We start from the raw sequence: 56,316 nt of genomic DNA, 5'->3' as shown, positions 1-56,316 counted from the left end.
GCGCTGAGCGCCGTGCCCTGGCGCTCGATCGCCGCCTTCCTGAACGAGGCCCTGATCGTCGAGGACGAGGCCCTGCTGCAGGCGCCCCGCCTGGTGGCCACGCCCGAGGGCCGCATGCTGCTCGGCCGTGGCGACCCGGCCTATGCCCTGGGCCCGCTGGAGGGCACGGTCGACTGGCGCATCTTCCGCCGCGCCCAGCCCCTGCACGACCCGGAGACCGGCGAGCTGCTCGGTCACGAGGCCCGTTTCGTGGCCGACGCGCGCCTCGAACAGCCCGCCGGCCTCGCGCCCGATGGCCTGACCGTGCCGGCCCGCCTGCGCCTGGGTGCCAGCCGCGAGGAGGCGCAGGTCGGCGACCGCCTGCTGCCGCGTCCGCCGGCCGAATCGCCGAGCTACCTGCCGCATGCGCCCGATCCGGCCCTCAGCGGCCGCCTGGTGCGCGTGCAGGGCGATGCGCTGATGGCCGGCGCGCAGCAGATCGTCATCCTCAACCGCGGCCGCCGCGACGGCCTGGCGCATGGCCATGTGCTGGCCGTCTGGCGGGCCGGCGCCCTGGCGCGCGATGCCACCGTCGAACCGGTCGCCCCGCTGCGCCTGCCCGACCAGCGTCGCGGTCTGCTCTTCGTGCTGCGCAGCTTCGAGCGCAGTGCCTATGCGCTGGTGCTGGAATCCGACGGCCCCCTGGGCCCCGGCGACCGGTTCACGGCCCCTTGAGCGGAGACGCCATGCCGCAAGCGCAGCCGCTGTCGCCCGAGCGCCGGGCCTGGCTCTGGCTCGTCGAATCCAGCGGCCACCGCCCGGCCGCGCAGCGCGCCCTGCTGCGCCGCTTCGGCGGGCCCGAGGCGGTGCAGGCCCTGCCCGAGGCGCAGCGTCAGGCGGTGGTCGGCCCCCCGGCCCGGCCGGCCGAGGCGCCCGAGGCCTGGGCCCGGCGCCTGGCCGCCGTCGAGGCCTGGCAGGCCGGCGCGCCGCAGCGCCATCTGCTGGCCCTGGGCGATCACGAGTACCCGGAAGCCCTGCTCAGCCTGGCGGATCCGCCGCTCTGGCTCTATGCCGAGGGTGCGCTGGACCGGCTGGCCGGGCCTGCCCTGGCGGTGGTCGGCAGCCGCCATCCCACCCCGGCCGGCGCCGACCATGCCCGCGCCTTCGCCCAGGCGCTGGCGGCGCGCGGCCTGCTCATCGTCTCCGGCCTGGCGCGCGGCATCGACGCGGCGGCGCATGAGGGGGCCCTGGCCGCAACCGGCGGCGCCGGCACGGTGGCCGTGATCGGCACCGGCATCGACCGCCTCTACCCGGTCGCGCATGCGGCCCTGGCGCGGCGCATCGTCGCCGACGGCCTGCTGCTGAGCGAGTACCCCTTGGGCACGCCGCCGCTGGCGGGCAATTTCCCGCGCCGCAACCGGCTGATCGCCGGCCTGGGCCAGGGCACGCTGGTGGTCGAGGCGGCGCTGGCCTCCGGCTCGCTGATCACCGCCCGGCTGGCCGCCGAAGCCGGCCGCGAGGTGCTGGCCATCCCCGGCTCCATCGACAGCCCGCAGTCGCGCGGCTGCCACAGCCTGATCAAGCAGGGCGCGCAGCTCGTCGAGACGGTCGACGACGTGCTCGAGGCCCTGGGGGCGCCGCTTGCCGCGCGGCTGGCGGCCGCCGTGCCGCAGGCCGCGACGGCGGAGGGCCCGGTCGCAGGGCCGGGCGAAGCCACGGGCGCATCCGGCGCCGAACCCGTCGCCGAACCCACCGCTGAAGGGCACGAGACCGACCCGCTCCTGCGCGCGCTCGGCCACGAGCCGGTCGACCTCGACACCCTGGCCGCCCGTACCGGCCTGGACGCCGCGAGCCTCAATGTGCAGTTACTGGCGCTGGAGCTGGACGGCCGACTGGCCCGCCTGGGCGGCGGCCGCGTCCAGCGCCGCGGCCGGGCCTGAGCCGCGCCCGAGGGGCCGGCGCCCCGCCCGCGCGGCCGATCAAAGCGCCTGTGGTAAGGTCGAAAACATGTTCGATGTGCTCGTTTACCTGTACGAAAACTACTGGCGGCCGGACGCTTGTCCCGAGCCCCGGCAGCTTTCGCGCAAGCTCTCCGCGGTGGGTTTCGAGCGCGAGGAAATCCAGGAGGCCCTGGACTGGCTCGAAGGCCTGGCCGGCGCCGCCGACTCGGCCGAGCACGCCGCGCCCGGCTCGGGCCTGCGCGTCTACACCGACGCCGAATCCGAGCATCTCGGCGAAGCCTCGATCGGCTTCATCAGCTTCCTGGCCTCGGCCGGCGTGCTGCGCCCGCCGATGCGCGAGATGGTGATCGACCGCGCGATGGCCATCCCCGGCGGCCCGTTGCCGCTGGAAGACCTGAAGATCATCGTGCTGATGGTCTTCTGGAGCCTGGGCGAAGAGCCCGATGCGCTCATCCTCGACGAGCTCTTCGTCGCCGACGAGGATCGGCTGATCCACTGAGTCCGGGCGGCAGGGCGCCGCCTCAGCGTGGCTCCTGCGGATCGGCCTTCAGCCGGTCCCGGATCGCGCGCAATGCCTGTGCGCTCAGCGGATCGGCCTGGGCGGCCTCCAGGCTGCCGGCCTGCAGGTGCGCGGCCAGCCGCGGCAGCGGAAAGAGCCAGGCCCGGCCGTCCCGCGCCAGCAGCAGGGCCAGGCGCTTGCGCCGGCCGAGCCAGGCCAGCTGCAGCAGTTCGCGGGGCGCCCCGGCCGGCTGCCAGCGGAACCAGGAGCCGACGGCCAGTTCCGCGACGCGCGCCAGGGTGGCGGCGCTGGGCGGCAGGCCGCCGCTGCGGATCAGCTGCAGCGGCGGGGCTTCGTCGGCCTCGGTCTGCTCGATGGCCAGCAGGGCGTCCTGGGCGAGACGATCCGGGTCCGGGCTCAAGCCTTCCAGTGCATCCAGGCGGCGGCCGAGTCCGGCCAGCCGCAGCCCCGGGTCGACGTCGGGTTCGCAGGCCGAGAAGGCGGCATGAAGCAGGCCCTGCAGGCTGCGCAGCTGCTCTTCCTGCCGGTGCGGCGCCAGGCCGGCTTCGCGCATGCCGGCGCGCAGGTGCAGCATCAGCGGGGCCAGGCGGCGCAGTGCCTCGGCACGTTCCTCGCGGTCCCGCTTCGGGTGGCAGAGCCACAGCAGCTCGGCGACGACGCTGGCTTCATCCCCTGCCGGCGCCGCGGTGGCCACGAGCGATCGCTTGGCCTGCATCGCCCGGGCGGCCAGCACCTCGGCCCAGACATGGAAGAGGAAGTCGCGCAGGGCGGGGGGCGGCCGCTCGCCGGCGAGCTCGCGGCGCAGCGTCACGGTCGCCTGGATGAGCCGGGCCTCGCGCTCCTCCATCTGCTGCACCAGCGGCAGGGCGGATGGGCCGCCGGCGGGGGGGAGGCGCATGCGGCGGGTGACGAAACCTTCGAACTCGGCGAGAGCCGCCTCGAACACGCGCCGGCCGCTGTCGGGGTAGGCCTCGACCAGCTGCACGATGCGCAGCAGCTCCGCCTCCAGCGCCGGATCGGCCGCCTGCGGGCCCGGCTCGAAGCCCAGCGCGCAGGCGCCGAGCCGGTCGATCAGCCGCCGTGCCGGGTGCTGGGCCTCGGCGAAGATGTCGGGTTCCTCCAGGGCGATCCGCAGCACCGGCAGCTGCAGGCGGGCCAGGCCCAGGCGCACGCCGATCGGCAGGCGCGCCTCGGCCAGCAGGTGCTGGAACATCAGCGCGACCCCCTCGATCGTCGCGCGCTGGTCGGGGTGATCGGCCACGGCTTTCAGGGCCAGGGTGCGGCTGTGCAGGCTGTCGAACAGCGGCGCGCCGGGCAGGGTCCAGGCCTCGCCCACCGGCAGCAGCGTCTCGCGCTGGGCTTCCGCGATCGCGGCGTGGAGGGCCGGGCTGGCCGGCAGCCGCCGGGGCGGCGGCTTCAGCCGGGTCTGCGGCGGCAGGGGCCGCTCGGGGTCGGCCTCGACGTCGGCAGGGGCCGCTGCGCCGGGGTCGACGGCCGCGGGGGAGGCGTCGGCCAGCGGGTCCAGCGCGGCCAGGCCGGCGGCCAGGGCCTGGCGGTAGAGCCGGCCGAACTGGCCGTGCAGCAGGGCCTGCAGCGTGCGCCAGTGGCCGAGGTCGAGGTCGGCGCGCTGCCAGCGTTCGAGCAGCTGACGGGCCAGGGGCTGTGGCTGGGTCGGATCGGAGGCCAGCGTGTCCCCGAGGTCTCTCGCCCGGAGCGCCTGGCGCCATCGCAGGCCGGCCTCGCCAGCGGCCTCGCTCAGGGCCCGGGCCAGGCGGGAGGCGAGGATCTCGCGGTCGCCGCGCGCGTCCTCGACGAGCTGCAGCAGCGGCAGGGCCTCGGAGTCTCCGGCGTCATCGGCCAGCGCCCGGCCCAGCAGCCCGGCCAGGGTGTCGCGGCAGGCGGCCAGGTCGGCTGCCGCACGCTGGCGCCGCAGACGCAGCTCGGGGGCCGGCTGGGGGCTGGCGGCCAGCTGGTCCGCCGACGCGATCAGGCCCCGCAGCGTCGGCGCCAGGCCGTCCCGCCAGGCCCGGACCAAGGCGGTTCGGGCGGCCTCCCGCGCCAGGGGGGCGGCGTCGGCCGGGCCGGTGCCTGCGGATCGCATCGCGCGCGCCGGGCCGCCGGTGGGCCTGCGGGATCAGACCACCGCGCCGGCGTTGGGATCGTCCGGATCGCCTTCGCGGCGGACCGGCGCCTTGATCAGGTCCTCGCGCTTGACGCCCAGGTACATCGCGATCGCCGCGGCCACGAAGACCGAGGAGTAGATGCCGAACAGGATGCCGATGGTCAGCGCCAGCGCGAAGTAGTGCAGGGTCGCGCCGCCGAAGATCAGCATCGACAGCACCATGATCTGGGTCGATCCGTGGGTGATGATCGTGCGGCTGATCGTGCTGGTGATCGCATGGTCGATGACCTGCGGCGTGTTGAGCTTGCGGAACTTGCGGAAGGCCTCGCGCACCCGGTCGAAGATCACCACCGACTCGTTCACCGAGTAGCCCAGCACCGCCAGCACCGCCGCCAGCACCGAGAGCGAGAACTCCCACTGGAAGAAGGCGAAGAAGCCCAGGATGATGACCACGTCGTGCAGGTTGGCGATGATGCCGGCGACCGCGAACTTCCATTCGAAGCGCAGCGCCAGGTAGATCATGATCCCGGCGATGGTGACGGCCAGGGCGATGGCGCCGTCGCGGGCCAGCTCGGCGCCCACCGAGGGCCCCACGAACTCGCTGCGCTTGAGCGACACCGGTTCGCGCTCGCCGCTCGCGCAGACCTGGCGGCTGAGCTGTTCGCCCTGGGCGGTGACCGACTCGACCCGGCTGACCGTGCCGGACTCGGCCGCGCAGAGCGTGCCGAAGACCTTGTCGACCAGGGTCTGCTGCGCGGCGGTGCTGCTCTCGCCGCGCAGCGGCAGGCGGATCAGCACATCGCGCGAGCTGCCGAAGTTCTGCACCTGCACCTCGCCGAGGTTCTGGGCCTCGACGGCGGTGCGCACCTTGTCGATGTCGGCGCTCTGGGTGTAGGCCACCTCCAGCACGGTGCCGCCGGTGAACTCGATCGACAGGTGCAGGCCGCGGGTGGCGATGAAGAAGACCGCGGCGAGGAAGGTGAGGAAGGAGATCGCGTTCAGCACCAGGGCATGGCGCATGAACGGGATGTCGCGGCGGATGCGGAAAAGCTCCATGGGATGTCCTTGCGGGAATCGCGCTTCGGGTCGGCCTCAGCCGCGCGGGGCCGGGACCGACGACGTGCCGGCCTCGGGCTTCCAGATCTGGCCGATCGAGACCGACTTCAGCTTCTTCTGGCGGCCGTACCAGAGGTTGACCAGGCCGCGCGAGAACAGCACCGCCGAGAACATCGAGGTCAGGATGCCCAGGCAGTGCACGACCGCGAAGCCGCGCACCGGGCCCGAGCCGAAGGCCAGCAGCGCGACGCCCGCGATCAGCGTGGTGATGTTCGAGTCGAGGATGGTCGCAAAGGCCCGCTCGTAGCCCAGGTGGATGGCCGTCTGCGGTGCCGCGCCATTGCGCAGTTCCTCACGGACCCGCTCGTTGATCAGCACGTTCGCGTCGATCGCCATGCCCAGGGTCAGGGCGATGGCGGCGATGCCGGGCAGCGTCAGCGTGGCCTGCAGCATCGACAGGATGGCCGTCAGCAGCAGCAGGTTCAGCGCCAGCGCCAGCGAGGAGAACACGCCGAACAGCATGTAGTAGGCGCACATGAAGACCGCGATGGCCGCAAAGCCCCACATCACGCTGTGGAAGCCCTTGCTGATGTTCTCGGCGCCCAGGCTCGGGCCGATGGTGCGTTCCTCGATGATCTCCATCGGCGCGGCCAGCGAACCCGCGCGCAGCAGCAGGGCCGTGTCGTTGGCTTCCTGCGTGGTCATGCGGCCGCTGATCTGCACCCGGCCGCCGCCGATCTCGGCGCGGATCACCGGGGCGGTCACCACCTCGCCGCGGCCCTTCTCGAACAGCAGGATGGCCATGCGCTTGCCGACGTTCTCGCGGGTCACGTCGCGGAAGATGCGCGCGCCCTTGCCGTCGAGCGTCAGGTTGACGGTCGGTTCCTGGGTCTGGCCGTCGAAGCCGGGCTGGGCGTCGGTCAGGTTCTCGCCGGTCAGCACCACGGCCTTCTTCACCACGATGGGCTGGCCGTTGCGGTCTTGGTAGCGCTCGGTGCCCAGCGGCAGCACGCCGCCGTTCAGGCCGCCCAGGGCCTCGGGGCTGTCGTCGACCATGCGCACCTCCAGCGTGGCGGTGCGGCCGATGATGTCCTTGGCCTTGGCGGTGTCCTGCACGCCCGGCAGCTGCACCACGACGCGGTCGGCGCCCTGCTGCTGGATCACCGGCTCGGCCACGCCGAGTTCGTTGATCCGGTTGTGCAGGGTGTTGATGTTCTGCTTCAGGGCCTGGTCCTGCAGGCGCAGCGCGGCCTCGGGCTTGATCGTCGCGCGCAGCAGGGCATCGCGGCCGTCCTCGGCGTCGGCGAAGTTCAGGTCGGGCAGGGCTTCGGTCAGCACGGCGCGGGCCTTGGCGCGCGTCTCGGCGTCGCGGAAGCGCAGCTCGACGCGGCGACCTTCGCGGTTCACGCCGGCATGGCGGATGTTCTTGTCGCGCAGCACGGTGCGCATGTCCGCACCCAGGGCCTCGACGCGGCGGTCCAGCGCGGCCGGCATGTCGACCTGCATCAGGAAGTGCACGCCGCCGCGCAGGTCCAGGCCCAGGTACATCGGCAGCGCGTGCAGGCTGCTCAGCCAGGCCGGCGAACGGCTCACCAGGTTCAGCGCGACGATGTAGCCCGGATCGGCCGGATCGGGGTTCAGGGCCTTGGCGATCGCATCCTTTGCCTTGATCTGGGTGTCGGTGTCCTCGAAGCGGGCCCGCACCGAATTGCCTTCGAGCTGCACGAAGTCCGCCACCGCCCCGGCCTCGCGCAGCGCGCCCTCGACGCGCGGCACCAGCTCGGCCGTGACCTTCAGCGTGGCCTTGCCGCTGGAAACCTGCACCGCCGGCGCCTCGCCGTACAGATTGGGCAGGGCATACAGCAGGCCGACGATCAGCGCGACCACCAGGATCGCGTACTTCCACCAGGGGTAACGGTTCATTGCCTCATCCTCGCAGGCCCCGTCGGGGGGCTTCTTCTTGGGGGCAAGGCCGCGGCGCCCGGCGGGCGTCCGCGGCCTTGCGGTCGGACCCGGAAGCCGGCGGCAGCCGGCCGGCCCGGCTTACTTCAGCGTGCCCTTCGGCAGCACCTGCACCACCGCGCTGCGCTGGATCTGGACTTCGACGCCGTCGGCCAGTTCCACGTGCAGGAAGGCCTCGCCGAGCTTGCTGACGCGGCCCAGCAGGCCGCCCGCGGTCACCACCTCGTCGCCCTTGGCCAGCGCGTCGACCATGGCCTTGTGCTCCTTCTGCTTCTTCATCTGCGGCCGGATCATCACGAAGTACAGCACCACGAACATCAGCAGCAGCGGCAGCATCGACAGCAGGCTGGACTCCGGGCCGCCGGCGGGCGTGGCGGCGGGGGCGGTCTGGGCAAAGGCTTGGGCAATGAACACGGGTGGATCCTTGGTGAGCGGGACGGGAAGACACCCCGGCGCGGGCAGACCCGGCCGGCCGCCGCAGCCGTCCGCGACGAGGCGGTGACGGTCAGGGCGCGGAAAGCGCGGGATTGTAGGTGGCCCCCCCGCGGGGCCACCGGCGCCGGGGCGGCGGCCTACATCACCGCGCCCTGGGCCGCCCGCGGGTGGTCCAGCGCCTCGGCCAGGCGGCCGAGCATGGCCCGGCAGTCGGCATGCGACTGCGGCCCGCCCAGGCACAGGCGCAGGGCGTCGGGCGGATCGCCGTCGGTGGAGAAGGCCACGCTGGCGACCGCGCCCACGCCCTGGTCGCGCAGCCAGGCGGCCAGCTCCACGGGCTGCCAGGGCGGGCCCAGGCGCAGCCAGGCGTGGAAGCCGTCCTCCGGCGCGATCAGGCCGGGCGGTCCGCCGGGTGCACCCTGGGTGTGGGTGGGCAGCACCGCCCCCAGCAGCTCGCGGGCCAGGGCCTGGCGCTCGCGACCGATCTGGCGCACGGCCTCCAGCATGCGCGCGGCGGTGCCGTCGCGCAGCCAGCGGGTCGCCAGCGCATTGCTCAGCGGCGAGGCCATCACCGAGAGGCCGCGCAGCGTGCCGGCCAGGCGCTCGGCCTCGCGCACGCTCGGCGCGGCCACATAGGCCGTGCGCAGGCCGGCACCGAAGCACTTCGACAGGCCGCTCACGTACCAGCTCAGGCCCGGGGCCAGGGTGGACAGGGCCGGCAGCTCGAGCCGGGCGGGCAGCATGGCGTAGGCCTCGTCCTCGATGATCGGCACGCTGTGGTGCAGGGCCAGGTCGGCGAGCAGTTCGCGGCGGGCCCGGCTGATCGTCAGCGTCGAGGGGTTCTGCAGCGTCGGGTTGAGGTAGAGCGCGCGGGGCTGCAGGTGCTTGCAGGCATGTTCGAAGGCCAGCGCGCTCGGGCCCTCCTCGTCGCAGGGCAGGGCCTGCAGCTGCACGCCGAGCTGGGCCGCGATGGCCTTGAGCCCCGGGTAGCCGAGCGACTCCACGCAGATCAGCTGCCCCGGCCGCGCGAACTGCGAGATCAGCGCCACGAGCACGCTGTGGATGCCCGGCGCGACCAGGGTGCGCTCGGCCGTCACGCCCGGCAGCTGTCCGGCCAGCCAGTCGGCCCCGGCCGCGCGGTCCTCGGCACTGCCGCCGAAGGCCTGGTAGCGCAGCAGGTCGTGCAGGTCGGCCTCGCCGAACACGGCCTGCGCGCCCTCGCGGATGCGCGCGAGCAGGGCCGGATCGTCGGGTTCGGGCGGCAGGTTCATCGTCATCGCCGCGCCGCCGCGCAGCGGCAGGGCGGGCGCGCTGCCACGCACATAGCTGCCGCGTCCGCTCTGCGCATCGATCAGGCCGCGGCGCTGCGCCTCGGCATAGCCCCGTGCGACCGTCGTGTAGTTCAGGCCGGTGGCCTGGGCCAGCTCGCGCAGCGTGGGCAGGCGGTCGCGGGCGACGAGTCGGCCGCTGCGCACGTCCTCGGCGATCAGCTCGGCCAGCATCAGGTAGGCCGGGCGGTCGGGCTGCTGCAGGCGGCGGCGCCAGTGGGCGGGCAGCGTGCTCATGCGGGGACGGTCCTTGATTGCAGCGGCATGTCGACTTGATTGCATGCCGCGTGCCGGCCCCGGGAGCTTGTCCGGCTGCACCAGCGCGGCTTGATCGCGCGGCTTGATTGCAGATCGGCCCCCGTGCCGGTGCGGTCCCGTGCCACCTGCCGGTGCGCCTGATCGCGAGGCTTCATGCCGGTGACCGCCCGGTTACGGGTAATCCCGCAAAGCCCTCGAAGCCGCGGCGGCAGCTCGCCGTCCGCCCGAAAGTTTTTCGGCAAGGAGTTGGGCGCATGCCCGCGGCTTGATCGGGGCTTGATTGCAGGCCGGCCGGCTGCGGCGGCCTTGGCATGGCACGGCCGATGCAAAGCGGGACGGGCCGACCCGCGGGGCCGGCCCCCCGTCTTCCTGCCCCGAACGTCCCCCACCCCTCCCCGGAGCCGCCATGCCCAAAGTCACCCTGCCGATGCGCCAGAAAGGCGATGTCCTCGTCGATTACGAAGAGAAGGTCTTCGAGGACGTGAAAGCCCAGCCGGGCGAGAAGGCCCTGGTCACCTTCCACACCGTGGCCTTCGAAGGCTCGATCGGCCTGGTCAACCTGCTGCAGGCCCTGCGCCTGCTGCGCAAGGGCTTCGAGACCTCGGTGCTGCTCTACGGTCCCGGCGTCACGCTGGGGGTGCAGCGCGGCTTCCCGACGATCGGCGACGAGGCCTTCCCCGGCCACCTGAACTTCAACAAGCAGATCGAGAAGTTCATCGCCGAAGGCGGCAAGGTCTACGCCTGCCGCTTCGCGCTGCAGGCGCTCTACGGCCACAGCGAGAAGAACCTGATCGAGGGCGTGATCCCGATCAACCCGCTGGACGTGCTGGACCTGACCCTGATCCACCGCCGCGACAACGCCTTCATGCTGCACAGCTGGACCCTCTGAGGCCGCAGCCCGCCGCAGCCCACGGGCCGCGGCGGGGGCGCCGCACCACGCACCGACCCCTCGACTGCCTTCGCCCATGCTGCCCCACCGCATCGTCCGCGCCGCCGCCGTGCAGCTCGCTCCGGACCTGGACCGCCCCGCCGGCACCACCGAGCGCGTGGTCGAGGCCCTGGCCCAGGCCGCCGGCAAGGGCGCGCAGCTCGTCGTCTTCCCCGAGACCTTCGTCCCCTACTACCCCTACTTCAGCTTCATCAAGCCGCCGGTGGCGATGGGCGCCGACCACCTTCGCCTGATGGCCCACGCGCCGCGCGTGCCGGGCCCCGAGGTGGAGGCCGTGGCCGCGGCCGCGCGCCGCCACGGCCTGGTCGTCGTGCTCGGCATCAACGAGCGCGACGGCGGCAGCCTCTACAACGCCCAGCTCGTCTTCGATGCCGATGGCCGCCTGCTGCTGCACCGCCGCAAGATCACCCCGACCTACCACGAGCGCATGGTCTGGGGCCAGGGCGATGCCGCCGGGCTGAAGGTGGTCGACACGGCGGTCGGTCGCGTCGGCGCCCTGGCCTGCTGGGAGCACTACAACCCCCTGGCCCGCTACGCGCTGATGGCCCAGGGCGAGGAGATCCACGTCGCGCAGTTCCCCGGCTCGATGGTCGGGCCGATCTTTGCCGACCAGATGGAGGTGGCCATCCGCCATCACGCGCTGGAATCGGGCTGCTTCGTCGTCAATGCCACCGGCTGGCTGCATGAGTCGCAGATCGCCAGCATCACGCCCGACCCCGCCCTGCAGAAGGCCCTGCGCGGCGGTTGCTGCAGCGCCATCGTCTCGCCCGAGGGCGTGCACCTGGCGCCGCCGCTCAAGGAAGGCGAGGGCCTGGTGATCGCCGACCTCGACTTCGCCCTGATCGACAAGCGCAAGCGGATGATGGATTCGGTCGGCCACTACGCCCGGCCCGAGCTGCTGAGCCTGGCGATCAACACCCGGCCGGCGCACCCGGTGGTGGACCTGGCCGGCGGACCGCTGCGGGTCCCGACCGCCGGCCCCGTCCCGGGCCCGGCCGAGCGGACCCCCGCCAGCCCCTTCGCCCCGGCAGCGCCCGCCGTCGAGGCGGGTGCCGCCGCCACGCCGGCCCGGCCCTGATCGCCCCCGCCCGCTGCCCCTGAAGGACGCCCCGCCATGGCCACCCCCTCCGTCCCCACCCCCGCCGCCCGCGCCCTGATGAGCGAGCTGCAGGCCCAGGGCCTGCGCCTGCTCGACCCGCAGGCCGGGGCCGCCAGCCGCCGCGGCGGCGCCGGGCCCAGCGACCACCAGGCCGTCACCGTCGACGGCCACACCGTGATGGTGCCGGTGCACACCGCCCAGGCCTTCGCCTCCACCTATGCGGCCGAGGCGCCGGGGGCCGATGGCCGCAGCGTGCTCAAGCGCGGCGGCATCCCCATCGCCGAAATCCGCTTCACCGCCGAGCCGCGCTTCTATGCCCTGCAGACGGCCGACGGCATCCCCTACCGCCAGATCGCGACCCTCCACGGCCGCGACGTGCTGGCCACCACCGTGCTGCAGACCTGCATCCGCTACGAGAGCCGGCGCAAGGCCTGCCAGTTCTGCGCGATCGGCCAGTCGCTGGCGGCCGGCCGCACCGTCGCGCACAAGACGCCGGCCCAGCTCGCCGAGGTGGCCTGCGCCGCCGTGCAGCTCGACGACGTGAAGCACATGGTGCTGACCACCGGCACGCCCCCCACGCCGGACCGGGGCGCGCAAGTCCTGTGCGACAGCGCGGCCGCCATCACCGCCGCGATTGCCGCGCTGCGCCCGGCCCGCAGCCTGCCCCTCCAGGCCCAGCTCGAACCGCCCGACGACGACCGATGGTTCGCGCGCCTGCAGGCCGCCGGCGTCGCCACCGTCGGCATGCACCTGGAGCTGGTGAGCCCCGCGCTGCGCGAGAAGCTGATGCCCGGCAAGGCCAGCGTGCCGCTGGCGCGCTACTTCAGCGCCTTCGAGGCGGCCGTGGCGGTCTTCGGCCGTGGCCAGGTCAGCAGCTACCTGCTGGCCGGCCTCGGCGATCCGCCCGAGGCCATCCTGGCGATGTGCGAGAAGCTGATCGCGATCGGTGTCTACCCCTTCGTCGTGCCCTTCGTGCCCATCCGCGGCACGCCGCTGGAAGACCATCCCGCGCCCTCGGCCGACTTCATGCAGGCCCTGCTTCAGCCCCTGGCCGCGATGCTCCAGGCCGGCGGCCTGCGCGCGGCCGACATCCGCGCCGGCTGCGGCAAGTGCGGCGCCTGCTCGACCCTGGCCGTCCACGAAGGCGCGCTCGACGGGGTGCCGGCATGAGCGCGTCCCCCGCCGTCCTGCCCTGGCCCGCGCCCGCCGCGCTGCCGCCCTGGTGCGAGCTGCCGCAGGCCTTCGTGCCGGCCGAGTTCCGCATCAAGCGCGCGGTGCTGCCCTGGGAGCTGGACGGAGCCGCCCGCCTGCGCCGCGCCGTGTTCTGTGCCGAGCAGGGCGTCTTCGTCGGCGACGACCGCGATGCCCTCGACCCCATCGCCCAGACCCTGGTGGCCGTGGCCTGCTGGGGCGGCCAGCCCGAGCAGGTCGTCGGCACCGTGCGCCTGCACCAGGCGGCCGATGCCGACCCGCAGCAGGAGCCCGGCGTCTGGTGGGGCTCGCGCCTGGCCGTGCATCCGGCCTTCCGCAGCGTCGGCCGCATCGGCGCCACCCTGATCCGCCTGGCCGTCTGCAGCGCGCATGCCCAGGGCGCGCACAGCTTCTTCGCGCATGTGCAGGAAGCCAATGTGCCCTTGTTCGAGAAGCTGCACTGGAAGAGCCTGGGCCCGCGCACCCTGCACGGCCGGCCGCATCGCTTCATGCAGGCCGATCTGAAGGCCTACCCGCCCTGTCCGCGGGCCGAGGCCGGCTTCGTCAGCGCGGCCTTCGCGCGCCGCGCCTGAGGCTGGACATGCCGCCGATCCCGGTGCCGACCCTGCCGCCGCTCGCGGGCGAGATCCAGCCCGCCCGGGCCCTGGCCGCGCTGGCCGAGGCGCTGCGGGCCAGCCGCGGCTTCGCGCACAAGACCGACATCGCCGCGGTGCGCGCTGCGCTCGACCCGGCCGCCGCCGACGCCCCCGCCGGCCCGCCGGCCTGGGCCCGCGCGCTGGACCCGGCCTGGGCCGCCACCGGCCCGCTCGCTGCCGGCCTGGCGGCGGCCGTGCCCAATGGCGATGACACCGCCGCCGTGCCCCTGCCGGCCTCGCCGGGCGGGGGCGGCCACCTGCTCTTCGCGATCGAGGGCCTGGTCGAGGACTTCGTCGCCCGCGACCCCTGGTTCGCCGGCTACAGCGCGCTGATGGTCAACCTCAGCGACATCGCCGCCATGGGCGGCCGCGCCATCGGCGTGGTCGATGCGATCTGGGCGCCCGATGCCGAAGCCGCCGTCCCCGTGCTGGCCGGCCTGGCCGCCGCGGCCGCGCGCTACGGCGTGCCGGTGCTGGGCGGCCACAGCAATCTGCGCGCGGCGCATGGCCAGCTCGCGGTGGCCGTGCTCGGCCACGCGCGCGCCCTGCTCAGCAGCTTCGAGGCGCGGCCGGGCGACCGGCTGATGGTCGTCGTCGACCTGCGCGGCGCCTGGCGCGGCGAAGCACCCTACTGGAACGCCAGCACCCAGGCCCCGCCCGAGCGCCTGCGCGCCGACCTGGCCCTGCTGCCCGCCCTGGCCGAGGCCGGCCTGTGCCGCGCGGCCAAGGACATCAGCATGGCCGGCGTGCTCGGCAGCACCCTGATGCTGCTGGAGGCCTCGGGGGTCGGCGCCACCGTCGACCTCGATGCCCTGCCGGCGCCGCCCGGCCTGGCCCCGGCCGAACGCCTGCGCTGGCTGCAGGCCTTCCCGAGTTACGGCTTCGTGCTGAGCGTGGCGCCGGACCGGGTCGAGGCGGTGCAGCAGCACTTCGCGGCCGCACGCCTGGCCTGCGCGGCGGTCGGCACCGTCGAGGCCGGCCGGGCGCTGCGCCTGGCCGCCGGCAGCGTGCCGGAGCTGGCGCCGATCCTGCTGTGGGATGCCGCCATGCAGTCCTTCATCCTTCCCCCCGGCCCCGCGGCCGATCGCGAGCCCGCCCATGGCTGAGCCCGCCTCCGAACGTCCCGTCGGGCCGGGCCGCCCGCGCCGCGTCAGCCGCAGCCCGGGTGAACGCTGGCACTGGCCGGCCAGCCGCGGCACCGTGATCGAGGCAGGCGCCCCGCCTGCCGCACCCGGCGAGGTGCTGCGCATCGGCCTGCTGACCCATTCGGTGCTTCCGCGCGGCGGCGTGGTGCACAGCCTGGAGCTGGCCGAGGCCCTGACCGCGGCCGGCCATGCCGTCACCCTGTTCGCGCCGGCCGCGCCGGGCGAGAAGCTGTTCCGCACGCCGGCCTGCACCGTCGAGGAGGTGCCGGTGCCCGCCACCCCGCCGGGCGCGACCCGCGCCATGGTCGAGGCCCGCATCGCCGGCTACATCGCCCACCTGCGCGCCCGCCTGGCCGCCGGGGCCCGCTGGGACCTGCTGCATGCGCATGACGGCATCGGCGCCAATGCCCTGGCCGAACTGCGCGCCCAGGGCCGCATTGGCCCCTGGCTGCGCACCGTGCACCACCTGGACCGCTACAGCGATCCGGTGATCGACGCCTTCCAGCAGCGCGGCGTGCGCGAGGCCGACACCCTGCTGTGCGTCAGCGCGCACTGGGCCGGACAGCTCGCCCGCGACTGGGGCCGGCCGGCCGAGGCCGTGCCCAACGGCGTCGACCTGCAGCGCTTCCAGCCGGCCGCGGGGCCGCTCGATGCGCTGCTCGCGCGCCGCTGGGGCCTGGGCGGCGGCCCGGTGGTGCTCGCGGTCGGCGGCATCGAGGCGCGCAAGAACACCGCCCGCCTGCTCGAAGCCTTCCTGGGCCTGCGCCAGGCCCGGCCCGGCGCGCAGCTGCTGATCGCCGGTGGCGCCAGCCTGCTCGACCACGGCCGCGAGGTGGCCGCCTTCCGTGCCCGGCTGGAGGCCTGCGCCGCCGCCGAGGCCCGCGGCCCCTGGGGCGGGCCGGGCAGCCCGGTCATCGTCACCGGCCCGCTGCCCGACGAGCTGATGCCCTCGCTCTACCGTCGCGCCGACGTGATGGCCCTGCCTTCGCTGAACGAGGGCTTCGGCCTGGTCGTGCTGGAGGCCCTGGCCAGCGGCTGCCCGGTGGTCGTGCCGCAGAACCCGCCCTTCACCGAATACCTCGACCCGCGGGCCGAGCCCGAGCTGGCCGCTGCGGTCAGCTGGTGCGACCCCCTGGCCCCCGAGACGCTGCAGGCCGCCCTCGTCCAGGCCCTGGACCGGCCGCGTCCGGCGCCGCCGGCCGTCTGCGCCCGCTACGCCTGGGCGCGCAGCGCCGAACGCCACCTGGCCGTCTACCGCGCCCACCTGGCGCGGCACGCCGCGCCGCTGCCCCTGCACCTGCCGGCCTGAAGCCCTCCGCCCGAGACCACCATGCCCGCGATGACCTACCAGCTGCGCTGGCCCGACCAGACGGTGATGCCCTGCTACTCGCCCTCGCTGATCGTGCGCGAGCGCCTGCGGCCCGGCCCGATGCGGCTGGACGCCTTCCTGGTCGAGATCCGCGACTGCATGCAGATCGCCTCCGAGCGCGTGCGGGCCAAGTACGGCTTCGCCTGCTCAGCCGCGGCCGAGCAGCTGGCGCAGATCGAGGCCACCGCCACCCGCTTCGCGCCCGAGTCGCGGATCGAGCTGCTGCCCTTCGACCCCGCCTGAGCTGCGGCCCGTCCGCCCCCCCGTTCCAGGAGACCGCCATGCCGACCCTCGACCCCACCCAGGCCCTCGCGGCTGCCGCCGAGGCCTCGCCGCCCCACCACCCGGTGCTGGTCGTCGGCGGCGGGCAGGCCGGCCTGTCGGTCTCGCACTACCTGCAGCAGCGCGGCCTCGGCCACCTGGTGCTGGAGAAGCAGCAGGCCCTGCATGCCTGGGCCGACGCGCGCTGGGATGCCTTCAGCCTGGTCACGCCCAACTGGCAGTGCAAGCTGCCGGGCCATGACTACGACGGGCCCGAGCCGCACGGCTTCATGACCAAGCCGCAGATCCTCGACTACCTGGCCGCCTTCCGCGCCAAGGTCGATCCGCCGCTGATCGAGGGCGTGGCCGTGCAGCGCGTGACGCCGCGCCCCGAGGGCGGCTTCCGCGTGCAGACCTCGGCCGGTACCTGCACGGCCGATGAAGTGGTGGTGGCCTCCGGCGGCTACCACCGGCCCATCGTGCCGCGGCTGGCCGAGCGCCTGCCGCCGGGCATCGTGCAGGTCCATTCCGAGCAGTACCGCAACCCGGCGCAGTTCCCGCCTGGCGCGGTGCTGGTCGTTGGCTCGGGCCAGAGCGGCGCGCAGATCGCCGAGGACCTGCACCTGGCCGGCCGGAAGGTGCTGCTGGCGGTGGGCGACGCGCCGCGCTGCGCGCGCTTCTACCGCGGCCGCGACGTGGTCGACTGGCTGGCCGACATGGGCTACTACGACATGCCGGTCGATCAGCATCCGCTGCGCGAGGGTGTGCGCGACAACACCAACCACTACGTGACCGGCCGCGATGGCGGGCGTGACATCGACCTGCGCCAGTTCGCCGCCCAGGGCATGGAGCTCTACGGCCTGCTGCGCGGCTTCGACGGCGAGCGCCTGCTCTTCGAGCCGGGCCTCACCGCCGCGCTGGACCAGGCCGACCGCATCTACAACGGCATCAATGCGGCGATCGACAAGCACATCGCCGCGCAGGGGCTGGAGGCGCCGCCGGCCTCGGTCTACACGCCGGTCTGGACGCCCCCGGCCGAGCGCAGCGCGCTGCCGCTGGCGGAGGCGGGGCTGGCGGCCATCGTCTGGTGCATCGGCTTCGAGCCGGATTTCGCCTGGGTCGATGCGCCGGTCTTCAACGGCCGGGGCCATCCGGTGCACCAGCGCGGCATCAGCCCGCAGCCGGGCCTGTACTTCCTGGGCTTGCCCTGGCTCCACACCTGGGGTTCGGGACGCTTCTCGGGCGTGGCGCGTGATGCGCTTTACCTGGCCGAGGCCATCGAGCGCCGGCTGCGCGGCGGGCCGGCGCTGCAGGCGGCGGGGCTGGGGTCACCGGCGAAGCGGGATCCGCTGGAAGTGTCCTGAGCGCTTCCGGCTTCGGGCGCGGGGCTTTGTGCTTGCGGCCCGCGCTTGGCGCCGGGTTTGTTGGGGCGAGGGGAGGGTGGGGTGCGGCGGGTGGCGCATGCCCCCCGCGGTGCGGGCTGGGGCTGCGAGGCGAAGCCTCGGCCGGGGCCCCGTTCGGGGCCCCGGCTCCCCTCGCTGCTCGCGGCGGCGGGTCGTCCCCCCAACTCGCCCTACGGGCTCAGACAAGGGGGGCCGAGCCGGGGCCCTGCCCCGGCAACCCGCCCCCGCTGCGCGGCTCGGCGAGGCTTCTGATTGCCCCGCAACCCCAGCCCGCACCGCGGGGGGCCGCATCGCTGGCGCTCGCTGACGGGCCGCTGCGCGCCTGAACATCGCGCTGTACGCCGGGGTGGCATGACCCGCATCGCTGCGGTCTGGCGGCGCGACCACCGCATCGGTTCTTGCGTGCGCCCGCGATGCCGCAAGGCGAGCCCCCACCCCCGGTGGGGCGCCTGGGCGCGGCCGAGCCTCGCAGCGGCGAGGGCCCGGGAGGCCCCGTGTCTGAGCGCGCAGCGCGAGTTGGGGCCGGAGGGTTTTCGACGCGAGAAGCGCAGGGCACCCCCGCCTTCGGCGGGGGCCAGCCCCGAAGCCCCGCCGGGGGTGGGGGCTCGCCGGCTTCCACCGCGCCAGAGCCCCGCGCCTCACCACGCCACGGCCCCGCGCCTCACCACACCACGGCCCTGCGCCTCACCACACCACGGCCCTGCGCCTCACCACGTCAGCCCCCCGCGCTTTCACACGCAGGGTCAGGCGCTCATGAAGCGCTCAGCCCCTGGGCTCAGCCCCGATAGGCCTCGGCGTCCAGCCGCCGCATCTCGGCCTCGATCCAGGCTTCGGCTTCGGCCATCAGGGCCTCGGGCCGTCGGCCCGCGCTGGGGATCGGCGGGCCGAAGGACACCTCGATCACACCCGGCCGCTTGATGAAGCCGCCCTTGGGCCAGCAGCGTGCCGAGGTCAGGGCGATCGGCAGCAGCACCGCATCGGTCGCCACCGCCAGCCGCGCGCCGCCCGTCTTGTAGTCGCCCTGCGCGCCGCGCGGCGTGCGCGTGCCCTCGGGGAACATGATCACCCACAGCCCGCGCTGCAGGAACTCCGCGCCCTGCCGTGCCACCTTGGCCCAGGCCTGCGCGCGCTTGCTGCGGTCGATGTGGATCATGTCCAGCCGCGCGATCGCCCAGCCGAAGAAGGGGATGAAGAGCAGCTCGCGCTTGAACACGAAGGCCAGCGGCCGTGGCATCAGCGCCGGGAAGGCCAGCGTCTCCCAGGCCGACTGGTGCTTGGGCGTCAGGATCACCGGCGTGCCGGCGCGGTCCAGGGCCTCGACCCGCTCGTAGCCATGCAGGCGCCAGCGCACGCCGCAGATCCAGCGCGCGCCATGCACCGCCAGCCGCATCCAGCCGCTGCAGAACCAGTAGAAGGGCTTGCCGCGCAGCACCAGCGAAAGCAGCACCGCCACGCTGGCGTAGACGACCAGCGTGCCGGCCATCCACAGCAGGAAGACGGTGGAGCGCAGCGCGGCCAGCGTCGTCGCGGCGGCGCTCATCCGGCGCTGGCGCCGCCGGCGGCAGCCTGGGCCTTGGCCGCCTGGGCGGCCGCCTTGCGGCTGCGCTCGCGCTGGATCAGCCAGTCGGCCGCGGCACGCAGGTTGGCATGCACGAAGGTGCCCGGCACCTTGGCGGCCAGCTCGGCGGCGGCCTCGTCGCTCAGCGACTCGGCCTTGCCGGTGCGCACCAGATGGGTTTCGCAGCCCACGGCGGCGGCGGCCTGCAGGTCGCGCAGGGAATCGCCGATGGCCGGCACGCCCTTCAGGTTCACGCCGAAGCGCTGGCCGACCTGCTCGAACAGGCCCGGCTTGGGCTTGCGGCAGCTGCAGTCCTCGCTGGGGCCGTGCGGGCAGAAGAAGATCGCGTCGACCCGCGCGCCGACCTCGGCCATCAGGCCGTGCATCTTCAGGTGCATGGCGTTGAGCGTGGCCATGTCGAAGAGGCCGCGGCCGATGCCGCTCTGGTTGGTGACGACCGCGACATGGAAGCCCGATTCGTTCAGCCGCGCCACGCCTTCGAGGGCGCCGGGCAGGGGGATCCATTCCTCGGGCGACTTCACGTAGTCGTCGCGGTCGGCATTGATGGTGCCGTCGCGGTCGAGGATCACGAGCTTGGTCGCGGCGTCGCGCGGGCTGGGCATGGCGGGCTCCGGAGAAAAGATCAGGCGGCCAGGCGGGCCAGGTCGGCCACGCGGTTCATCGCGGCGTGCAGGGTGGCCAGCAGGCCGAGGCGGTTGGCGCGCAGCGCCGGGTCCTCGGCGTTGACCATCACGCCGTCGAAGAAGGCGTCGACCGGCGCGCGCAGCGCGGCCAGGGCCTGCAGCGAGGCGGTCAGGTCGCCGGCGGCGAAGGCGGCGTCGGCGGCCGGCTGCACCTGGGCCAGGGCCTGGGCCAGGGCGGCCTCGGCCGGCTCCTTGAGCAGGGCCGGGTCGATGCGGGCTTCGACGCCGCCCTCGACCTTCTTCAGGATGTTGCCCACCCGCTTGTTGGCCGCCGCCAGGGCCGCGGCCTCGGGCAGGGCGGCGAAGGCGCGCACCGCCGCCAGGCGCCGGGGCACCTCGGCCAGGCGGCCGGGGCGCAGGGCCAGCACGGCCTCGACTTCCTGCGCGCTGTAGCCCTGCTCGCGCAGGCTGCCGGCGAAGCGGTCGTCGAAGAAGCTGCGCAGGGCCTCGCGCGGGTCGGCGATCAGGCCGCCGAAGGCCGGAAGCGCGGCGGCCAGCAGCGCGTCCAGGTCCAGCGCGAGCTGCTTCTCGGTGATGAGGCGGATCACGCCCAGGGCATGGCGGCGCAGGGCGTAGGGGTCCTTGTCGCCGGTCGGCAGCTCGCCGATGCCGAAGAGGCCGACCAGGGTCTCCAGCTTGTCGGCCAGGGCCAGCACGGTGCCGGTGGTGTTGCGCGGCAGGGCGTCGCCGGCGAAGCGGGGCTTGTAGTGGTCCTCAAGGGCGAGGGCCACGCCGTCGCGCAGGCCTTCGTGGCGGGCGTAGTAGCCGCCCATCACACCCTGCAGTTCGGGGAACTCGCCGACCATGTCGGTCAGCAGGTCGGCCTTGGCCAGGCGGGCGGCCTGGTCGGCCTTGACGGCCAGCAGGTCAAAGTGGTCCTTGGCGTCCACCGTCCAGGGCTGCACGGCCGCGCCGAGCTGCTCGACCACGGCGTGGGCGATGCGCCGCACGCGCTCGCTGCGCTCGGCCTGGCTGCCCAGCTTGCCGTGGTAGACGACCTTGCCCAGGCCCGCGGCGCGCTCGGCCAGGGTCTTCTTGCGGTCCTGGTCGTAGAAGAACTTGGCATCGGCCAGGCGCGGGCGCACCACGCGTTCGTTGCCGCCAATCACCGCGCTCGGGTCGGCCGGGCGGATGTTGCTGACGATCAGGAACTGATGGGTCAGCTTGCCGGCGGCGTCGAGCAGCGGGAAGTACTTCTGGTTGGCCTTCATCGTGAGGATGAGGCATTCCTGCGGCACGTCCAGGAAGGTCGGGTCGAAGCGGCCGGTCAGCACATTCGGCCGCTCGACCAGGGCGGTGACTTCGTCGAGCAGGGCCTCATCCTCGATGGGCTTGAGCGCCGGACCGGCGGCCTGCGCGGCGGCGGCGAGCTGGCGCACGATCTCGGCGCGGCGCGCGGCGAAGCCGGGGATCACCGCGCCCTCGGCCTCGATCTGCGCGGCATAGCTGTCGGCCTCGCGGACCACCACCGGATCGACCGCCGCCTCGAAGCGGTGGCCGTGGGTGCTGCGGCCGGCCGTCAGGCCCAGGGCCTGCACCGGCACCACCGCCTCGCCATGCAGCGCGACCAGGCCGTGGGCCGGGCGGACGAACTTCACGTCGTGCCAGCCATCGGCGAGCTGGTAAGTCATCACCTTGGGGATGGGCAGGCCGGCGAGGGCCTCGTCCAGCGCGGCCTGCAGGCCGGCGGCCAGGGCCAGGCCGGGCTCGACGCGGTCGAGGAACAGGGCCTCGGCCTTGCCGTCGGGGGCGCGGCGCAGGCCGGCCACGGCCTCGGGGCCGGCGCCCAGGGCGGCCAGCTTCTTGAGCAGCGCCGGGCTGGGCTGGCCGGCGGCGTCCAGGGCCACGCTGGCGGGCATCAGCTTGACGGAAACGGCCCGGTCCGGCGCGACGGCGCGCACCGCCGTCAGGTGGGCGCCGAGGCGGCGCGGGCTGGCGTAGACGGTCAGCGCGCTGGCCTCGTCCAGCAGGCTGCGCTGGCGCAGGCCGGCCTGCAGCGTGCCGGCGAAGGCCTCGCCCAGCTTCTTCAGCGCCTTGGGCGGCAGCTCTTCGACGAAGAGCTCGACCAGCAGGTTCTTCACGTCGCTCATGCTCAGGCCGCCTTCTTCTCGTTCTTCTCTTGGGACTTTTCCTGCTTCGCGGCGAGCTGCGCCAGCACGTCCTCGGCCCATGCGCGCGGCGCCATGGGGAAGCCCAGGCGGGCGCGGCTGTCGAGGTAGCTCTGCGCGACGCTGCGGGCCAGCTTGCGGATGCGGCCGATGTAGGCCGCACGCTCGGTCACGCTGATGGCGCCGCGCGCGTCCAGCAGGTTGAAGGTGTGGGCGGCCTTGAGCACCTGCTCGTAGGCCGGCAGCGCGAGCTGCTGGCCCATCAGCTGCTCGGCCGTGCCTTCGTGCGCGCCGAAGGCCTGCAGCAGGAAGTCGACGTTGCTGTGCTCGAAGTTGTAGGCGCTCTGCTCCTGCTCGTTCTGCAGGTAGACGTCGCCATAGCTCAGGCTGCGGCCATGGGCGTCGGTGGTCCAGACCAGGTCGTAGACCTTCTCCACGCCCTGCAGGTACATGGCCAGACGCTCCAGGCCGTAGGTGATCTCGCCGGTGATGGGCTTGCAGTCGATGCCGCCGACCTGCTGGAAGTAGGTGAACTGCGTCACCTCCATGCCGTTGAGCCAGACCTCCCAGCCCAGGCCCCAGGCGCCCAGCGTGGGGTTCTCCCAATCGTCCTCGACGAAGCGGATGTCGTTGCGCTTCAGGTCGAAGCCCAGGGCTTCGAGGCTGCCGAGGTAGAGCTCCAGGATGTCGGCCGGCGCGGGCTTGAGCACGACTTGGAACTGGTAGTAGTGCTGCAGACGGTTGGGGTTCTCGCCGTAGCGGCCGTCCTTGGGGCGGCGGCTGGGCTGCACGTAGGCGGCGTTCCAGGGCTCGGGGCCGAGCGCGCGCAGGAAGGTGGCGGTGTGGCTGGTGCCGGCGCCGACCTCCATGTCATAGGGTTGCAGCAGGGCGCAGCCGCGGTCGCTCCAGTACTGCTGGAGGCGGAGGATGATCTGTTGGAAGCTCAGCATGGCGTCGGGTCGGCGCGCCATGCGGGGTGCCGGCGGCCAGGGCGGCGATTCTAGGAGCCGGCCCCCGGGCCGGCCGGGCCGCCGGGGGCTTCCCGGGGCCCGGCCGGGAAGCCCGGTGGGCGCTCAGTAGCTCCAGAAGATGCGCTGCAGCTCCTGCGCATCGCGCGGCCGGCTCAGCGCCAGCAGGGCCAGGATGCGGGCCTTCTGCGGGCTCAGGTCGTGGGCGACGACCCAGTCGTTCGCGTCGTCGGGCTGCTCGGCATTGCGCAGCACGAAGCCGCCGCCGTCCACCCGGCTGCTGCGGATGATGTGCAGGCCCTCGCCGCGCAGGCGCTTGAGCACGGGCACGATGCGGTCGGCCACCGAGCCGTTGCCGGTGCCGGCGTGGACCAGGGCCACCGCGCCGCGCGCGGCCGCCTCGTAGGCGCTGGCCGGCACATTGCCGTAGCCGTAGACGATCTCGACGGTCGGCAGGGTCTGGATCGCGTCGAGGTCGAACTCCGAAGCCGTGGTGTGGCGCTTGACCGGCGCGCGGAACCAGTAGCTCCTGCCCTCGACCACCATGCCCAGCGGACCCCAGGGGCTGCGGAAGGCGGCGGTGCTGATGTTGACGGCCTTGCTGACGTCGCGGGCGGTGTGGATCTCGTCGTTCATCACCACCAGCACCCCCTGGCCGGCCGATTCGCGCTGGGCGGCCACTTGCACCGCGCCCAGCAGGTTGAGCGCCCCGTCGGCCGACAGCGCCGTGCCCGGCCGCATCGAGCCGACGACGACGATGGGCTTGGCGCTGCGCACCGTCAGGTGCAGGAAATAGGCGCTCTCCTCCAGCGTGTCGGTGCCGTGGGTGACGACGATGCCGTCGACCGCCGGGTCGCGCGCCAGGGCGGCCACCCGCCGCGCCAGGGTCAGCAGGTGGGCGTTGGTGAAGCTTTCGGACGCGATCTGGAAGAGCTGCTCGCCGCGCACCTGGGCGACCTTCTCCAGCTCGGGCAGGCCGGCGATCAGCTTGTCGACCGGCACCTTGGCGGCCGCATAGCTGGCGCTGTTCACGGCGCTGGCGCCGGCGCCAGCGATGGTGCCGCCGGTGGCGACGATGACGATGCGCGGCAGCGTCGCGGGCTGGGCCTGGGCCAGCAGGCTGGTGGCGATCAGGAGGGCGGCGGTCGCGAGGTGGCGCAGGCCGGGGGTGAGCAGCTTCATCGCGGGGCTCCGGGGTCGAGGTGCCCGGAGGCTAGCGTGAACCGTGCCGACGCCGCACCCCGTCGTGTCCGCGCCCCCCGCGCCTCAGCCCCGCCGCGGGCGTCGCCAGGCGCCGAGGGCCAGCACGGTCAGCCCGGCCAGGCCGGCCAGCGGCGCCAGGCCCCAGCGGCCGGCCCAGCGGGTGTAGGGCGTCAGGCCCTCGCGGCCCTCCACCTGCACCTGCAGCACGCCGCGTTCGCCATGCGGCAGCGCGTCCAGCAGCCGGCCGCGGTGGTCCAGGGCCACGGTGGCGCCGGTGTTGGTCGCGCGCAGCATGGGGCGCTGCAGCTCCAGGCTGCGCATGCGCGAGATCTCGCGGTGCTGATCCAGCGCGCGGCTGCCGTCGAACCAGGCCAGGTTGCTGAGGTTGACCAGCACGGTCGGGGCGTCGCCGCGGCCGACGTAGCGGGCGGCCAGCTCCTCGCCGAACAAGTCCTCGTAGCAGATGTTCGGCCCGATGCGCTGGCCGGCCACCGCCAGCGAGGGCGCGACGATCGGGCCGCGGCCGAAGTCGCCCAGGGGCATGCGCATCAGGTCGACGAACCAGCGGAAGCCGGGCGGGATGAACTCGCCGAAGGGCACCAGGTGGTGCTTGTCGTAGCGGTAGGGCGGCGCCGGTTCGGCCGCGCCGGGCGGCAGCGGGCCGCTTGCGGGCGGCAGGGCCGCCGAGAAGCCGGCCACCGAGTTGGTGTAGGCCAGGCGGCCGTCGGCTTCCAGCCGGGTCAGGGGCAGGCCGAGCAGTGCGGCCTTGCCACCGGCCGGGCCGCCCGGGGCGAAGGCCTCGCTGAGCGCGGCCCACAGGCCGGGCGGCAGGTCCTGCGGCAGCAGGGGCAGCGCGGTTTCGGGCGCGACCACCAGATCGGCCGGGCTGTCGGCCAGCCTGGCCATCAGCCACTGCAGCACGGCGGGCTGCAGTGCCGGGCTGAATTTCTCGCCCTGCGGCACGGCGGTCTGCAACAAGGCCACGCGCAGGGTACCGGCCGGGCGGGTGAAGTCCTGCGGCAGGGCCAGCGGCGCCAGGCCGAGCAGCGCCGCCGCCAGGCCGTGGCGCAGGCGCGCCCCGCCGCGCAGCACCGCGGCCAGCAGCGCGCCGAGCGCGGCCGCCCAGGCGCCGATGCCATAGACGCCGACCCAGGGCGCCAGCGCCGCGCCCGGCCCCTCCAGGTGGGCGTAGCCGCTCGCGGCCCAGGGGAAGCCGGTGAAGATCAGCGCCCGCGCCAGCTCGGCCAGCAGCCAGAGTGCGGCGAAGACCGGCACGTCGCGCCCCACCCGGCCGCTGCGCAGCCGCACGGCCAGGGCCATCGCCCCGGCCAGGTAGAGCGAGAGCGCGGCGCTGAGTGCCGCCACCGCCGCCGCGGCCAGGGCGCCCGGCATGCCGCCGTGGCTGTGCATGCTGATGTAGAGCCACCACACGCCATGGGCCAGCCAGCCGAAGCCGAAGGCCAGGCCCAGGGCTGCGCCCTGGCGCGGCGTGGCGGCGCGGCCAAGCAGCAGGGCCAGGCCCGCGACGCAGGCGATCTGCAGCGCGGGCAGCGACCAGGGCGCGAAGGCGAAGGCCTGCAGCGCCCCCAGGCCCAGCGCCAGGGCGGCGGCGCGGCCGGGGCTCACGGCGCCTCGTGCTCGGCGGCCGGGGCCTCTGCGCTGCTGCGCTGCACCTTGAACCAGCGCACGGCCCCGCCGCGCGCCAGCATCACCGAGAAGGCCAGGCCGCCGAGCCGCACCGTCTCGCCGCGGCGCGGCACGCGGCCGTGCTCGGTGGCGACCAGGCCGGCCACGGTGTCGTGCTCTTCGTCCGACAGGCTGCTGCCGAGGCGGGCGTTGACCTCGTCGATCGGCGCATCGCCGGCCACGCGGTAGCTGCCGTCGGCGAGGGTGAAGACGCCGGACTCGCCGTCCTTGTCGTCGAACTCGTCCTCGATCTCGCCGACGATCTCCTCGAGCACGTCCTCGATGGTGATCAGGCCCGCGGTCTTGCCGAACTCGTCGATGACGATGGCCAGGTGGTTGCGGTTGCTGCGGAAGTCGCGCAGCAGCTCATTCAGGCCCTTGCTCTCGGGCACGAAGACGGCCGGCCGCAGCAGGGTGCGCAGGCTCAGCTCGGGCGCCCGCTGCAGCTTCAGCAGGTCCTTGGCCATCAGGATGCCGATGATGTTGTCGCGCTCGCCCTCGTAGACCGGAAAGCGCGAGTGCGCGGTCTGGATGACCTCGTCGAGCAGGGCCTCGTAGGGCGCGTCGATGTCGAGCAGGTCCATGCGCGGCGCGGCGACCATCACGTCGCCGGCGCTCATCTCGGCCATGCGCAGCACGCCTTCGAGCATCTGGCGCGATTCGGGCTCGATCAGCTCGCGCTGCTCGGCCTCGGCCAGGGTCTCGATGAGTTCGTCGGTCGAATCGGGACCGGGCGAAAGGAATTCGACGACGCGCTCGAACAGGGAGCGCTTGTCGCCGCCGGTTTCGGCGCCTCGCGGCGGCCGACTCGGATGGGCGTCTGACACGGCAGGTGTCGGTAGTCGGGACGGCGCGAGAATACCCGAGGCCCATGACGGCCCCCGGCTCGCCCCTTGAAGCGGGGGCCCGGCGGCCCCATCTGCGCTCCCTCCACGACATCCCCACAGGTCCTGCCATGTCCCAAGGTCTCATCCCCGCCACCATCCTCACCGGCTTCCTGGGCAGCGGCAAGACCACCCTGCTGCGCCGCGTGCTGACCGAGGCCCATGGCCAGAAGATCGCCGTCATCGAGAACGAGTTCGGCGAGGAGAACATCGACAACGAGATCCTCGTGGCGGACACGAACGAGCAGATCATCCAGATGAGCAATGGCTGCATCTGCTGCACCATCCGCGAGGACCTGCGCGTGACCCTGGCCACCCTGGCCGAGAAGCGCCGCAAGGGCGAGCTGGACTTCGAGCGCGTGGTCATCGAGACCACCGGCCTGGCCGATCCGGGGCCGGTCGCGCAGACCTTCTTCATCGACGACGAGATTGCCGAGAGCTTCCTGCTCGACGCCATCCTGACCCTGGTCGACGCCAAGCATGCGCAGCAGCAGCTCGACAGCCGCCAGGAGGTTCGCCGCCAGATCGGCTTCGCCGACCGGCTCTTCCTCAGCAAGACCGACCTGGTCGAGCCGGCCGAGGTCGAGGCCCTGGTGCACCGGATCAAGCACATGAACCCGCGTGCGCCGATCCAGAAGGTGCATTTCGGCGAGGTGCCGATCGCCCAGGTCTTCGACCTCAAGGGCTTCAACCTGAACGCCAAGCTCGACATCGACCCGGACTTCCTGAACGCCGACGACCACGGCCACGGGCACGACCACGGCCATGCCCACGGGCATGACCATGACTGCGGCCACGACCACGCCCCCGGCGAGGCCTGCGACCACCCGCATCACCACCATCACGACGACGATGTGAAGAGCTTCGTCTTCCGCAGCACCAAGCCCTTCGACCCCGAGAAGCTCGAAGACTTCCTCGGCGCCATCGTCAACGTCTACGGCCCGAAGATGCTGCGCTACAAGGGCGTGCTGCGCGTCAAGGGCATGGACCGCAAGGTGATCTTCCAGGGCGTGCACCAGCTGATGGGCAGCGACGTCGGGCCGAAGTGGGCCGAGGGCGAGGCCAAGCAGAGCCGGCTGGTCTTCATCGGCGTCGACCTGCCCCGCGAGCTGCTGGAGCAGGGGCTCGAGGGCTGCCTGGCCTGAGTCCTGCATGCGGCTTGTCACGGCGGTTCGGCGCCCCCTTGCGAGGGAGCTGCCGGAGCGCCGGATGGCGTCGCTACAATCCGCGCGCTTTTGAGCCCGGGCCCCGTCATCCGACGGCCGGCCGGGCCCAGGGTCCAGCCCCAAGGAGGCCGCATCCGTGAGCCAGTTTCCTGCCTCGCCGAAGCCGGCCGTGAAACGCGCCGCACGCAAGACGGCCGCGGCACCCTCGGTCGAGACGCCGGCCCCCGTGGTCGACCCCGAGCCCCTTCCCGTTCCTCCGCATCCGACGCCTGCCGTGAGTGATCTCTCCTCCCCCGCCAAGAAGAAGCCCGATCCCAAGCTGGTGAACGCCTGGAAGACCAAGCCGGGCCGTGAGCTGAGCGAGGCCGAGCTGCTTGCGATGCCGGAAGACGCCTACATGAACGAGCAGCAGCTCGACTTCTTCCGCGCCAAGCTGATGCAGCAGAAGAACGACCTGCTCGACAACGCGGGCGAGACGACCGAGCACCTGCGCGAGGACACCTCCATCGTCCCCGACCCGGCCGACCGCGCGACGATCGAGGAAGAGCACGCCCTGGAGCTGCGCACCCGCGACCGCGAGCGCAAGCTGCTGAAGAAGATCTCCCAGTCGATCTCGCGCATCGAGACCGGCGAATACGGCTACTGCGACGAGACCGGCGAGCCCATCGGCCTCGGCCGCCTGCTGGCCCGCCCGACCGCCACCCTCTCGCTGGAAGCGCAGCAGCGCCGCGAGATGAAGCAGAAGATGTTCGGCGACTGAGCTGCGGCATGCGGACCTTCCGCCGCCTGGGCCTTGCCGCCCTGCCGGTCCGCGCATGAGCGAGGACCCTGCGGCCCGCTTGCGCAAGCCGCGCGCCGGCCTGTTCGTGGAAGTTGCCCGCCGCCTGCGGGCGGGGCCGCCGCCGGCCCCGATCGATGCAGCCTCCAGCTTCGGCCTGACCGGCCCCGACACCTTGATCGCCCGCGGCGAGCTCAAGGCCATGATCGAGCGCAAGCGCCGCAACGACTTCGTCCGCAAGCGCGAATTCGACGCGCTGCGCCGCCTGCGCCGCGAGGGCCCGACCGTCGTCGGGCCCGCCACCCTGGAGCCCAGCTCCATGCTCGACGACAGCGTGCTGCCCGGCCTGTCCGAGGCCCGGCGCCGCGCCGAGCAGGATGTGCGCGCCAAGATCGACGCGATCGAGCGCGAGATGAGCACCGAGGCCCTGCCCGGCAGCACGCGCCCCGGCGAGGCCGCGGCCGCCGAGCCCCCGGCGCCGGCGCCCTCCGCCCGGGCCGGCCGTCGCCGCTTCGAAGGCTCCACCCTCCTGCCTGACCCCTGGCCCGCGCTGCCCGAGCCGCCCGCCCATGCCGGCGTCCACGAGCCGGGTCTGGAGGCGGCGGCCTTCGCTTTCGCGCGCGGCGCGGTCGAGGCGGCCGAGCAGGCCCTGCGTGCGCGCATCGCCCCCGGCGCCGCCCAGGCGGCCGAACCCGAAGCCTGGCGCGCGCTGGCCGACCTGCTGCGGGCCGTGGGCCGTGCGCCGGCCTTCGAGGCCCTGGTCCGTGATTTCCAGGACCGGTTCGGCGACGCCGTGCCGCGCTGGGTCCGGCCGCAGCCGCCGATCGCCGCCGAGGGCCTGCTGCGGCTCGACGGCGTGCTGCAGGCCCCGCTGGCGGCCCGCCTGGCCCAGCCCGAGCTGCTGGCCCTGCGATGCGGCACCCTGGTGCTGGATTGCCGCGAGCTGCAGCGCATCGAACCGGCCGCGGCCGCCGAGCTGCTGCACTGGGTGCTGCAGCGCCGGGCGGCCGGCTGCCAGCTGCGCATCGAGCAGCCGCACCGGCTGATCGTGCCCCTGCTGCAGGCCATCGGCCTGCCGGCCCACGCCGCGCTGCAGCCGCGCGAGGATTGAGCCGATCCTGTCCGCCGCGCCCGCCCGGGCGCCGTGCGGAACCGTTTCCCCTTCCTGCCCTCTTGCTTCCATGGACAGCTACCACGGCACCACCATCCTCGGCGTGCGTCGCCGCACCGAAACCGGCTGGCAGGTCGCCCTGGGCGGCGACGGCCAGGTCACGCTGGGCGTGATCGTCGCCAAATCGACCGCCCGCAAGGTGCGCAAGCTGCACCGCGGCCAGGTGCTGGCCGGCTTTGCCGGGGCGACGGCCGATGCCTTCACCCTCTTCGACCGCTTCGAGGCGCAGCTCGAGAAGCATCAGGGCCACCTGATGCGCGCCGCCGTGGCCCTGACCCAGGACTGGCGCAGCGACCGCGTGCTGCGCAAGCTCGAAGCCATGCTGGCCGTGGCCGACCGCGAGCACAGCCTCATCATCACCGGCAACGGCGATGTGCTGGAGCCCGAGCACGGCATCGTCGCCATCGGCTCCGGCGGCGCCTACGCCCAGGCGGCGGCCAAGGCCCTGGTCGACCACACCACGCTGGGCGCCGAGCAGGTCGTCAAGCAGGCCCTGACCATCGCCGGCGAGCTCTGCATCTACACCAACCTGAACCACACCATCGAGGTGCTGGAATGAGCACGCCCCTTGCCCCCACCCCGGCCGCCGGCCCCGCCGACGGCCTGCGCGACCTGAGCCCGGCGCAGATCGTCGCCGAGCTGGACCGCCACATCGTCGGCCAGCACGAGGCCAAGCGCGCCGTGGCCATCGCCCTGCGCAACCGCTGGCGGCGGGCGCGGGTCGAGCCCGGCCTGCGCGCCGAGATCACGCCCAAGAACATCCTGATGATCGGCCCGACCGGCGTGGGCAAGACCGAGATCGCGCGCCGCCTGGCCCGGCTGGCCGATGCGCCCTTCATCAAGGTCGAGGCCACCAAGTTCACAGAGGTCGGCTATGTCGGCAAGGACGTCGACACCATCATCCGCGACCTGGTCGAGGTGGCCGTCAAGCAGGCCCGCGAAGCCGCCGTGGCCGCCCAGCGTGCGAAGGCCGAGGATGCCGCCGAGGAGCGCCTGCTCGACGTGCTGGTGCCGCCGCCGCGCAGCGCCGCCGTGCGCAGCGGGCCCTTCGGCTTCGCCGGCGAGGCCGAGGCGCCCGCCGCGCCCGCGGCCGAGAACACCGCCCGCCAGGTCATGCGCAAGCGCCTGCGCGAAGGCAGGCTGGACGCCACCGTGATCGAGATCGAGCTGGCCGAGGCCCGGCCCGGCGTGGAGATCGCCGCCCTGCCCGGCATGCCGGGCATGGACGAGATGGCCGAGCAGCTCAAGGGCCTGTTCGCCGGCCTGGGCGCCGGCAAGCGCGCGACGCGCAAGCTGCCCATCGCCGAGGCGCGCCGGCTGCTGCTGGACGAGGAGGCTGCCAAGCTCGTCAACGAGGACGAGACCCGCGCCCTGGCCCTGCAGCGGGCCGAACAGCACGGCATCGTCTTCATCGACGAGATCGACAAGGTCGCCAGCCGCGGCGGCAGCAACGGCCAGGCCGAAGTCAGTCGCCAGGGCGTGCAGCGCGACCTGCTGCCGCTGGTCGAAGGCACGACGGTCAGCACCAAGTACGGCATGGTGCGCACCGACCACATGCTCTTCATCGCCTCCGGCGCCTTCCACCTCAGCCGGCCCAGCGACCTGATCCCCGAGCTGCAGGGCCGCTTCCCGATCCGCGTCGAGCTGGGCGCGCTCGGCGTGGCCGAGTTCGAGGCCATCCTCACCGGCACCGAGGCCAGCCTGACCCGCCAGGTCACGGCCCTGCTGGCCACCGAAGGCGTCACCCTGCAGTTCACGCCCGAGGGCGTGCAGCGCCTGGCCGCCATCGCCTGCGAGGTCAACGAGCGCACCGAGAACATCGGCGCGCGCCGCCTGGCCACGGTGATGGAGCGCCTGCTCGACGAGCTCAGCTTCGACGCACCGGCCCGTGCCGGCCAGACCGTGGTGATCGATGCGGCCTATGTGGACCAGCGCCTGGCCACGCTGGCGCGCAACGAGGACCTGTCGCGCTTCATCCTCTGAGCCGCCGCGGCGGCGGCCTGCCGCTCGTTCAGCCGGCGGCCACCCGTGCGCGTTCGCGCGCCTCGGCCACGGCCAGCAGGCCGTCGAAGATCAGGCCGTCGACCAGTTCGTGCGGCACGCTCAGGTGCGGGGCCATCTTCCAGCCTGCGCCGCCGCTCATCACCACCCGCGGGGCCAGGCCGCAGCGCGCGGCCAGGTGGCGGTGCATGCGCTCGATCGCGCCGGCAATCGCATAGGTGCCGCCGCTGGTCAGCGCATCGCTGGTGTTGGTCGGGAAGGGCACGACCTCGCCGGTCGGCACGCGCAGGCCGGCCGTGCCCGATTCCAGGGCGCGCAGCATGATGCCGTGCCCCGGCAGGATCAGGCCGCCGAGGAAGCGGCCCTCGGTGTCCAGGGCATCGACCGTGACGGCCGTGCCCACCATCACCACCAGCACCGGCCGCCGGTCGCCGGCCTGGCGCTGCCGCCAGTGCGCACCGATCAGCGCCACCCAGCGGTCGCTGCCCAGGCGGGCCGGATGGTCGTAGCCATTGCTGACGCCGGCTTCGCGCAGCGCCGGCACCACCCAGCGCGGCGGCAGGTTGTCCCACAGCTCCAGCTGCTCCTGCACGCGGCGGCGCACGGTGTCGCCTGCCACGCAGCAGCCGATCATGGCTTCGGGGGGCGGCAGGACCGCCCAGTCGCGCTCGGCCAGCTGCTCGATGTGTTCGAGGAAGACCACGCCCTGGGCCAGCGGCTCGCTGCCGGGATCGGCAGCCGCATGCAGGGCCCATTTCAGGCGGGTGTTGCCGACGTCGATCGCAAGCAGGCTCATGGCGGCCGCATCATGCCATCGTGCCGACACGGGCCCGACATCCGGGCGTCACCGGGCGGCTGCCTCAGCCGTGGCCCTGCCGTGCGACGGTGTCCGTCCTCGCCTCCGCCAGCGCCTCGCGCGCCAGCGCAGCCGCATGCAGTACCTCGCCGATCACCAGCACGGCGGGGCTGGCGTAGCCCTCGCGGGCGATCAGCGCCGGCAGCCCGGCCAGGGTGCTGACGCCCAGGCGCTGGGCCTCGGTGTGCGCGGCCTGCACCACGGCGGCGGGCGTGTCGGCCGGCAGGCCGCCTTCGATCAGGGCCTGGGCGATGGCCGCGCTGCGCGCCACGCCCATGTAGACGACCAGGGTCAGGGCGCTGGCTCGCGCGGTGGCGGCCAGGCTGGCCCAGTCGGGGCCGGCGCCGCCGTCCTGCGCATGGCCGGTGACCAGCACCAGGCCGCGCGCATGGCGGCGGTCGGTCACCGGGATGCCGAAGGCGGCCGGGCCGGCCACGCCGGCGCTGAGGCCGGGCACGACCTGCACGTCCAGGCCGGCTTCGCGCAAGGCATCGACTTCCTCGCCGCCGCGGCCGAAGACGAAGGGGTCGCCGCCCTTGAGCCGCACCACGCGGCGGCCGGCGCGGGCCTCGCGCACCATGAGCTGGTGGATGAAGGCCTGCTCGGTCGACACGCAGCCGCCCCGCTTGCCCACCGGCAGCACGCGGGCTTCGGGCTTGAGCAGGGCCAGCACGCGGCGGTCGACCAGGTCGTCGCACAGCACCACATCGGCTTCGCCGAGCAGGCGGGCCGCGCGCAGGGTCAGCAGCTCCGGGTCGCCGGGGCCGGCGCCGACCAGCCAGACGGTGGGCAGGGGGCGGGGGGCGGGGGGGCGCATGGCGGGCTCCTCGGTGGGGACGGACGGATGGGGCGGGGCGGGTGCCGCGGCGTGCATCAGCCGGCCGGCTGCGCGATGGCGCAGGGCACGGCCTGCACCAGACGGCGCACCTCGGGCAGGCAGGAGCCGCAGGAGGTGCCGCAGCGCAGCTGGCCCTGCAGCGCGGCCAGGCGCTCGGCCGGCGTGCCGGGAAGGGCGGCCAGGGCCGTGCGGATGGCGGGCTCGGCCACGTCCAGGCAGGTGCAGACCTGCTTGCCGCGGGCGGGCGTGGCGGCGCCCTCGGCCGGGGCGGCGGGGTTGGGGGCCAGCAGGCTGCGGGTGTGGGCGCCGAGGGGCAGGCGCTCGGCCCACCAGCGCTGCAGCCAGACGGCGGCAGGCTCGCCCTGCGGGCCGGCCTCGCGCGGCGCAGCCACGCCGCTGGGACCCCGGCGCCGGGCCGGCTCGGCGGCGGGGCCGCGGGCCGTCGTGGCCGGGGCGGGCAGGGCGGTGGCCTTGCCGTCCGCGCCCACCAGGGGGCCGGCGATGAGCAGGGCGGCCACACGCGCGGCCGCGCCCTCGCCGGCCAGGCGCAGCAGGCGGCGCTGGCCGCCGCGCGGGTCGGCGTAGCGCAGCAGCAGGCCGTCCTTGAGCTGCAGCAGGCCGAGCAGGGCGTCCAGCGCGGCTTCGGGCAGGGCCTGTTCCGCGGCCAGTTCCAGGCGCAGGCCCTGGCGTGCGCCCAGGGCATCGCCCCCGGCCGGCTGGCTGGGGCCGGCCAGCGGCACCAGGCTGGTGTAGCGGGCCAGGGGCTGGGCGGCCGCCCAGGCGCGCAGCGCGCTGCGCAGGGCGGGCAAGTCGGCCTCGTCCACCCAGGTGGCGGCGAAGAGGCGCCAGGGCAGGGTGGCGCGGCCGATGGCGATGGCCGCGTGCTTCAGCTCGGGCTGCAGGGACTGGGGGTCCACCTTGCCATGCATGAGCTGGTTGACGCCGGCGCGCAGCCGACCCTGCGCGTCGCGGCCGGCCAGCACGGCCTCGCCCCAGTGCATGGCGACGAAGGCCTGCAGCGGCGCGATGCGCGCATCGGCCTGAACCGGCAGCACCAGGCTGCCGCGGCGGCTCTTCAACTCGGCCAGCTCGCCCTCGCGCAGGCCGCGGCGGGCCAGGTCCTGCGGGTGCAGCTGCACCACCGGCTGCGGCGCATGGGCCCACAGCTTGGTCACGGTGCCGCTGCGGCTCAGGCCGTGCCACTGGTCGCGCAGGCGGCCGGTCGTCAGGGCGAAGGGGTGGCGGGCGTCGCAGCCCTCGGCCACCGGCTTCCAGGCGGTGTCGACGAAGCGGGCCCGGCCGTCGGCGGTGGCGAAGCGGAAGTCGGTGTAGAGCCGCGCGGTGGCCGGCGCGGCAGCGTCGGGGCAGGGCCAGGGCTGCGGGCCTTCAGCCTCCAGGCGGGCCCAGCTCAGGCCGGTGATGTCCAGGTCGCGGCCGCGGGTCGTCTCGCGGTGCTCGTTCCAGACCGATTCGGGGGTGGCGTAGGGGAAGAGGGTGGGCCGGCCGGGGCGCAGGCGGGCTTCCAGGCGCTGCGCCACGTCGACGACGATGCGCCAGTCCTCGCGTGCCTCGCCGGGGGCGGCCACGGCGGCGCGCACGCGGCTGATGCGGCGCTCACTGTTGGTGACGGTGCCCTCCTTCTCGCCCCAGGTGCTTGCCGGCAGCAGCAGGTCGGCGAGGGCGGCGGTCTCGGTGCCACCGAAGGCTTCCTGCAGCACGACGAACTCGCACTTCGCCAGAGCCTCGCGCACCAGCGCCTGGTCGGGCAGGGACTGGGCGGGGTTGGTGCAGGCGATCCACAGGGCCTTGACCTCGCCGCGGGCGGCCGCCTCGAACATCGCCATCGCCGCATGGCCAGGCTTCTCGGGCACGGCGTCCACGCCCCAGAGCGCGGCCACCTCGGCGCGGTGCTGCGGGTTGGTCAGCTCGCGGTGGCCGGACAGCAGGGTGGCCATGCCGCCCACCTCGCGCCCGCCCATGGCATTGGGCTGGCCGGTCAGCGAGAAGGGCCCGGCGCCGGGCCGGCCGATCTGTGCGCAGGCCAGGTGCAGATTGATCAGCGCGCTGTTCTTGGCCGTGCCGCTGCTGCTCTGGTTCAGGCCCTGGCAGTAGAGCGAGAGGGTGGCGGCGCGGCGGCTGGCCTCGGCCGGCGGCGTGTCGGCCCCGCCCCAGGCGAACCAGCGCGCGGCCTGCACGATGGCCTCGGCCGGCACGCCGCAGATGCGCGCGGCCTCGCGCGGGCCCATGCCGTGGACCTGGCGCTTGAGCGCGTCCCAGCCGGCGGTGTGGGCGTCGATCCAGGCGGCGTCGATCCAGCCTTCCCACACCATCACATGCAGCATGGCGTGGAAGAGGGCCACGTCGCTGCCGGGCTGGATTTGCAGGAAGAGGTCGGCCTCCTCGGCGGTGTCGGTGCGGCGCGGGTCCACCACGATCAGCTTCATCAAAGGGTTGGCGCGGCGCGCGTCCTCGATGCGGCGGAACAGGATGGGGTGGGCCCAGGCCGGGTTGGCCCCGGCGATGAAGAGGCAGCCGGCGTGGTCGAAGTCCTCATAGCTGCAGGGCGGGGCGTCCGCGCCCAGGCTCTGCTTGTAGCCCGCCACCGCGCTGGACATGCACAGCCGCGAATTGGTGTCGATGTTGTTGGTGCCGAGCAGGCCCTTGGCCAGCTTGTTGAAGACGTAGTAGTCCTCGGTCAGCAGCTGGCCTGAGATGTAGAAGCCCAGCGCGTCCGGGCCGTGCGTGGCCGCGATCGTGGCGAAGCGCGCGGCCACCGTGTCCAGCGCGGTGGCCCAGGCCAGCGGCGTGAGCGCGCCGCCGCGCTGCAGGCGCTGCATCGGCTGGCGCAGGCGCTCGTGCAGCTTGACCGGCGCGGTGGCCGTCCCGTGCAGGGTGCTGCCCTTGCTGCACAGGCGACCGAAGTTGGCCGGGTGCGCGGGGTCGCCGCGCACGCCGGTGATCTGGTCCCCTTCGCTCGTGATGATCACGCCGCAGCCGACGCCGCAGTAGGGGCAGGTGGACTTCGTTTCGCGCATCGCGGGGGGCATGGGGAGGGGGCTGGGGCCGGCTCGGTCGGGCGGGGCGGCCGGCCTCAGGCCGTCGCGGGGCGGCCGGTGGGGGCCGGGGCGGCGGGGCAGGCGCCGCTGCAGCCCCCGGTGGCGGGCTCGGTGGCCTGGGTGGCCAGCTCGGCGGCGTCCAGGTAGACCTGGCCGCCCTCCACCTTGACAGCGAAGGTGGGCGTGCGCCCCTCGTCCGGCGCCTGGGCGCAGCCGTCGGCCAGGCCGATGGTCCAGTTGTGCAGGGGGCAGGCCACGCGCTCGCCGAAGACGATGCCCTGCGACAGCGGGCCGGCCTTGTGCGGGCAGCGGTCCAGCAGGGCGAAGACGCGGTCGTCGGCGGTGCGGAAGACGGCGACTTCGGCGCCGGCCTGGCGGCGCACGCGGCGGGCGCCGAGCACCGGGATGTCCTCGACGCGGCAGAGCGGCTTCCAGTCTTGGGGGCTCATGGGGTGATCCTGGGAAGAGAAGGGGGCAGCGGAGGGCCGATGCAGCGATCAGTCCAGCGACAGCGGCTCGAACTGCCGCACGTCGACCTGGGCCTTGGCGTGCTCGAACCAGGGGTCGGGCTCGCCATCCAGCGCGAACTGCAGGCGCTCCCACAGGGCCTTGCGGTTCGCGGCGTCGTCGAGCACGCGGGCCTTGATGTGGTCCAGGCCGACGCGCGCCAGGTAGTGGCAGGTGCGCTCCAGGTACCAGCCCTCCTCGCGGTAGAGCTGCAGGAAGGCGCCGGAATACTCCAGCACCTCCTCGGGCGTCTTGACCTTGCAGAAGAAGACCGCGACCTCGGTCTTGATGCCGCCGTTGCCGCCGATGTAGAGCTCCCAGCCGGAGTCGACGCCGATCACGCCGACGTCCTTGATGCCGCTCTCGGCGCAGTTGCGCGGGCAGCCGCTCACCGCCAGCTTGACCTTGTGTGGCGCGTACATGCGCCAGAGCGCGCGCTCCAGGTCCTTGCCCATCTGCGTGCTGTCCTGGGTGCCGAAGCGGCACCACTCGCTGCCCACGCAGGTCTTCACCGTGCGCAGGGCCTTGGCATAGGCGTGGCCGCTGGGCATGCCGATCTCCTGCCAGACGGCGGGCAGGTCCTCCTTCTTGACGCCCAGCAGGTCGATGCGCTGGCCGCCGGTGACCTTGACGGTGGGGATCTGGTACTTGTCGGCCACGTCGGCGATGCGGCGCAGCTCGGCCGCGCTGGTCTCGCCGCCCCACATGCGCGGGATGACGCTGTAGCTGCCGTCCTTCTGGATGTTGGCGTGGCTGCGCTCGTTGATGAAGCGGCTCTGCGGATCGTCCACCGCCTCCTTGGGCCAGGTGGAGAGCAGGTAGTAGTTGATCGCCGGGCGGCAGCTGGCGCAGCCGTTGGGTGTGCGCCAGGCCATCTGCGTGAAGACGGCCTCGTGCGTGGTGAGGTGCTGCGTGCGGATGGCGTCGCGCACCGCCTGGTGGCCGTGCTCGGTGCAGCCGCACATGGCCTTGGTGGTGGGGGTGGCGGAGTAGTCGCCGCCGGCCGTGCTCATCAGGATCTGCTCGACCAGGCCGGTGCAGGAGCCGCAGCTCGCGCTGGCCTTGGTGTGCTTGCGCACGTCCTCCAGCGTGAACAGGCCCTTGTCCTGGATGGCCTTGCAGATGGCGCCCTTGGTGACGCCGTTGCAGCCGCAGACCTCGTCGCTGTCGGCCATGGCGGCGGCCTTGCTCTGGCCCTGGTGGCCGGTGTCGCCCAGGCTGGATTCGCCGAACATCAGGCGGTCGCGCAGCTCGTGGATGGGCTTGCCTTCGCGGATCAGCTTGAAGTACCAGCTGCCGTCCACCGTGTCGCCGTAGAGGCAGGCGCCGACCAGCTTGTCGTCCTGGATGACCAGCTTCTTGTAGACCCCGCCGTAGGGGTCGCTCATCAGGATTTCTTCGCGGCCCTCGCCGCCCATGAAGTCGCCGGCGCTGAACAGGTCGATGCCGGTCACCTTGAGCTTGGTGCTGACCTGGCTGCCGGTGTAGCGGCCGATGCCGAAGCCGGCCAGGTGGTTGGCGCAGACCTTGGCCTGCTCGAACAGCGGCGCGACCAGGCCATAGGCCACGCCGCGGTGTGCGGCGCATTCGCCCAGGGCGTAGATGCGCGGGTCGGTCACGGTCTGCAGCGTGTCGCTCACCACGATGCCGCGCTGGCAGAGCAGGCCGGCCGACTCGGCCAGCGCGGTGTTCGGGCGGATGCCGGCGGCCATCACGACCAGGTCGGCGGGGACCTCGCGGCCGTCCTTGAACTGCACGGCCATCACACGGCCATCCTTGTCGCCGATCAGGGCCGCGGTCTGCGCGCCGATCATGAACTTCAGCCCGCGCTGCTCCAGCGACTTCTGCAGCATCTGCCCGGCGGTCTCGTCGAGCTGGCGCTCCATCAGCCAGGGGGCGATGTGCACCACCGTGGTCTGCATGCCGCGCAGCATCAGGCCGTTGGCCGCCTCCAGGCCCAGCAGGCCGCCGCCGATGACCACGGCGTGGCGGTACTGGGTGGCCGCGTCGATCATGGCCTGGGTGTCGGCGATGTCGCGGTAGGCGATCACGCCCTGCAGCTCCTTGCCCGGCACCGGCAGGATGAAGGGCAGGGAACCGGTGGCCAGCAGCAGGCGCTCGTAGCCGGCCTCGATCACCTGACCGTCGGCGCCGGTGGCGCGCACCACGCGCTGCACGCGGTCGATGGCAGTTACCGTGCTACCCAGGTGCAGGGTGATGCCGTGCTCGGCATACCAGTCCAGCGGATTCAGAATGATCTCGTCGACCGTCTGCTCGCCGGCCAGCACGGGGCTGAGCAGGATGCGGTTGTAGTTCGGGTGCGGCTCGCTGCCAAAGACGGTGATGTCGTAGGCCTCGGGGGCGAGCTTGAGCAGCTCTTCGAGCGCGCGCACGCCGGCCATGCCATTGCCGACCAGGACCAGCCTGGGGCGCGCTTGCGGGGGAAGGTCGTTCTTCATACGGGGCCTCCGGAAGGGTTCGGGACGGCGTTCGGGGCAGGGCTCCGCCGGCGCCGGGCCGGATGGGCTGCGGCGTGGCGGGGGCGGTCGGGATCGGCGGCGGGCGGGGTCTTGGGAACGGGGCCGGCCGCGGGGCGGCTTAGGCAGCGTCCTTCTCGACGTGGGCCTGCTTGCGGTAGAGGAACTCCAGCACCTGCTCGCGGCTGGCCAGGTAGCCGGCGTCGTGGGCCATGGCCAGGCGCGGGCGCAGGGCCTCGCGCAGCGGCGGCAGCGGCACCTTCAGCACCTCGCCGATGGTGGCGGCCGGGCCGTTGGTCATCATCACGATGCGGTCCGAGAGCAGCACGGCCTCGTCGACGTCGTGGGTGACCATGACCACGCTGGCGCCGGTGGCAGCGACGATCTTCATCAGCTCGTCCTGCAGCTTGGCGCGGGTCAGGGCATCGAGCGCACCGAAGGGCTCGTCCATCAGCAGCAGCTTGGGCTCCATGGCCAGGGCGCGGGCGATGCCGACGCGCTGCTTCATGCCGCCGGAGATCTCGTGCGGCCGCTTGGCCTCGGCCTGCGTCAGGCCGACCAGGGCCAGGGCGGCGCGGGCACGTTCCCGGCGGCGGGCCTTGGGCTCGCTGCCGGCGAAGACGCTGTCCACGGCCAGCAGCACGTTGTCCAGGCAGCTCAGCCAGGGCAGCAGGGAGTGGTTCTGGAAGACGACGGCGCGTTCGGGGCCGGGGGCGGTGATCTCGCGGTTGTCGCAGAGCAGCACGCCCTCGCTGGGACGCAGCAGGCCGGCGATGAGGTTGAGCAGCGTGCTCTTGCCGCAGCCGGAGTGGCCGATCAGGGTGATGAACTCGCCGCGCTGCACGGTGAGGTTGATCTCGCGCAGGGCATGGAAGCGGCCCTTGCGCGTCGAGAAGACCATCTCGACGTTCTCGATCTGCAGGTGGGGATGCATGGGGTTCTCCTTCGCGCCGGGGGCCGGGATCAGTCGTCGTAGCTGAAGCGCTTGGCGACGAACATCAGCGCCTGTTCCAGCAGCAGGCCGACGATGCCGATCACGAAGATCGCAATCAGGATGTGCTGCACGTTCAGGTTGTTCCACTCATCCCAGACCCAGAAGCCGATGCCGACGCCGCCGGTCAGCATCTCGGCCGCCACGATCACCAGCCAGGCGGTGCCGACCGAGAGCCGCACGCCGGTCAGCATGTAGGGCAGCACGGCGGGGAAGAGGATCTTGCTGACCACCTGCCACTCGCTGAGCTTGAGCACGCGGGCCACGTTCAGGTAGTCCTGCGGCACGCGCTGCACGCCCTGGGCGGTGTTGAGGATCATCGGCCAGATCGAGCAGATGAAGATGGTCCAGATGGCGGCCGGGTCGGCGCTCTTGAAGACCAGCAGGCCGATCGGCAGCCAGGCCAGCGGTGAGACGGGGCGCAGCAGGCTGACCAGGGGCGCGACCATCTGGTTGAGCAGGCTGAAGCGGCCGATCAGGAAGCCCAGCGGGATGCCGACCGCTGCGGCCATGCCGAAGCCCACCGCCACGCGTTCCAGCGAGAACAGGATGTTCCAGCCGATGCCCTGGTCGTTGGGGCCCTTGTCGTAGAAGGGGTCGGCGAAGAGCTCGACCGCCGCATCGAAGGTGGCGCCCGGGCTGGGGATGCTGCCCGGCTTGAGGGTGAGCAGGCCCCACAGCCCGATCAGCAGCGCGAGCCCCGCCAGCGGCGCGCCGACGGCGAGCAGACGTGTGCGCCAGTCGATGCCCGGGCGGCTGGAACGGCTCGGGGCGGGACCGGCCGGCGCGGCGGTCGTGGCGCTCGTGGCAAGGGGTGGGGCAGCGGCAGCGACCGAGGCCGCGGCGGCCTCGAGCGGAGCGTGAAAGACGGCACTGACCATGACGGTCTCCTGCGGGTCGGACGGGATCGAAGGGACAGGGGCGCACGCGGCATCCGCCGCGTGCGCGCGGGGCGGGCTCAGGCCGCGCGGATCTTGAAGCTGTCGGCGTACTTGGCCGGGTCCTTGCCGTCCCAGGCCACGCCGTCGATCAGCGTGCTCTTGCGCATCGCGTCCTTGGGCACGCTGACCTTGAGCTGGCTGGCGGCTTCCTTGTAGAGCTCGATCTGGTTGACCTTGCGTGCCACGCCCAGGTAGTCCGGATGCTCCTTCAGCAGGCCCCAGCGCTTGTGCTGGGTGAGGAACCACATGCCGTCGGACAGGTAGGGGAAGTTCACCGACCCGTCGTTGAAGAACTTCATGTGGTTGGGGTCGTCCCAGGTCTTGCCCAGGCCGTTCTGGTAGCGGCCCAGGATGCGCTGGTTGATCGCGTCGACGCTGGTGTTCACGTAGGACTTGGCGGCGATGGTCTCGGCCATCTTCACCTTGTTCTGCAGGCCGGCGTCGATCCAGCGGCCGGCCTCCAGCACGGCCATGATCACGGCGCGCGCGGTGTTCGGATACTTCTGCACGAAGTCGCTGGTGGTGCCGAGCACCTTCTCCGGATGGTCCTTCCAGACGTCCTGCGTGGTCGCCGCGGTGATGCCGATGCCGTCGATGATGGCGCGGTGGTTCCAGGGCTCGCCGACGCAGAAGCCGTCCATGTTGCCCACGCGCATATTGGCCACCATCTGCGGCGGCGGCACGGTGATGACCTTGGCATCGCTCATCGGATTGATGCCGCCCGAGGCCAGCCAGTAGTACAGCCACATCGCGTGGGTGCCGGTCGGGAAGGTCTGTGCGAAGGTGTATTCGCGCTTGTCCGCCGCCATCACCTTGGCCAGCGAGGCCACGTCGACCGCGCCCTTGTCGGCCAGGGCCTTGGACAGCGTCAGGGCCTGGCCGTTGTGGTTGAGGTTCATCAGCACGGCCATGTCCTTCTTGGGGCCGCCGATGCCGAGGTGCACGCCGTAGACCAGGCCGTAGAGCACATGGGCCATGTCGAGCTCGCCGTTGACGAGCTTGTCGCGCACGCCGGCCCAGGAGGCTTCCTTGCTCGGGATGATCTTGACGCCGTACTTCTTGTCGAAGCCCAGCACCGAGGCCATGACCACGCTGGCGCAGTCGGTCAGCGGGATGAAGCCGATGCGCACTTCCTCCTTCTCGGGCTTGTCCGAGCCGGCGGCCCAGGCCCCCGGGGCCACGCCCGCGGCGCCCAGGGCCGCAACGGCGGCCGAGCCCTTGATGAAGTCGCGTCGTTGTTCGCTCATGAGACCCTCGCGCTGGGTGGACGTCATCACTGCACCTGTTGAAGACCAAGAAAACAAAAAAGGCGTCGCGGCTGCATCGAAGCGCTGCGCGCTTCAACGACAACCGGACGCCTTTGTCCGAACTTTGGGGTGCAGCGGCCACGCCATTGCGGCCGCTGCAAAGAGACTCTTGCGAGGACCGTGCCAGCCCAAACCCCCGGTTCTCCGGGCCGGATGCGGCCTTTCGGCCCGCTGACGGTGCAGGGAAAGCGGGCGCAGGCCTCGCGCTGGTGCCTGCGCACCGTCCCGTGGCGTTCAGGCCGGCCGCAGCCAGCTCTGCGCGTCGATCACCCGTTCCGCCGCCTCATGCAGCTTCATGCCGCGGTCCATGGCCAGGCGGCGCAGGCGGCGGTGGGCCTCGTCCTCGTCGAATCCGTGGGTCTCCATCAGCACGCCCTTGGCTCGCTCGATGAGCTTGCGGTGGGCCAGCTGGCTCTGCGCCTCGTCGAGCTGGGCGCGCAGCGCGGCGTCCTGTTCGTAGCGCGCGATCGCAACCTGCAGCACCGGCGCCAGGCGTTCGGCCTGCAGGCCCGCCACCACATAGGCGCTGACGCCGGCCTTGATCGCCGCGCGCATGGTGTCGGTGGCCGCATCCTCGGAGAACACCACCACCGGCCGCGGGTTGCGCGCCGAAAGCGTCGCCAGGTGTTCCAGCGTGTCGCGGGTGGGGGACTCGCTGTCGACGATCACCACATCGGGCTTGAGCCGCGATACGCAGTCGTGCACGAGGGTCGCCGCATCGAGCACGCCGACCACTTCGCACCCCTGGCGCGCCAGCTCCGCCTGGATCAGCCCGACGCGGTGCGCGCCATCGTCGACCAGCAGCACGCGCAGCCCGGCCGCGGCCTGCGCCTCGACGCGGCGTGCAGCAGGGGTGGCGGTCGGTTCAGGAGCGGTCACGGGACGCAGGGCAGGGCGGTTCGGTGCGGTGGGTCTGCAAGAGCCGTACCCCTTGCAGACCGCGCCGGGCCGCCCGGGCGCAAGCTTCGGCTCGGGAAAGTCCGGGGGGGGTCGAGGCGGGGTCGCGGTGGCGAACAGCTGATCGACAGCCCTGGGGGTCTTGTCGAACGGTGCGCGGTCGCGAGGACGTGCACATCGGGTCGAATTCCCGGGTGTGACGCAGTGTTCAGTCGCCTTGCGGGAGGGACTGACACGGGGGTGAATCACTCTGTGTGCCCGGTGTTCCGCATTCGACGCAAATTCATCCGACAGGGGCTTGACAAACGGCCCCGCTTGGGTTTTGCGGCATGGCGTTTACCCGATTTGTCGCCCTGCACCGCGGAGGTACAAATCCCGGGCGCTGAAGCACGTCCCACGGGGCGATGCACTCAGCGATTCCGGTCAAAACGCCTCGGTCATGAGGGAACGTGTGCTGCGGTGTGGCGGCCGGAGAGAGTGCTAGGCAACAGTCAGTCCGATCAACTACGGAGACATCGATGAAGACCCAAAAGTTCATGCTGCGCTCGCTGAGCGCTGCCGCGCTCGCTCTGCCTGTGGTGGCGTCCGCGAACGCCGATCTCGAAAGCAAGATCGCCAATCCGAAGAACTGGGCGGCCCAAGCTGGTGACATGTTCAACCAGCGCTACAGCAAGCTGAACCAGATCAACACCAGCAACGTCGGCAAGCTGCAGGTGGCATGGACCTTCTCCACCGGCGTGCTGCGCGGCCACGAAGGCTCGCCGCTGGTGGTCGACGGCATGATGTATCTGCACTCGCCCTTCCCCAACAAGGTGTTCGCGATCAACCTGGACACCCAGAAGATCGTGTGGAAGCACGAGCCGAAGCAGGATCCGGCGGTCATCCCGCAGATGTGCTGCGACACGGTGAACCGTGGCCTGGCCTACGCGGAAGGCAAGATCTTCCTGCAGCAAGCCGACTCGAACCTGGTCGCGATGGACGCCAAGACCGGCAAGGTGCTGTGGACCGCCAAGAACGGTGATCCGAAGCTCGGCGCCGTCAACACCAACGCCCCGCACGTCTTCAAGGACAAGGTCATCACCGGCATCTCCGGCGGTGAGTGGGGTGTCCGTGGCTACCTCGCGGCCTACGACATCAACACCGGCAAGCAAGTGTGGAAGGGCTACAGCACCGGCCCCGACGCCGAAATGCTGATCGACCCGAACAAGACCACCACCTGGATCGACGGCAAGGTGCAGCCGGTCGGCAAGGATTCCTCGCTGAAGACCTGGCAGGGCGACCAGTGGAAGATCGGTGGCGGCACGACCTGGGGCTGGTACAGCTACGACAAGGCCACCAACTCGGTCTACTACGGCACCGGCAACCCCTCGACCTGGAACCCGTCGCAGCGCCCGGGCGACAACAAGTGGTCGATGTCGATCTGGTCGCGTGACGTCGACACCGGCAAGGTCAACTGGGTCTACCAGATGACGCCGTTCGACGAGTGGGACTTCGACGGCATCAACGAGATGATCCTGGCGGACATCGACGTCAAGGGCAAGCCGACCAAGGCGCTGGTGCACTTCGACCGCAACGGCTTCGCGTACACCCTGGATCGCACCAACGGCGCGCTGCTGGTGGCCGAGAAGTACGACCCGAAGGTTAACTGGGCCACCCACGTCGACATGAAGACCGGCCGTCCGCAGGTCGTGTCGAAGTACTCGACCGCCCAGAACGGTCCCGACGTCAACACCAAGGGCGTTTGCCCGGCGGCCCTGGGCTCGAAGGACCAGCAGCCCGCTTCGTTCGACCCGAACACCAAGCTGTTCTACGTGCCGACCAACCACGTCTGCATGGACTACGAGCCGTTCAAGGTCGAGTACGTGGCTGGCCAGCCGTACGTCGGTGCCACCCTGTCGATGTTCCCGGCCCCGGGCAGCCATGGCGGCATGGGCAACTACATCGCCTGGGACGCGGGCAAGGGCAAGATCGTCCAGTCCAAGCCGGAGAAGTTCTCGGTGTGGTCGGGCGCGCTGAACACCGCCGGCGGCCTGTCCTGCTACGGCACCCTGGAAGGCTTCTTCAAGTGCGTTGACGCCAAGGACATCACGAAGGAGCTCTACAAGTTCCGCACGCCGTCCGGAATCATCGGCAACGTGTTCACCTACGAGCACAAGGGCAAGCAGTACATGGGCGTGTTCTCGGGCATCGGTGGCTGGGCCGGCATCGGCATGGCCGCGGGTCTCGAGAAGGACACCGATGGCCTGGGCGCCGTGGGTGGCTACAAGGAGCTGGGTCAGTACACCGACCTCGGTGGCTCGCTGACCATCTTCGCGCTGCCCAACTGATCGGCTGCAGGCCGACTGTCGGGTCAGTGATTTCCCGGGCCACGTGAGTGGCCCAGGAACCGGCCCCGGGGATGGCACTCTGACGGGTGTCATCCCCTTGTTTCTGAAAACCCCTGATCATGATCCTCCGCACCCTCACCGCCGCCATCGTCGTTGCCCTTGCCGCCCCCGCGGTCATGGCCCAAGAGGTCAAGACCCCGCTGTACACGGTGGTCGACGGCACCAAGGTCGACGCGAAGACCCTCAATGGCTTCCGGTCCTGGCGCCAGGCCAACTGCGCAGCCTGTCACGGCGCGAACCAGGAAGGCCTCGCCGGCCCCTCGCTGGTCGAACGGCTCAAGGTGCTGAGCAAGGACGATTTCGTGAAGGTCGTGCTGGACGGCCGGATCGAGCGCGGCATGCCCCCGCACAAGGACGCGCCGGTGGTGACCAAGAACATCGATGACATCTACGCCTACCTGAAGGGGCGTTCGGATGGCGCGATCAAGACGGCTCGCGTGACGGGCATCGAATGAGCTGCGGCCCCGTGGTGAGTGCGGTCCCGGGCCGCGGCAAGCGGGGCCTGTCCTCCTCCATGCGGTGCCTGGGCCTCGTGCTTGCCGCGGTGATCGCCCTGCCGGCTGCCGCGCAGGATGCCCCCGAGCGCCAGGCCCTGCGGGTCTGTCAGGACCCGAACAACCTGCCCTTCTCCAACACGGACGGGGCCGGGATCGAGAACCGCATTGCCGAGGTCTTCGGCCGGGCTCTCGGTCTGCCGGTGAGCTACTACTCCTTCCCGCAGCGCCTGGCCTTCATCCGCAACACGCTGCGCTACAAGCTGCCGGGCGAGGACTACCGCTGCGATCTGGTGATGGGCGTGCCTGCGGGTTTCGACCAGGTTTCGGCGACGAAACCCTATTACCGCTCGACCTATGCCATGGTCTTCCCCAGGGGGCGTGGCCTGGACGGTGTGGCCTCGCAAGAGGACTTCCTCAAGCTCGATCCGGCGGTGCTGAAGAAGCTCCGCATCGGCATCTACGACCGCTCCCCAGCTTCGGACTGGTTGGCGCGTCACCAGCTGCTCGAGCAGGGTGTGCCCTATCCCATCATGAGTCCGCGGCCGGATCAGTACCCGGGCGAAATCATCGAGCAGGACCTGGCCAGCGGCAAGATCGATGTCGCCATCGTCTGGGGCCCGATCGCAGGTTTCTTCGCCAAGCGGGTCAAGTCGCCCGAGCTCAGCCTGGTGCCGATGCGTTCGGAGAAGAACATCAAGTTCGACTTCGAGATCGCGATGGGCGTGCGCCATGGCGAGCGGGCCTGGAAGCAGCAGGTCGAGAAGTTGATCGCGGACAGCCGGCAAGACATCGAGACTATCCTGCGTGAATACAACGTTCCGCTGCTGCCCATCGAGTCGACCGCGGAAGGATCGGGTCGCTGAGCCGCAGATCCTTCTGTCGGGAGAGGCGCCGATGTTGTTCGAATCCGCCCGCAGCATGCTGCGCGAGTACGGGGTCTGCGCCTTGCGGGCCCTGACGATGGGGCTGGTGTTCGGCCTGCTGCTTGCAGGCCCCGCCCGGGCTGGCTTCAGCCAGGAACTCAAGCTCGAGGTGGGCAATTCGGTCGTGAAGATCGAGGCCATCTCGGCCGAAGGCGGCTACGGCCTGGGCTCCGGGGTGATCGTTGCCCCCGGCCTGGTGGTCACCAACTGCCACGTCACCCGCAAGGCCTCGCGCATCGCCGTGCTGAAGAACGGTCTGCGAACCTATGCGCGAACCCAGCGCAGCGACATCTACCGCGACCTCTGCATGCTGCGCGTGCCGACGCTCGAAGGCGAGCCCGTGGTGCTGGGGCGCACCGAGGCCCTGTCGCGCAAGCAGACCGTGATGGCCATCGGCTACACCGGCGGGCTCGGCATCCAGTACAGCGAAGGCGAAGTGGCCGGCCTGCACCGCCTGGCGGGCAGCCGCGTCGTCCAGTCGACCAACTGGTTCAGCTCCGGGGCGAGTGGCGGTGGCATGTTCGACGAGCAGGGGCGCCTCATCGGCGTGCTGACGTTCCGGCTCCGCGGCGGCGAGCGTCACTACTACGCGACCCCGGTCGAGTGGGTCAAGGAACTGCTTGCGGCCGAGGGGGCCGAGCGCCCGATCGAGCCGGTCCCCGGACTCTGCTTCTGGGAACTCGGTCCGCCCGAGCAGCCGCATTTCCTGCGCGCGGCCGCCCTCGTGCAGGGCCAGGCCTGGGACGAGCTGGCCCAGCTGGCCGAACGCTGGGAGGCCGAGGACCCGATGGACAGCGAGGCCCCCCATGCGCGCGGCCTGGCCTTGACGGCCCTGGGCCGCATCGAGGCGGCTGAACAGGCCTACAGCCGTGCCCTCAACCTCGACCCCCGTCATGCCCGTGCCTGGCTGGATCTGGGGCTGCTCTACCAGCGCTCGGGTCGGCAAGGCAAGGCGCGCGAGGCCTTGACGGTGCTCAGCCAGCTCGACCCCCAAGCTGCCCGGCAGCTGTCCGATTCCCTGGAGCCGCGTTGAACCTTTCGCTTCGCCCCTTCGCCTGCTGGCTGGCCCTGGTTCTGGGCGCTGCCGCGCTCCCGCTGGCCGCCCAGACCCCGGTTCAGCCCGAATCGCAGCCGGCGGCCTCGCCCGAGCCCTCCGAGGCCGAGCGCCTCGTCTTCATGCAGACCCCGCTGGCGGCGATGAAGCCGCCTCAGCGCCTCGTGTACCTGTATCGCCACGAAGGCAGCGCGGTGAAGGAGCCTGTCGACGACCAGGCCGTGCTCGAGCTGCTGCCCGACAGTGCTGGCGCCTGCTGCGATGTGCGGGCGGCCTTCCTCAGCGGCCCGCGCAAGCTGCAGCTGCCGCTGATCGAGCAGGCCCGCGGCAACCCCATCGTGCTGTTCTTCCTGGAGCGCGAAGTCCGGCGGCTGAACGAGCAGACCAAGGGCTCGGCCAACCACTTCCGCAAGCGCATCCGCCTGGCCCTGGTGGACCAGGCCACCGTCACGCCGCGCAGCTTCCGCTTCGGCGGGCAGCAGGTCGCGGGCAGCGAGGTTCGCGTGCAACCCTTCCTGCTCGATCCGAACCGGCCGCGCTACGAGCGGCTTGCGCAGACCGAGTACGTCTTCCTGCTGTCCCCGCAGGTGCCGGGCGAGGTGCTGGAGATCCGCACCACCCTGCCCGGTGCCACCCCTGGGGCGCCGCCCGAGTCCGTGGAGCGTCTGACGCTTCAGCCCTCGGCGGCCCCTTGAGCTCCCCGCTAGAGGCCCGACGATGCCCCGCCTGCTGCTGACCTCCCTGTCCCTGGGCCTTGCGCTCGCCGCCAGTCCTGCGCTGCGTGCCCAGACGGCTGCCAGCCCCAACGACTACCCGACCATCGACCGCGTCCTCTTCGTGCAGACCTGCTTGCGCGAACACCCGGGCCCCTCCTTCGAGATGCTCAACAAGTGCTCCTGCGCGGTCGACGCCCTGGCCCGCCAGATCAAGCACGAGGACTATGTCGAGCTGAGCACCGCCTCCAACGCCAGCACGATCGGCGGCGAACGCGGCGCCTACCTGCGCGAGGTGGAATCGGTGCAGGTCGAGGTGCGCAAGTACCGCACGGCCGTCAAGAAGGCCAAGGAAGGCTGCTTCATCCGCATGGAGTGAGGTGCACGGGCGCGTCGCGCCGACGCGCTACGCTGCGGGCATGGACGATCCTGCCCAGGCTGCCGGCTCCGCCGAGGCCCCCTTCTTGCCTGCTCCGGCCGAACCCGGCTGGGAGACCCACGACGACCCCGAGGCGGCCCTGGCTGCCGTTCAGCGCCTCTACCAGCAGGCGGTCGAGCGCTTGCGGGCTGCGCTGCGCGCCTACCTGGAGGGCCGCGACCCGCCCGGCCGGGTGCGTGCCTGCTACCCCGCCGTGCGGGTGCAGGTGCAGTCGGCCCTGAACGAGGCCGAGGCCCGCTTCAGCCATGGCTTCCTGGCCGGCCCGGGTGTCTACGAAACCAGCCTGACCCGGCCCGAGCTCTTCGGTCCCTACCTGCGGCGGCAGTTCGAGCTGCTGCTGCGTCACCACGGCGAGCTGCGCCGCAGTGGCCTGCAGATCGGCCCGGGCAGGGAGCCCATGCCCATCCACTTCGCCCTGCCCGAGCAGGCGCATCTGGAGGGCACGCTCGATCCCCTGCGCCGTGCCCGCCTGCGCGATGTCTTCGACCTGCCCGACCTTGCGGCCATGGACGACGGCATCGCCAACGGCAGCCACGAGCCGGCGCCCGGGGCGCCACGGCCGCTGGCCCTGTTCACGGCGCCGCGCATCGACTATTCCCTGCATCGCCTGCGGCATTACACCGGCACGCTGCCCGAGCACTTCCAGAACTTCGTGCTGTTCACGAACTACGCCTTCTATGTGGACGAGTTCGTCCGCCTGGGGCGTGCGCTGATGGACAGCCCGGTCGGCGAGGCCGAGGCCGAGCTGACCGAGCGCCTGGGCCTGGCGCCCGGCCAGGCCGATGACTTCGTCGCCTTCGTCGAGCCCGGCAATGTGCTGCACCGCCGCCGCGGCCTGACGCTGCAGCCGGCCGACTTCCTGGGCCAGGCCCCGCCGCGGCTGCCGCAGATGCCCGCCTTCCATTTGATGCGCTCCGATCGGAGCGGCATCACCCTGGTCAACATCGGGGTCGGCCCGTCCAATGCGAAGACCATCACCGACCATGTCGCCGTGCTGCGCCCGCATGCCTGGCTGATGCTGGGGCACTGTGCCGGCCTGCGCACCACCCAGCAGCTCGGCGACTACGTGCTGGCCCACGGCTATGTGCGCGAGGACCATGTGCTCGACGAGGACCTGCCGCTGTGGGTGCCCATCCCGCCCCTGGCCGAGGTGCAGCAGGCCCTCGAGGGCGCGGTGGCCGAGGTCACCCGCATGCAGGGTCCTGCCCTCAAGCAGCTCATGCGCACCGGCACCGTGGCCAGCACCGACAACCGCAACTGGGAGCTGCTGCCGCATCCCGGCCCCGAGCGACGCTTCAGCCAGAGCCGCGCGATCGCGCTGGACATGGAAAGCGCGACCATCGCCGCCAACGGCTTCCGCTTCCGCGTGCCCTACGGCACCTTGCTGTGCGTCAGCGACAAGCCGCTGCACGGCGAGCTGAAGCTGCCCGGCATGGCCGATGTCTTCTATCGCCAGCGGGTGCAGCAGCATCTGCAGATCGGCCTGCGCGCGGTCGAGCGCCTGCGCGCAGCCGGCAGTGCCAGCCTGCACAGCCGCAAGCTGCGCAGCTTCGACGAGGTCGCCTTCCAGTAGCCCGGCTCGCCGCGGGGCTCAGCGCGCCAGCTCGCGCCAGGCGATGCGGCGGGCCACGCCGCTGCCCCCCTGGCCCGGGTCGTCCGTGGTCGTGATGTCGCCCTTGCGCGAGACCACGATGGTCTTGGTCGCGCCACTGGTGCTGACGATGGTCGTGATGCCGGCCGTCAGCGCATTGCCCAGGAACTGCCCGGCCATGCGGTTGGGCGAGCCCGGCAGCACGCTGCCGCTGCGCACGTCCAGGTAATAGAGCCAGGAGGTGCCGCCGGTCACGCAGGCATTGGTTTCGGGCACATTGCTCGCGAAGGTCAGCAGGTTGGCGACGAGCTGCATGTCGACGTCGATGCGTTCGCCCGTCGAAAGCGCCAGGTCCACCCGCCAGCCCATGTGGCTGGCCCAGTTCACCGGCTGCGGGTTCGGCAGTGTGCGCAGGCTGCGGCCGGCCACCACCGTGCTGCCCAGGGTCTGGGCGACCAGGTCGCTGCGCGTCCGCAGATTGCCCCAGCCGCTGCTGCCCAGCGGGTCCTTGATCGCGTAGACGCTCTGCAGCGTGGTGTCGCCGATGTCGCTGCTGCCGAGGTAGCGCCCGGTGCCGAACACCACCACCGCATGGCGGCTTCCCGCCTGGCTGAGTTCCAGCAGCTCGGGGCGCGTGGTGATGGGCTGCACGCTGCCGTCCGGCGCGCGGGCCTGGCCCAGGCGCAGGGCTTCGTAGCCGGCCGGGGCCAGACGGTCGTCCAGGTCGAAGCGCCACAGATTGCCCAGCATGTCGCCGCCGTAGACGCGCTGCAGGGTGTTGTCGGCCGTGCTGTCGACCCAGGCATTGAGCTTGCCGAGGTTGCTGGGCGTGACGGTGTCGCCGGCGCCGGTCGGCACGCTGCGGATCAGGGCGCCGCTGAGCGCGTCGATCACGAAGAGATGGCCGCCGCCATCGCCCGTGACATGGTTGTTGTAGCCGGAGGAGACCACGACCACCCAGCGCCCGTCGCGCAGCTTGCCGACCACCGGGTTGCCGGCGCTGCGGCCCAGGTTGGCATGGCTGAACTCCCAGAGGCCGCGCGGGTTGGCCGGGTCGCTCACGTCGATCGCGTAATAGCTGCCGCCGCCCAGGTTCAGGCCGCCGATGAGCACGGTGCGCCAGCTGCTGCCGTCCTGCACGTCGGCCACCACCGGCGAGCCGTCGACGAAGAACTGGTGCCGGTTCGCGTAGTCGGCATCGGCCAGCTGGTGCAGGCGCGGCATCACCGCGCGCGGCACGTAGGCCCATCGCTCCAGGCCGGTCTCGGCATCGAAGGCGTGCAGCATGCCGTCGTTGGCCGCCACGTAGACGCTGGCCGCACGGCTGGCCTGCGCCGTGGCGAAGGCGCGGTAGCTCGCCTCGGGGTAGGGCGCCGAGGGCCTGCGCACGAAGACCGGCTTGCCGTTGACGATGTCGCCCAGCACATTGCGCTCGCGGGTGTTGTGGCGCTCGCGGAACACCCGCAGCGCGTTCGCGCTGTTCATCTCGAAGCCGCTCTGGCCGCGCAGGAAGCCGATCAGATTGGCCCCGCCCGCCGCCGCCTTGCCGGCGCTGTCCAGGCTTGCGCACTGGCTCAGCAGCAGGGTGCCGCTGGCATCCGGGCAGAGCGGGCCGAGCTTGTTCGTCAGCAGCAGGCCGTCGGCCAGCAGGTTGGCGTGGGTGAAGGCCTTGAGCCGGTTCGCCTCGGCCGGCGCGAAATAGAGGATCTGCCGGCTGTCGCTGTTCACCCCCACCTGGCTCAGCAGCTGCGCCTTGGCCGACCACAGCACGCTGCTGCTGACCGCGCCGGTCGTCGGGTTCACCGTGCGCTTGCTCAGCTCGCCGTTCCAGTAGACGGTCTCGTAGCTCGCCACATAGGCGTGGTTGTCGCCGGCCACCGGCTGCAGATTGCTGGTGGCTGCGGCCGAGCCCGCACCCAGCGTGGCGCCGACGGCGTCCAGGGCCTCGCGCAGGCCGCTGCTGAGCTCCTCGGGGTCCCTGGCGCTGTAGAACTTGCCGCGGCCGTTCACGGCGGCATGCCAGAGGTCGTCGACCCGCGCCAGCTCCTGCGCGGCCGTCGTGCCGGCCAGGGGGTGGGGCCAGGCCCGGCTGCCATTGACCAGGCTGAAGAAGTCGCCGCTGGTCTGGGTCTCGTAGTCCGGCACGTAGTTCAGGTTGCCGGCCAGACCCAGGCCCAGGGTGACGGTGTTCATGTGCTGGGCGGTCTGCGGGTCGCGGGCGATCGGCGGGACGTTGTCGGTGCAGACGTTCTGCCCGCTGATCGCCCCGCTGCAGTTGCCGAGGCTGCTGCTGCGCAGGTCGTTCTTCCAGTACCACTGCGCGACGTCGGCCAGGGTGTTCGACGCCCCGCTGCCCCCGATGGCCGTGCCGCTGCTGCGTGCGTCGTCCAGCTGCGGCCGGGTCTCGCCGCTGCCCGGGCCGTCGCTGTTGCCGATCGCGTTGCCATTCACGTCGACCGGCGTCGCGCTCTCGTTCCAGACGCCGTCGGAGGTCAGGATGGCCAGGTTGCGCTGGCAGGAGTACTGCACCGGGTCGCTCTGTCCCGGCAGCTTGTTCGCAAAGTAGCGGCCGGCGCGCGACAGCGCGGTGCGCAGCGGCGTGCCGCCGCTCGGCTCCAGGCCGTAGAGGCGGGCGAAGAAGGCTTCGCGCTGGGTGCTGTCATCGAAGTTGCGCACGCTCAGGAAGCGATCGCCGTCGTTGCTCAGCGTGGTGTTGATCGAGCTGAAGCCGACGCGAAAGCGCGCGCCGTCGAGCTGCGCGAAGGCCCGGCCGGCCCCGCCGCGCATCGTCAGCGTGCGGGTGCGGTAGTAGCTGAACCAGTTCGCGTAGTTGGTCTTCGCGTCGACGCCGGCCGGTGCGCTGATCGAGCCGGCATCCAGCACGATGGTGAAGCGCGTCGGCGTGTAGGCCGTGCTGCCGCTGACCACGCTGCGGTCGCAGCGCAGCGGCGTGGTGTTCGGCACCGCGTAATAGAAGAAGCGGTAGTTCGTGCTGTTGACCGTCGTGCGGCTGCCGCTCACCCAGGTCTCGGGCGGGATCAGCCGTCGTCCGGCCGTCGTGCCGCCGATCGTCGACAGGCTGTTCAGGTTGCGGCGTGCGCTGCTGCCGCCGACATAGCCGTCCTCCCAGGCATCGCTGAAGCTCGCATTCGGGAAGCTGCTGCCGTCGGCCCGCAGCGGCGGCAGGTAGCGCAGCGCCGGGTTGTAGGCGCTGCGGTTGACCGAGGCCACGCCGTGGCACAGCGAGCTGAGGGTGCGGTCCAGCACGCTCAGGCCTGACAGCGCGGTGTTGTTGTCGCTGTACTTGTGGACATAGCTCGCGTCGGGCGTGAAGTCCCAGCTCATGCTGCCCGAGTCGTCCAGGATGAACAGCAGGTTCGGCCGGATCGCCGCGCTCGGCGAAGTGGCCAGCGGCACATCGGCCAGGTCGGCGGGTGCGGCCTGCAGCAGCAGGGGCGCCGCCAGCAGCAGGCTGGCGGCGGCCCGTCGCGCGAGGCCGGGCGGACGGAGGGTGGGGCGCATGGTCGGCCTTCGGCAGCGCGTCCGCCGTCTCAGGACAGCGAGACGATGGTCTCGGTGTAGCTCACCGTGCCGCGTCCGCCGACGCTGCGCACGATGATCCGGTAGTAGGGCGACAGCGGCGCCAGCCCGCAGCCGCGCACCATGCCGCCCTGGTCCCGGCCGGCTGAGCCCAGGGTCTCGTAGTCGAGCCGGCCCTTGCAGACCTCGGCCTCCAGGTTGCCGACCGCACTGGCGCAGGTCTGCGTGCTGCTGGGCTGGGGTTCGCCTTCGATGCGGCACAGGCGGGTGATGACCCATTGCCCGGTGTGCGGCCCCACCGGCGTGGCGGCGCGGGCGGGCAGGCAGGTGACGGGCGCGCCGCCGCAGTCGTCGCCGTCCCAGTCCACCCGGGCCAGGGCCCCGGGCCGGCTGCCGGTCGGGTCGAGGTCGTCCAGGCTGCTGGCGTAGTAGCCGGCAGCCGGTTGGCTGGTCTGCAGCGCGCCGAGGTCGCCGGCCTGCGTCGCGACCAGCCAGGCCAGCGCTTCCTCGGCCATCGGGTCCGCCGCGGACGTGGCCTGCTGGCGGAAGCCGAGGTTGCCGACGATGTGCCCGCCGGCATCCACCGCCCGCACCAGCACCACGGCCGACAGGGCCAGGCCGACCAGGGCCAGCAGCGCGAGGATCAGCACCATGCCGCGTGCCGCCGGCGCGCGTGGCGTGCGAGGGGCTCGGGCCGCGGGCTTCATGCGTGCCAGATCCGGTTGCGCAGCGGGACCAGCGTCTCGAAGACGCTGTAGCGGTAGTGCTGCCAGCCCTCGGGCAGGATGTCCAGCCGCAGCGGCAGGCAGCGGTCGTCGCCGCAGGCGCTGGAGCCCGGCACGCTCACGCCGCGGCCCAGGCGCCAGCTGGGCGAATCGAGGGTCACGGCCTCGCGCTCGGCTTGCGCGCTGCGCGCGACCACCGCCAGGCGCAGGCCCAGCACCTGGGCCCAGCCGGCGGCATCGGTGGGCTGCACATCGTCGTAGCGGTCGACCGCGCCGTCGCCGTCGCTGTCCTTCGCGTACAGGGCCTGGAGCTGGACGATGTGCGGGAAGAGCTCGCCGGTTTCGGCGTTCGCGCCGCGTGCACTGTCCAGTTCGCTCAGCACCAGGGCCTGGCCGGCGTCGATCGCGTAGTCGCGCAGCAGCAGCCGCCCCAGGTTCAGCAGCAGGGTGCCGCGCGGCGGGCTGCCGGCGGCGAAGGCCGGGTAGCCGTCCTCCGGGAAGATGGTCTGGCCGCCGGCCTGGTTCCAGGGGCCGTCGCTGCCCGGGTTGTGGATGAGCTGGCTGCTGCCCGCGCCGCCGGTCTGGGTGACGTTGAACACGCTGCACCAGTGCGACTCGTCCCAGGGCAGGGGCAGGGCGACCATCAGGTCGCCCGG

At 72.4% G+C, this 56,316-nt stretch carries 47 protein-coding genes (2 of these 47 running past the window's edge); 23 read left to right on the top strand and 24 right to left on the bottom strand.

Features of this window, described 5'->3' with window-relative positions; all coding sequences use genetic code 11:
* The 3 genes from H4F90_RS14140 to H4F90_RS14130 form a co-directional block, all read left to right on the top strand.
* Nucleotides 1-714: the 3' portion of a LysM peptidoglycan-binding domain-containing protein gene (locus H4F90_RS14140; protein ID WP_182665703.1), read on the top strand. Its footprint begins 453 nt before the window's first position; the window shows 714 of its 1,167 coding nt (coding positions 454-1,167); the start codon falls outside the window, past its left edge; the stop codon is at nt 712-714.
* A gap of 11 nt (nt 715-725) precedes the next feature.
* Nucleotides 726-1,919: a DNA-processing protein DprA gene (gene dprA, locus H4F90_RS14135; protein WP_182665701.1), complete on the top strand. Its 1,194-nt coding sequence runs from the start codon at nt 726-728 to the stop codon at nt 1,917-1,919.
* 67 nt (nt 1,920-1,986) lie between these two features.
* Complete coding sequence (locus tag H4F90_RS14130; protein WP_182665700.1) at nt 1,987-2,439, top strand: DUF494 family protein; 453 nt, start codon at nt 1,987-1,989, stop codon at nt 2,437-2,439.
* A gap of 22 nt (nt 2,440-2,461) precedes the next feature.
* On the opposite strand, the gene H4F90_RS14125 is transcribed toward H4F90_RS14130, so the two are convergent.
* The 5 genes from H4F90_RS14125 to H4F90_RS14105 all read right to left on the bottom strand — a co-directional run bounded on the left by H4F90_RS14125 (nt 2,462) and on the right by H4F90_RS14105 (nt 9,600).
* Nucleotides 2,462-4,561: a DUF1631 family protein gene (locus H4F90_RS14125; protein WP_182665698.1), complete on the bottom strand. Its 2,100-nt coding sequence runs from the start codon at nt 4,559-4,561 to the stop codon at nt 2,462-2,464.
* Nucleotides 4,562-4,594: 33 nt separating this feature from the next.
* Nucleotides 4,595-5,638 carry a protein translocase subunit SecF gene (gene secF / locus H4F90_RS14120; RefSeq protein ID WP_182665696.1) on the bottom strand — a complete coding sequence of 348 codons (1,044 nt, stop codon included), beginning with the start codon at nt 5,636-5,638 and terminating at the stop codon, nt 4,595-4,597.
* A 36-nt stretch (nt 5,639-5,674) separates the two neighbouring features.
* Nucleotides 5,675-7,561, bottom strand: coding sequence for a protein translocase subunit SecD (gene secD / locus H4F90_RS14115; protein WP_182665694.1), 1,887 nt, complete (start codon nt 7,559-7,561; stop codon nt 5,675-5,677).
* 120 nt (nt 7,562-7,681) lie between these two features.
* Complete coding sequence (gene yajC / locus H4F90_RS14110; protein ID WP_182665692.1) at nt 7,682-8,014, bottom strand: preprotein translocase subunit YajC; 333 nt, start codon at nt 8,012-8,014, stop codon at nt 7,682-7,684.
* 158 nt (nt 8,015-8,172) lie between these two features.
* On the bottom strand, nt 8,173-9,600 hold the full coding sequence (locus tag H4F90_RS14105; protein WP_182665690.1) for an aminotransferase-like domain-containing protein: 1,428 nt from the start codon (nt 9,598-9,600) through the stop codon (nt 8,173-8,175).
* Between the two features lie 427 nt (nt 9,601-10,027).
* Here H4F90_RS14105 and H4F90_RS14100 point away from each other — a divergent pair, with 427 nt between their 5' ends.
* The 8 genes from H4F90_RS14100 (at nt 10,028) to H4F90_RS14065 (ending at nt 17,655) form a co-directional block, all read left to right on the top strand.
* Nucleotides 10,028-10,510, top strand: coding sequence for an MSMEG_0572/Sll0783 family nitrogen starvation response protein (locus tag H4F90_RS14100; protein ID WP_182665688.1), 483 nt, complete (start codon nt 10,028-10,030; stop codon nt 10,508-10,510).
* Between the two features lie 76 nt (nt 10,511-10,586).
* Nucleotides 10,587-11,648 (top strand): Nit6803 family nitrilase, encoded by a 1,062-nt coding sequence (locus H4F90_RS14095; protein WP_182665686.1) that lies wholly within the window; start codon nt 10,587-10,589, stop codon nt 11,646-11,648.
* A gap of 78 nt (nt 11,649-11,726) precedes the next feature.
* Nucleotides 11,727-12,839: an MSMEG_0568 family radical SAM protein gene (locus tag H4F90_RS14090; protein WP_182665789.1), complete on the top strand. Its 1,113-nt coding sequence runs from the start codon at nt 11,727-11,729 to the stop codon at nt 12,837-12,839.
* Nucleotides 12,836-13,453: an MSMEG_0567/Sll0786 family nitrogen starvation N-acetyltransferase gene (locus H4F90_RS14085; protein ID WP_182665684.1), complete on the top strand. Its 618-nt coding sequence runs from the start codon at nt 12,836-12,838 to the stop codon at nt 13,451-13,453. The genes H4F90_RS14090 and H4F90_RS14085 overlap by 4 nt, the downstream gene beginning before the upstream one ends.
* 8 nt (nt 13,454-13,461) lie before the next feature.
* On the top strand, nt 13,462-14,622 hold the full coding sequence (locus tag H4F90_RS14080; protein WP_182665682.1) for a sll0787 family AIR synthase-like protein: 1,161 nt from the start codon (nt 13,462-13,464) through the stop codon (nt 14,620-14,622).
* Nucleotides 14,615-15,970 (top strand): MSMEG_0565 family glycosyltransferase, encoded by a 1,356-nt coding sequence (locus H4F90_RS14075; protein WP_182665680.1) that lies wholly within the window; start codon nt 14,615-14,617, stop codon nt 15,968-15,970. Before H4F90_RS14080 ends, H4F90_RS14075 begins: the two co-directional genes overlap by 8 nt.
* Before the next feature lie 21 nt (nt 15,971-15,991).
* On the top strand, nt 15,992-16,273 hold the full coding sequence (locus tag H4F90_RS14070; RefSeq protein ID WP_182665678.1) for an MSMEG_0570 family nitrogen starvation response protein: 282 nt from the start codon (nt 15,992-15,994) through the stop codon (nt 16,271-16,273).
* 38 nt (nt 16,274-16,311) lie between these two features.
* Nucleotides 16,312-17,655, top strand: coding sequence for an MSMEG_0569 family flavin-dependent oxidoreductase (locus H4F90_RS14065; RefSeq protein WP_182665676.1), 1,344 nt, complete (start codon nt 16,312-16,314; stop codon nt 17,653-17,655).
* 814 nt (nt 17,656-18,469) lie between these two features.
* Here the strand turns inward: H4F90_RS14065 and H4F90_RS14060 are convergent.
* The 7 genes from H4F90_RS14060 to H4F90_RS14030 form a co-directional block, all read right to left on the bottom strand.
* Nucleotides 18,470-19,234 (bottom strand): lysophospholipid acyltransferase family protein, encoded by a 765-nt coding sequence (locus H4F90_RS14060; RefSeq protein ID WP_235972216.1) that lies wholly within the window; start codon nt 19,232-19,234, stop codon nt 18,470-18,472.
* Nucleotides 19,231-19,875, bottom strand: a complete 645-nt coding sequence (gene gmhB, locus H4F90_RS14055) for a D-glycero-beta-D-manno-heptose 1,7-bisphosphate 7-phosphatase (RefSeq protein WP_220486181.1) — start codon at nt 19,873-19,875, stop codon at nt 19,231-19,233. Before gmhB ends, H4F90_RS14060 begins: the two co-directional genes overlap by 4 nt.
* A gap of 20 nt (nt 19,876-19,895) precedes the next feature.
* Nucleotides 19,896-22,046, bottom strand: coding sequence for a glycine--tRNA ligase subunit beta (glyS, locus tag H4F90_RS14050; RefSeq protein WP_182665674.1), 2,151 nt, complete (start codon nt 22,044-22,046; stop codon nt 19,896-19,898).
* Between the two features lie 2 nt (nt 22,047-22,048).
* Nucleotides 22,049-23,014 carry a glycine--tRNA ligase subunit alpha gene (glyQ, locus tag H4F90_RS14045; RefSeq protein WP_182665672.1) on the bottom strand — a complete coding sequence of 322 codons (966 nt, stop codon included), beginning with the start codon at nt 23,012-23,014 and terminating at the stop codon, nt 22,049-22,051.
* A gap of 123 nt (nt 23,015-23,137) precedes the next feature.
* Nucleotides 23,138-24,214: a type II asparaginase gene (locus tag H4F90_RS14040; protein WP_182665670.1), complete on the bottom strand. Its 1,077-nt coding sequence runs from the start codon at nt 24,212-24,214 to the stop codon at nt 23,138-23,140.
* Nucleotides 24,215-24,298: 84 nt separating this feature from the next.
* Entirely contained in the window at nt 24,299-25,861 is a 1,563-nt protein-coding gene (gene lnt / locus H4F90_RS14035) for an apolipoprotein N-acyltransferase (protein WP_182665667.1), read from the bottom strand.
* Nucleotides 25,858-26,748 carry an HlyC/CorC family transporter gene (locus H4F90_RS14030; protein ID WP_182665665.1) on the bottom strand — a complete coding sequence of 297 codons (891 nt, stop codon included), beginning with the start codon at nt 26,746-26,748 and terminating at the stop codon, nt 25,858-25,860. The genes lnt and H4F90_RS14030 overlap by 4 nt, the downstream gene beginning before the upstream one ends.
* A 128-nt stretch (nt 26,749-26,876) precedes the next feature.
* On the opposite strand from H4F90_RS14030, the gene H4F90_RS14025 reads away from it, so the two are divergent.
* From H4F90_RS14025 to hslU, 5 genes are all read left to right on the top strand, one after another.
* On the top strand, nt 26,877-27,950 hold the full coding sequence (locus tag H4F90_RS14025; RefSeq protein ID WP_182665663.1) for a CobW family GTP-binding protein: 1,074 nt from the start codon (nt 26,877-26,879) through the stop codon (nt 27,948-27,950).
* 157 nt (nt 27,951-28,107) lie between these two features.
* Nucleotides 28,108-28,731 carry an RNA polymerase-binding protein DksA gene (gene dksA / locus H4F90_RS14020; RefSeq protein ID WP_182665662.1) on the top strand — a complete coding sequence of 208 codons (624 nt, stop codon included), beginning with the start codon at nt 28,108-28,110 and terminating at the stop codon, nt 28,729-28,731.
* Between the two features lie 55 nt (nt 28,732-28,786).
* Entirely contained in the window at nt 28,787-29,860 is a 1,074-nt protein-coding gene (locus tag H4F90_RS14015) for an STAS domain-containing protein (RefSeq protein WP_182665660.1), read from the top strand.
* A 70-nt stretch (nt 29,861-29,930) separates the two neighbouring features.
* On the top strand, nt 29,931-30,479 hold the full coding sequence (gene hslV, locus H4F90_RS14010) for an ATP-dependent protease subunit HslV (RefSeq protein WP_182665658.1): 549 nt from the start codon (nt 29,931-29,933) through the stop codon (nt 30,477-30,479).
* Entirely contained in the window at nt 30,476-31,903 is a 1,428-nt protein-coding gene (hslU, locus tag H4F90_RS14005; RefSeq protein WP_182665656.1) for an ATP-dependent protease ATPase subunit HslU, read from the top strand. Before hslV ends, hslU begins: the two co-directional genes overlap by 4 nt.
* Before the next feature lie 28 nt (nt 31,904-31,931).
* Here the strand turns inward: hslU and H4F90_RS14000 are convergent, their stop codons facing one another.
* The 9 genes from H4F90_RS14000 to H4F90_RS13960 all read right to left on the bottom strand — a co-directional run bounded on the left by H4F90_RS14000 (nt 31,932) and on the right by H4F90_RS13960 (nt 43,773).
* Nucleotides 31,932-32,717, bottom strand: coding sequence for a type III pantothenate kinase (locus tag H4F90_RS14000; RefSeq protein WP_182665654.1), 786 nt, complete (start codon nt 32,715-32,717; stop codon nt 31,932-31,934).
* A gap of 64 nt (nt 32,718-32,781) precedes the next feature.
* Nucleotides 32,782-33,594: a uroporphyrinogen-III C-methyltransferase gene (gene cobA / locus H4F90_RS13995; protein ID WP_182665652.1), complete on the bottom strand. Its 813-nt coding sequence runs from the start codon at nt 33,592-33,594 to the stop codon at nt 32,782-32,784.
* Nucleotides 33,595-33,650: 56 nt separating this feature from the next.
* The gene (locus H4F90_RS13990; protein WP_182665785.1) at nt 33,651-36,650 is read right to left on the bottom strand and encodes a nitrate reductase; all 3,000 of its coding nucleotides are present in this window, start codon (nt 36,648-36,650) and stop codon (nt 33,651-33,653) included.
* A 56-nt stretch (nt 36,651-36,706) separates the two neighbouring features.
* The gene (gene nirD, locus H4F90_RS13985; RefSeq protein WP_182665651.1) at nt 36,707-37,120 is read right to left on the bottom strand and encodes a nitrite reductase small subunit NirD; all 414 of its coding nucleotides are present in this window, start codon (nt 37,118-37,120) and stop codon (nt 36,707-36,709) included.
* Between the two features lie 48 nt (nt 37,121-37,168).
* On the bottom strand, nt 37,169-39,637 hold the full coding sequence (gene nirB / locus H4F90_RS13980; RefSeq protein WP_182665650.1) for a nitrite reductase large subunit NirB: 2,469 nt from the start codon (nt 39,635-39,637) through the stop codon (nt 37,169-37,171).
* 139 nt (nt 39,638-39,776) lie between these two features.
* Nucleotides 39,777-40,589, bottom strand: a complete 813-nt coding sequence (locus H4F90_RS13975; protein ID WP_182665648.1) for an ABC transporter ATP-binding protein — start codon at nt 40,587-40,589, stop codon at nt 39,777-39,779.
* 29 nt (nt 40,590-40,618) lie between these two features.
* Nucleotides 40,619-41,527 (bottom strand): nitrate ABC transporter permease, encoded by a 909-nt coding sequence (gene ntrB, locus H4F90_RS13970; RefSeq protein ID WP_182665647.1) that lies wholly within the window; start codon nt 41,525-41,527, stop codon nt 40,619-40,621.
* 77 nt (nt 41,528-41,604) lie between these two features.
* A complete protein-coding gene (locus tag H4F90_RS13965) occupies nt 41,605-42,834 on the bottom strand; it encodes a CmpA/NrtA family ABC transporter substrate-binding protein (protein WP_235972215.1) in 1,230 nt (409 codons plus the stop codon).
* 294 nt (nt 42,835-43,128) lie between these two features.
* Complete coding sequence (locus H4F90_RS13960) at nt 43,129-43,773, bottom strand: ANTAR domain-containing response regulator (RefSeq protein ID WP_328700944.1); 645 nt, start codon at nt 43,771-43,773, stop codon at nt 43,129-43,131.
* Nucleotides 43,774-44,309: 536 nt separating this feature from the next.
* Here H4F90_RS13960 and H4F90_RS13955 point away from each other — a divergent pair.
* The 7 genes from H4F90_RS13955 to H4F90_RS13925 all read left to right on the top strand — a co-directional run bounded on the left by H4F90_RS13955 (nt 44,310) and on the right by H4F90_RS13925 (nt 51,377).
* Entirely contained in the window at nt 44,310-46,118 is a 1,809-nt protein-coding gene (locus H4F90_RS13955; RefSeq protein WP_182665642.1) for a methanol/ethanol family PQQ-dependent dehydrogenase, read from the top strand.
* A gap of 119 nt (nt 46,119-46,237) precedes the next feature.
* A complete protein-coding gene (locus tag H4F90_RS13950) occupies nt 46,238-46,633 on the top strand; it encodes a c-type cytochrome (protein ID WP_182665640.1) in 396 nt (131 codons plus the stop codon).
* Between the two features lie 14 nt (nt 46,634-46,647).
* Complete coding sequence (locus tag H4F90_RS13945) at nt 46,648-47,538, top strand: substrate-binding domain-containing protein (protein WP_407926193.1); 891 nt, start codon at nt 46,648-46,650, stop codon at nt 47,536-47,538.
* A 31-nt stretch (nt 47,539-47,569) separates the two neighbouring features.
* Nucleotides 47,570-48,631 carry a S1 family peptidase gene (locus H4F90_RS13940; RefSeq protein ID WP_182665638.1) on the top strand — a complete coding sequence of 354 codons (1,062 nt, stop codon included), beginning with the start codon at nt 47,570-47,572 and terminating at the stop codon, nt 48,629-48,631.
* Nucleotides 48,628-49,347 carry a hypothetical protein gene (locus tag H4F90_RS13935; protein WP_182665636.1) on the top strand — a complete coding sequence of 240 codons (720 nt, stop codon included), beginning with the start codon at nt 48,628-48,630 and terminating at the stop codon, nt 49,345-49,347. Before H4F90_RS13940 ends, H4F90_RS13935 begins: the two co-directional genes overlap by 4 nt.
* A 22-nt stretch (nt 49,348-49,369) precedes the next feature.
* The gene (locus H4F90_RS13930; RefSeq protein WP_182665634.1) at nt 49,370-49,744 is read left to right on the top strand and encodes a hypothetical protein; all 375 of its coding nucleotides are present in this window, start codon (nt 49,370-49,372) and stop codon (nt 49,742-49,744) included.
* A 40-nt stretch (nt 49,745-49,784) separates the two neighbouring features.
* The gene (locus H4F90_RS13925) at nt 49,785-51,377 is read left to right on the top strand and encodes an AMP nucleosidase (RefSeq protein ID WP_182665632.1); all 1,593 of its coding nucleotides are present in this window, start codon (nt 49,785-49,787) and stop codon (nt 51,375-51,377) included.
* Nucleotides 51,378-51,395: 18 nt separating this feature from the next.
* Here H4F90_RS13925 and H4F90_RS13920 read toward each other — a convergent pair whose 3' ends face one another.
* The 3 genes in view from H4F90_RS13920 to H4F90_RS13910 are tightly spaced (at most 29 nt apart) and all read right to left on the bottom strand, a layout consistent with a single transcriptional unit that may run on beyond the window.
* Nucleotides 51,396-54,917 (bottom strand): pilus assembly protein, encoded by a 3,522-nt coding sequence (locus H4F90_RS13920; protein ID WP_182665630.1) that lies wholly within the window; start codon nt 54,915-54,917, stop codon nt 51,396-51,398.
* Nucleotides 54,918-54,946: 29 nt separating this feature from the next.
* Nucleotides 54,947-55,642, bottom strand: a complete 696-nt coding sequence (locus tag H4F90_RS13915; protein WP_182665628.1) for a hypothetical protein — start codon at nt 55,640-55,642, stop codon at nt 54,947-54,949.
* A protein-coding gene (locus H4F90_RS13910) for a PilW family protein (RefSeq protein WP_182665627.1) crosses the window boundary here: on the bottom strand, nt 55,639-56,316 show its 3' portion. 483 nt of this gene lie beyond the right edge of the window; the window shows 678 of its 1,161 coding nt (coding positions 484-1,161); its start codon lies off the right edge, out of view; it ends in the stop codon at nt 55,639-55,641. Before H4F90_RS13910 ends, H4F90_RS13915 begins: the two co-directional genes overlap by 4 nt.

Source organism: Aquariibacter albus, from assembly GCF_014145335.1.
Taxonomy (GTDB): Bacteria; Pseudomonadota; Gammaproteobacteria; order Burkholderiales; family Burkholderiaceae_C; genus Aquariibacter; species Aquariibacter albus.
Note: the sequence above shows the minus strand (reverse complement) of the source record. Positions and strands in the feature narration are given on the sequence as shown.

Bases quoted from the DNA above. Each gene is read 5' to 3' on its own strand.
- dprA (WP_182665701.1), top strand. From the start codon at position 726: ATGCCGCAAGCGCAGCCGCTGTCGCCCGAGCGCCGGGCCTGGCTCTGG.
- H4F90_RS14130 (WP_182665700.1), top strand. From the start codon at position 1,987: ATGTTCGATGTGCTCGTTTACCTGTACGAAAACTACTGGCGGCCGGAC.
- H4F90_RS14125 (WP_182665698.1), bottom strand. From the start codon at position 4,561: ATGCGATCCGCAGGCACCGGCCCGGCCGACGCCGCCCCCCTGGCGCGG.
- secF (WP_182665696.1), bottom strand. From the start codon at position 5,638: ATGGAGCTTTTCCGCATCCGCCGCGACATCCCGTTCATGCGCCATGCC.
- secD (WP_182665694.1), bottom strand. From the start codon at position 7,561: ATGAACCGTTACCCCTGGTGGAAGTACGCGATCCTGGTGGTCGCGCTG.
- H4F90_RS14105 (WP_182665690.1), bottom strand. From the start codon at position 9,600: ATGAGCACGCTGCCCGCCCACTGGCGCCGCCGCCTGCAGCAGCCCGAC.
- H4F90_RS14100 (WP_182665688.1), top strand. From the start codon at position 10,028: ATGCCCAAAGTCACCCTGCCGATGCGCCAGAAAGGCGATGTCCTCGTC.
- H4F90_RS14095 (WP_182665686.1), top strand. From the start codon at position 10,587: ATGCTGCCCCACCGCATCGTCCGCGCCGCCGCCGTGCAGCTCGCTCCG.
- H4F90_RS14090 (WP_182665789.1), top strand. From the start codon at position 11,727: ATGAGCGAGCTGCAGGCCCAGGGCCTGCGCCTGCTCGACCCGCAGGCC.
- H4F90_RS14085 (WP_182665684.1), top strand. From the start codon at position 12,836: ATGAGCGCGTCCCCCGCCGTCCTGCCCTGGCCCGCGCCCGCCGCGCTG.
- H4F90_RS14080 (WP_182665682.1), top strand. From the start codon at position 13,462: ATGCCGCCGATCCCGGTGCCGACCCTGCCGCCGCTCGCGGGCGAGATC.
- H4F90_RS14075 (WP_182665680.1), top strand. From the start codon at position 14,615: ATGGCTGAGCCCGCCTCCGAACGTCCCGTCGGGCCGGGCCGCCCGCGC.
- H4F90_RS14070 (WP_182665678.1), top strand. From the start codon at position 15,992: ATGCCCGCGATGACCTACCAGCTGCGCTGGCCCGACCAGACGGTGATG.
- H4F90_RS14065 (WP_182665676.1), top strand. From the start codon at position 16,312: ATGCCGACCCTCGACCCCACCCAGGCCCTCGCGGCTGCCGCCGAGGCC.
- H4F90_RS14060 (WP_235972216.1), bottom strand. From the start codon at position 19,234: ATGAGCGCCGCCGCGACGACGCTGGCCGCGCTGCGCTCCACCGTCTTC.
- gmhB (WP_220486181.1), bottom strand. From the start codon at position 19,875: ATGCCCAGCCCGCGCGACGCCGCGACCAAGCTCGTGATCCTCGACCGC.
- glyS (WP_182665674.1), bottom strand. From the start codon at position 22,046: ATGAGCGACGTGAAGAACCTGCTGGTCGAGCTCTTCGTCGAAGAGCTG.
- glyQ (WP_182665672.1), bottom strand. From the start codon at position 23,014: ATGCTGAGCTTCCAACAGATCATCCTCCGCCTCCAGCAGTACTGGAGC.
- H4F90_RS14040 (WP_182665670.1), bottom strand. From the start codon at position 24,214: ATGAAGCTGCTCACCCCCGGCCTGCGCCACCTCGCGACCGCCGCCCTC.
- H4F90_RS14025 (WP_182665663.1), top strand. From the start codon at position 26,877: ATGTCCCAAGGTCTCATCCCCGCCACCATCCTCACCGGCTTCCTGGGC.
- H4F90_RS14015 (WP_182665660.1), top strand. From the start codon at position 28,787: ATGAGCGAGGACCCTGCGGCCCGCTTGCGCAAGCCGCGCGCCGGCCTG.
- hslV (WP_182665658.1), top strand. From the start codon at position 29,931: ATGGACAGCTACCACGGCACCACCATCCTCGGCGTGCGTCGCCGCACC.
- hslU (WP_182665656.1), top strand. From the start codon at position 30,476: ATGAGCACGCCCCTTGCCCCCACCCCGGCCGCCGGCCCCGCCGACGGC.
- H4F90_RS14000 (WP_182665654.1), bottom strand. From the start codon at position 32,717: ATGAGCCTGCTTGCGATCGACGTCGGCAACACCCGCCTGAAATGGGCC.
- cobA (WP_182665652.1), bottom strand. From the start codon at position 33,594: ATGCGCCCCCCCGCCCCCCGCCCCCTGCCCACCGTCTGGCTGGTCGGC.
- H4F90_RS13990 (WP_182665785.1), bottom strand. From the start codon at position 36,650: ATGCGCGAAACGAAGTCCACCTGCCCCTACTGCGGCGTCGGCTGCGGC.
- nirD (WP_182665651.1), bottom strand. From the start codon at position 37,120: ATGAGCCCCCAAGACTGGAAGCCGCTCTGCCGCGTCGAGGACATCCCG.
- nirB (WP_182665650.1), bottom strand. From the start codon at position 39,637: ATGAAGAACGACCTTCCCCCGCAAGCGCGCCCCAGGCTGGTCCTGGTC.
- H4F90_RS13975 (WP_182665648.1), bottom strand. From the start codon at position 40,589: ATGCATCCCCACCTGCAGATCGAGAACGTCGAGATGGTCTTCTCGACG.
- ntrB (WP_182665647.1), bottom strand. From the start codon at position 41,527: ATGGTCAGTGCCGTCTTTCACGCTCCGCTCGAGGCCGCCGCGGCCTCG.
- H4F90_RS13965 (WP_235972215.1), bottom strand. From the start codon at position 42,834: ATGAGCGAACAACGACGCGACTTCATCAAGGGCTCGGCCGCCGTTGCG.
- H4F90_RS13955 (WP_182665642.1), top strand. From the start codon at position 44,310: ATGAAGACCCAAAAGTTCATGCTGCGCTCGCTGAGCGCTGCCGCGCTC.
- H4F90_RS13950 (WP_182665640.1), top strand. From the start codon at position 46,238: ATGATCCTCCGCACCCTCACCGCCGCCATCGTCGTTGCCCTTGCCGCC.
- H4F90_RS13940 (WP_182665638.1), top strand. From the start codon at position 47,570: ATGTTGTTCGAATCCGCCCGCAGCATGCTGCGCGAGTACGGGGTCTGC.
- H4F90_RS13930 (WP_182665634.1), top strand. From the start codon at position 49,370: ATGCCCCGCCTGCTGCTGACCTCCCTGTCCCTGGGCCTTGCGCTCGCC.
- H4F90_RS13925 (WP_182665632.1), top strand. From the start codon at position 49,785: ATGGACGATCCTGCCCAGGCTGCCGGCTCCGCCGAGGCCCCCTTCTTG.
- H4F90_RS13920 (WP_182665630.1), bottom strand. From the start codon at position 54,917: ATGCGCCCCACCCTCCGTCCGCCCGGCCTCGCGCGACGGGCCGCCGCC.
- H4F90_RS13915 (WP_182665628.1), bottom strand. From the start codon at position 55,642: ATGAAGCCCGCGGCCCGAGCCCCTCGCACGCCACGCGCGCCGGCGGCA.